Raw genomic sequence first — 42600 nt, 5'->3', positions numbered from 1 at the left:
GGCGGCGGCCATTTTAGACAGGTCATATTTTCTGTTGCCGCGGTCCCGGGCTCGGGGGGGTTCATGAACCCCGCGCCGCTTCGTCAATGGTCTTGCCAAGTACGGGAACCGCCTGCGCCATGGCCGGGTGGGCCAGTGTGTTGACGCAGGCCCCAACGCTTGCGCGAAGGGCGGCTACTCCCCAATGACGGCGCGCATTCTAGCGTGTTCGGCGGCGATGGTCGAACGTGGTGCGCTCAGGGTGAGCGTCGCGGGCCGCGGCGGCGAGGCTGGCGCGCCTCGCCTGGTGCGGATCAACGCAGGCCGAGGCGGCCTTCTTCGTAGGTTGCGAGCAGGCCCCAGGTGCGGCCACGACGGCGAACAACATCCAGCATTGCCAGCGCGCGCAGGCTCAGCGCGGCGTCACAGGCGCGCAGCGGTGCACGCAGGGCGGAGGAGGTCAGGGTGCGGGGCAGGCGGATCATGGCGGGTCTCCGGTGAGGGCATCAGACAACGTGTAGCTGGAAGCTTATACAGTATTTGTACTGTATGCAATGCCAGTGGTTGTCGTTTAGTTCGCGCCGGAAGTCGTATCGCGTGGCCGCAGCGCACGCTTGGTCAGCAGCGCGACCAGCGCTGCAAACACCGCGACGACGAAGAGCCCGATGCCCAGGCCCCAGTGCTGCGCAATCGCGCCAATGACGGGCGGCCCGATCATGAAGCCGAGGTAGCCGCAGCTCGACACGCCAGCAATGCCACGTGCCGGGGTGATGCCGGGAATCCGGGCCGCGGCGGTGAATAGCACCGGTACGACGTTGGAAAAACCGATACCGACCAGCGCAAAGCCGAGCAGGGCGGCCCAGGGTTGCGCGATCAGCAGTGCGGCGCTCATCGCCACGGCGGCGAGCCAGGCCGAGGCCCGCAGCAGCGGTTCCGGCCCGACATGCGCGCGCACCCAGTCGCCACCAAAGCGGGCTGTCGCCATCGCGGCCGAGAAGGCGCCGTAGGCCAGTGCGGCCTGGGCTTGCGGGCTGCCCAGTTCCTTGGACATGTACAGCGTGCTCCAGTCGTACATTGCGCCTTCGCCGAGCAGGCCCAGCGCTGCGAGCAGGCCCAGCAGCAAGATTGGCCCCGGCGGCAGGCTGAAGCCCTCGCTGGGCGCATCCGGCGAGTGTGTGGCTTCGTCCGGCAGCATCCAGCGACTGGCGATCAGGATCACTGCGCCACCGCCCACGCCGGCCAGCAGCAGATGGGTCGTCGGTGCGATGCCGGCGCTGGCGACGAGGCTGCCGATACCTGCGCCGATCATGCCGCCCAGGCTGAAGAAGCCGTGGAAGGAGGACATGATCGGCCGCGCGTAGGCGTGTTCCACAGCCACCGCCTCGGCGTTCATCGCCACATCGAAGGCGCCCGTCGCAAGGCCGAAGGTGAACATCAGCACCAGCATCGCGAGATAGCCGGGCATGCCCAGCAGCAGCACCAGCGGTGCTGCGACGGCGACACCGCCGGCCATGACGACCGGGCGCGCGCCGTGTTTGGCCACCCAATGGCCGACGCGGGTCAGCGCGATCAGTGCGCCGATGCCGGAGGCCAGCATCAGGCCGGCGAGCGCGGATTCCGACAGCGCGTAATGTGCTTTCACCGTGGGCACATGCACGCCCCAGGTGGCAAAGAGTAGGCCGCTGACGAAGAAGTGGGCTTTGGTTGCAATGCGGGCGGCAACCGGGGTGATACGGGACATGCGATGAATCCAGATCGATGTATGCGAACGATGGGCGGGCGTCGGCGCCTCAGTAAGCTGCGGCAATCGCCTCTGCGAAGCGCGGGGCGTTCATGAGCCCGCGGGTAGCACCACTTTGGCTGATTTTCGTGCCTGCAAACAGCGCAGCGTTACGAAGCGCAAGCGGTGCAAGGGTACCGCGCAAGGTTTGATCGATGAAGGCGGAGAACAGCGCGTCACCGGCACCGATGGTGTTGACCACGCCGTGCGGCGCAACGGCCGGCACATGCACCGTGTCAGCGCCGCGTTCCGACAGCAGCGCCCCGTTTGCGCCGAGCCCGACAACGAGAATGCGCGGGTCGAAGCGCAAGCGAAGCGCGGTGATGGCCTCCTGCGGTGCGCAGGGCAACTGCTCGTGTGACAGGAACAGGATCTCCGCTGCCACCATGAAATCACGGTTGTAAGCGTCGTCGAAATCACTCAGCGCGTGCACATCGGTCGCGATCGGGATGCCGCGTTCGCGTGCAGCGGCGAGCAGGGGGCGTGCGAAGTTGATGTTGCACACCACCGCCAGCGCCGCGTCGGCGAGCAGGTCGTCGATCTTCTCTTGCGGGTAGTGGTTCTCCTGCAGGTCCTTCAGGTCGCAGTGGATCTGGCGATTGCCGTCCGGCGCGACGAGGATCACCGACTGCGAGGTAGCGGACGCGATCCGTGCGACGTGGCCGCCACCCAACCCGAAGCGGGGCAGGGCGGCGAGCAGGTTGTCGCCCGGTTCGTCCTGCCCGATCAGCGTGGCGAGTTGCACATCGTGGCCGAGTCCGGTCAGCGCCACGCCGACATTCAGGCCGACACCGGCGTGCGCCTGCGTGATGCCGTGAAAGGGGTAGGTAACCGGGTAGTAGCGTAGCGGAAAGCCCTCAATGCGCAGGTTGGTTTCCAGCGTGTAAAGCCCCGCCACCGCGATGCGCGCCATGGTTCAGTCCTCGCCGAGCAGGATCACATGCGAGCGCGGCGGCAGGATCGTCGTTATCCAGCCCGGCTCGTTCGCGATCGGCTCGCCACCCGGTGCACACCAGCGCTTCTTGTGCAGCGGTAGCACCCACAAGGGCAGGCGCACCGCATGCGGGCGCTCACCGCGGTTGAGCGCAAACACCGAGACCGAGTCTTTGGTGTAGCGCGCAAAGGCGTAGGTGTCGCCTTCAGCCAGCAGGGTCTGATAGGCGCCGTGGCGCAGCTCCGGCCGGGCCTTGCGCAGCGCGATCAAGGCCTTGTAATGGTCGAACAGCTCGCGGTTCCAGTGGTTACGATCCCAGTCGAAACAGCGGCGGCAATCCGGGTCCTGACCACCTTCAATGCCGATCTCGTCACCGTAGTAAATGCACGGCACGCCGGGGTAGGCGAACAACAGGCTCACGGCGAGTTTCATCGCATCGGTGTCGGTGCCGACCAGCGTGAAGAAGCGCGCGGTGTCGTGGCTGTCGAGCAGGTTGAGTTGCGTGAGCTGGTTGTCGTACGGAATGCGGCCGCGCGCCGAGTCGAGCCAGGCGCCGAACTCTGCGGTTTCGAGCCGCGCGGCGTGGTAGGCGATGTCGGTACCGGCCAGCCATTCGCGCACCGGGTGCGCGAAGCCGTAATAATTCATCGCGCCGTCTTCCTGATCGCCCTGCAGCCAGCGCGTGGCTTCGTTGAAGTGTTCGCCCAGCACATAGGCTTGCGGGTTCTCTTCGCGCAGCGTCTTGCGGAATTCACGCACGTAGTGCGCGTTGTTGTTCGAGCCGGGGCCCTCGCCGAGCATGTGGATCACGTCGAAGCGCCAGCCGTCGATGCTGTAGGGTGCGCGCATCCAGTGGCGCAGCACTGCGTTAGGGCCCGCGTAGATCGCGTCGCGCAGGCCCTGCGAACGGAAGTCCAGCACCGGCAGCGACTTGTGGCCGTTCCAGCCGTAGTAGTAGCCGGCCTCGTCGAAGTAGTACCAGTCACGCCACGGCGACTTGGCGCTCTGCATTGCGCCGACGCTGTCGTGGCGCTCGTGCAGGTTGAACCACGGGTGATTCGTGCCGGTGTGGTTCACCACGGCGTCGAGAATCAGCCGCATGCCGCGACACTTCATCTCCGCCGACAACGCGGCGAGCGACTCATTGCCGCCCAGATGCGGGTCGACGTTGTAGTAGTCCTCGGTGTCGTACTTGTGGTTGCTGCCCGAGACGAAGATCGGGTTGAGGTAGAGCGCAGTCACGCCCAGCTCGTTCTGCAGGTAGTCGAGGCTGCGGCGCACGCCGATCAGGTCGCCGCCGTAGAACTCGGTGGCCGGCAGTTCCGGATTTACCGGCTCGCCCCAACGCTTCGCCACCACCTTCATGCGGCCGCTGCCGTAGGTGTATTCGCCGGTCTGCACCGCCAGCGAAGGGTCGCCCTGGCAGAAACGATCGGGGAAGATCTGATAGAACACCTGGTCGCGCACCCAGGCAGGCGGCGTGTCGCGCCGGTTGATGCGGAACATCTGGTCGCGATGCGGTACGCGGTGGTGCTGGCCATCGCCGGCAAGCCAGTACTGCTTGCCTTCCTCGATGACCTTGAAGCAATACACGGTCGGGTCGTTGCCGGAATCCCACGGCAAGGTCGCTTCGAAACGGTGTAGTTCGGCTTCGCGGCCGGTGTGGGTCATGTTGATGAAGCGCGCCTCGTTGTCGGGCTCGCAACGCAACATCACGGTAAGGCCCTCGCTGCGCTCGGTCAGCAGCGTGAGCTTGACGCCTTCGTTACCGCGGACGAGCCACGGTTCAACCTGGGGGTGCAGCAGGAACATGTGTGCTCCTTGAGTCGTGATGCTTGCACTGTAGCCAGGGTGTCATCCACCTGCGTCGGCAGAGGCGGTGGATCTTGCGGGGTGGAGATCCGTCTGCCTTTTACCGTGGCGCGCCGGCCTGGCGTCGATCGAGTGCCAGGCTGGCGAGCTCGGTGCGATTGCGGCCTGCGTGCTTGGCGGCGTAGAGCGCATGGTCTGCGCGCTCGATGACGCTCGCAATCGACTCGCCCGGTTGGTGCCGGGCGAGGCCGGCCGACAGCGTGACGACGTCGCCGATCGCTGTGACGACATGGTTTGCGCAGGCCTCGCGCAGTCGCTCGATGCTGTTGAGCGCCTGTTCGCAGTCGCCGTGCAACACAACGACGAACTCCTCGCCCCCCCAGCGTGCAATCACGTCGCCCTTGCGCAGGTTGTCGCGCGCGAGCAACGCAAAGTCGCGGATCACCTCGTCGCCGGCGGCATGGCCGAAGCGGTCATTGATCTGCTTGAAGTGATCGAAATCGAGCACCGCAACGCAGAAGTCCACCTGGTTGGGGGGGGAGAGTCGGGTCAGCTGATCAAGGTAGGCGAGCGCCGCGCGCCGGTTGTACAGGCCGGATAGTTCGTCGTGGTCGGAGAGGCGCTTGTAATGGGTGTATTCGAACAGCCGGCCGGCCACGTAGGCGGTGAATGGCAGCACCAGCATCAAGGCCATCCACTGCACCAGCTCCAGTTCCAGCGCGGCGCCCCGCATACCGATCCAGTGGCTTGCTGCGATCGTTAACGGCAGACCTGCGGCGGGAATCAGGCAAAGTCGTAGCAGGATCGGGGTGGTCAGCGCAAATGCGCCGAACTGCAGCGGAAGCACGTAGGCGAGCATCACGATGCCGCGCAGCGGCCCTGCAAAGGTCAGCACCAGCGTGCAGTTGAGCATTGCGGCCGCAATCTGCGCTTCGGTCAGCGAAGGGTCGCGCCGGCGCAGGTTGGCGCCGCTCGCAATGACCGCGACAAAGAGCGCGGGCGTGCAGAAGAAACTCACCAACACCAGGTAGAGCGCGTTGCGCGGAAACAGCCCCATGCCACACGCGACTGCCAGCAAGCTTGCGCTGGCGGCGTAGAACAGGCACGACAGCAGGCAGCGCCGCAGCCGCAGGCGCTGCGCGCGTTCGATCTGCACATTGGTGAAGGTCGTCGCTTCCAACAGGCGTCGCTCGCGATTGAGGGTTGGTGGGAGCCGTTTGCTGACCTACGGGTCGACCAACCCAAAGCTTGAATGTTGCTGCCTGCACCGTCGAACCGGCGTGTCAGGCTGGATGCGCCTGCCTACTGCGCGCCGCCACGCAGGCGTTTGAGCGCTGCGGACGAGGCAGCCTCGAAGAGTGGCGTCGGGTCGAGCCGGCGGGCGTCGCCGGTCGCCAGTTCGCGCTCCAGCGCCCGTATCGTCACGCCCATCACGCCGCGGCGATCCGGGTCGCAGATCACGAGCGCGTGGCGGCCCGGGCCGATCCAGCCAACGCAGCCCCGCACCCGCCGGTTGTCGGGCAGCGAGAACTCGATCCAGTCGCCCACGGCAAGTGCTGCAAGCTCGGCGTTCGCTTGGGCCTCGCGACCCGGCGCGCCGTTCAGGCGCAACACCTTCAGGCTGGGGCCGTCGCCAATACTGCCGAACTCAAGGGTGGGCTGCGGCGCAGCGTAGGGCACATCGGCGGGCGCCGCCTGGCCATTGATTGCCGCGGTGTGGAACTGCATGCAGGGCGCCAGCAGTTCGCGCGCCTGCAGCTCGCTGATGCCGACCAGCGCCAGCCCATCGGCCGCGCGGCGAAGCAGTTCCGGCAGCAGCTTCAGCAACTGTTGTCGCTCTTCGGGCGTGGTCTTGGGCTGCACGCTCCAGATCAGGCGGTCTGCCACCATCAGCTGGTTGCGCCATTCCGGGCTCTTGTCGCCGTGCGATGCAAGGGTCGTTTGCAGCACGCGCAGCCAGTGCTGTTCGAGAAAGCCACGCACAACGTTCGGCACGCCTTCGCTCGAGAGCGCGCGGATCGCCTTTGAGGCAAAGCGCAACGCGGCTTCTTCGCGTTCGATGCGTGCGGCGAGGGCGTTCGATGCAGTCGCCAGCTGGATTGCCAGCACGCGGCGTTCGGCGGAGACCCGCTCGACGCTTGTGAGGGCATGTTCGAATACCGCGGCGTCACGGCCGAAATCGCGCAGCACGCCTGCGCAGACTGCCTTGATGAACACACACACCGGGTGTTCGGCGTTGGCGGAGGGCGACATGCCGTGCGCACACTCGCCGATTGCGTTGATCAGTTGTCGCGCGGGGTGCTCCGGCGCATCCAGCATGTCCGGGTCGAGCAGTGCGAGCTTCATCATCGGCAGCGACAGCGTGGCCAGCGCACTGCGCACCGGTGCGGCGAGCTTGCGGTCCTGCTCGATCACCTGGAACACATGTTCCAGCGCATCCACCGCAGCGCGTTCGCGCGGCCCAAGCAGCGGCCCCAGATCGCTGCCGCTCAGCGCAGCGACATCGCCGCCCGCCACCGCGTTGGCCTGTTGTGTGTCGAGCCAACCCAGCACCTGTTCGCGCACAGCGGCAGCGAGCGTTGCGTCGATCGCCGCGCCACTGCCACCGCCGAGGCGGGTGACGGCGGCACGGTGCAGTTCGCCAAAGCTGCCGGCACCCCAGGCATGGGCGTCGCTCGCGGGGCCCCGTGGCGCTGTAGTCGGCGTTTGTGTGTTACCGCGGACCAGGGATTTCGGTTCGACCCCGCGGCTTTCGAGTTCGCGATTGAGCTGTGCGTAGAGCGTGTTGAGCCCGCTCGCCAGCCGCGGCTCGATCCGCTCCAGCAGCCGCAGGCGCGAGGCGGGGTCCAGCCCCGCGGCGTCCGACAGCGCACGCAGTGCGCAGCAGGCGGTTTCCGGGCCTACCGGCAGTTGTTCCAGTGCAGCGTCGTCGCTCTGATCCAGCAGGGTCATGTAGCGCAGATGCAGGCGGCCCAGTTCGCGCTCGCAGCGTTCGCGTAGCCGCCGCGCCAGATCGTTGATGCGGATCGTGAATTCGAGGTCTTCCTCGTGCACCAGGCTGATCCGTGATGCGGTGAGGCCGCGTGCATTTTCAAAGCCGCGGCGGTCGCGCAGACCGGCCAGCTCGTCGTGGCTTTCGATGGCGCCGCGGCGCATGCCTTCGAGCGCTTCCGGATGGCTGAAGCCGTTGTCACGCGCCACTTCGTCAAGCGTTTGCAGCAGGGCGTTGCGGCCGTGCGCAACCAGTTGCTCGGCAAGCGTGGATGAAGCGGGCGAGGGGGCGTCGGTCATGTCGCAGTCGTCAGGTCGATAACGGCCAGGGCAGTTTGCCGCGGCGAAGTCACTATACCTCTGCGAGGCAGCGCTGCGTGCGGCGCATCCAGGCAAGTCCTTGTCGCCGCGTCTTGGGTTTTTGGCGCCGGAGGCGCGGCAGAATGCGGCGCAGGGCGGTGATCCTGCCCTTTTTGTGGCCCGCCGGGCCATTCATAAATGTTGTCAAAAGCAACACCCGTAACGGGGGAGACATGATGAACGGGCTTTCATACGTCGCGACTACGGCCGGGGGGCCGTGGGCGACATACCTCGAACAGGTCGAGCGCGTGGTGCCGTATCTGGGGCATCTGGCGCGCTGGGCCGAGACGCTGCGGCGGCCGAAGCGCGCGCTGATCGTCGACATTCCGATCGAGATGGACGATGGCAGCATCCGGCACTTCGAAGGCTTCCGTGTGCAGCACAACCTGTCGCGCGGGCCGGGCAAGGGCGGCGTGCGCTTCCACCCGGATGTCACGCTTGAAGAGGTGATGGCGCTGTCGGCGTGGATGACGGTGAAGAACGCTGCGGTGAATCTGCCCTACGGCGGCGCCAAGGGTGGCATCCGCGTCGACCCGAAGACGCTGTCGAAGAAAGAGCTCGAGAAGCTCACGCGCCGCTATACCAGCGAGATCGGCCTGATCATCGGGCCGGACAAGGACATCCCCGCGCCGGATGTGAACACCAACGGCCAGATCATGGCCTGGATGATGGACACCTACTCGATGAACGTCGGCGCCACCGCGACCGGCGTGGTGACCGGCAAGCCGATCGAGCTGGGCGGTTCGCTCGGCCGCCTCAAATCCACCGGCCGAGGCGTCTTCGTGATCGGGCGCGAGGTTGCACGGCGCATCGATCTGCAGATCAACGGCGCTCGCGTGGCCGTGCAGGGCTTCGGCAACGTCGGCAGCGCGGCGGCGGAACTCTTCGCCGGCAACGGTGCGAAGATCGTTGCAGTGCAGGACCACACCGGCACGATCTACAACCCGAACGGGCTCGACATCGCCGAGCTGATGGCCACGCTGCGCCGCGATGGCGGCATCGCGAAGTGCCCGGGCGCGGAGGTGATTCCGAACGAGCAGTTCTGGGATGTTGAGACGGAGTTCCTGATCCCGGCGGCGCTCGAAGGCCAAGTCACGCCTGATCGAGCACGCCGCATCAAGACCCGCGTCGTGCTCGAAGGCGCCAACGGCCCGACGGTGCCGGAAGCCGACGACATCCTCACCAACAAGGGCGTGCTGGTGATTCCCGATGTGATCGCCAACGCGGGCGGCGTGACGGTGTCGTACTTCGAGTGGGTGCAGGATATCGCCAGCTTCTTCTGGAGCGAAGACGAGATCAACATGCGGCTCGAACGCATCCTGTCCGAAGCGTTCCGCAAGATCTGGGATACCGCGCACGAGCACAAGATCCCGATTCGCACCGCGGCCTTTGTTGTCGCCTGTACGCGCATCCTGCAGGCGCGCGAGGAGCGTGGCCTGTATCCGTGATCCGGAACGCCGTGTGAGAAAAGGAAAGGGGCCTTGTGGCCCCTTTTTCATGCGCGCTGCGCCGATTTCAACGTGCCTGCGCCTTGTCGTACAGCAGCCGGCCGATCAGGTCTTCGAGCACCAGCGCTGATTGCGTACGGGAGACCGTGTCGTCCCCAGCGAGCAAGCGCACATCACCACCCGGTGACAGTGCGATGTGCTGTTCGCCGAGCAGGCCGGCGTTGCGGATGCTCGCGCGGGTGTCGGCGGGGAAGCGACAGCGGGGGTCGATCGTCATGTCGACGCGGGCGACGCCGGGCGTAATGTCGTAGCCAATCGCGCTGACCCGCCCGACCACGACGCCGGCCGCCTTGACCGGCGCCTGCGGCCGCAGGCCGCCGATGTGTTCGAAGCGTGCGTGCAGCGGATACGGCGCCGCTTGCGCAGTGAGCGCACCGCTCCCACGCAACCCGGCAACGACGAGCGCTGCGATGCCGCAAAGCATGACAATCCCTACTGCGAACTCGATGCGGCGCAGATCCATCAAACGACTCCGGGGTGTGTCGGGGCAACAGTGGCTGGCGGAATCAGGCGCGAGCGGTGGTCAGCCTGTCGGCCGCCGCTCGCGCCATCTCTTGTCTGCCCGCGTTGTCGCGCCAGCCGCCACCGAGCGACTTGTACAGCGTGACCTGGTTCGACAGCCTTGCCAGCCGTGTCGAGATCAGGGTTTGCTGCGCGCTGTAGTACGCGCGTTGCGCATCGAGCACCGTGAGGTAGTTGCTCACCCCGCGGTCGAAGCGCGCCTGCGCCAGCTTGAAGCTGTCCGCCGTGGCGTCGGTCAGTGCCTGCTGCGCGGCGAGTTGTTCGTCGACCGTGGCGCGCGTCGCGAGCGCGTCGGAGACTTCACGGAAGGCCGTCTGGATCGCTTTCTCGTACTGCGCCACCGCGATGTCGCGCGACACCTTGGCGACCTCAAGGTTCGCGATGTTGGCGCCGCCTGAGAAGATCGGCAGGCTGATCGTCGGCGCGAAACTCCACACTGTGCCGCTGCTGTCGAACAGGCCTGCGAGGCTGGCGCTGGCGGTGCCGGCGCTGGCGGTGAGCGCGATGCGCGGGAAGAAGGCCGCGCGCGCCGCACCGATGTTGGCGTTGGCGCCCTTGAGCAGGTGCTCGGCCTCAACCACATCGGGCCGGCGTTCGAGCAGGTCGGACGACAAACCGGCCGGAATCTCCGCGAGGCCGTTGAGCGCGTCGATCGGCGACGCCGGCAACTGCGCGGCATCCAGCGGCGCGCCGACGAGCAGCGCGAGCGCGTTGCGATCCTGTGCGACCAGCGCGGTGTATCGCGCGACATCGACGCGGGCCGATTCCACGGTGGTCTGTGCCTGCCGTACATCCAGCGCCGACGAGGCACCGACCTCGAAGCGTTTCTGCGTCAGCGTCAGCGATTGCTGCTGGCTGCTCAGCGTCTCACGCGCGAGGCGCAGGCGTTCGAGATCGGCTGCATACGTTAGCCAGGCGCTGGCGACTTCGGCGATCAGCGTGATGCGGCTGGCGCGTGCGGCCGATTCGGTTGCGAAGTAGGTCTCCAGCGCCTGGTCGTTGAGGCTGCGCACGCGGCCGAAGAGATCCAGCTCATAGGCCGCGACGCTGGCCTCAACGGCGTATTTGCGTGAGATCACGGGTTGGCCGGAGCTGGTCAGATCGCCCGGCGTGCCGACGTTGGAACCGGAGGCGACGGCACTCAGATGCGGCACCAGGTCGGCGCGCTGGATCTGGTACTGCGCCTGCGTCTTCTGCACATTGAGCATCGCGACGCGCAGATCGCGGTTATTGGCGAGGGCGGTTTCGATCAGCTTCTGCAGCTGCGGATCGGTGAAGAACTCGCGCCAGGCGATGTCGGCCGTGGCGCCGTTTGCCGGCGCGTCAGTCTTCGCCTTTGCGGCGCCGGAGTCGGTGACCACATCCGCGTAGGCGGCGGGCACCGGGCTGTCCGGCCGCTGGTAGATGGGGGCCAGCGAACAGGCCGTGAGCAGTGCTGCGACGAGGGGCGACAACAGGCAGGGGGCACGCATCAGTGGGCCTCCGTGGAAGAAGTTTCAGGGGTGGTGTCGCCGTGTGTCGGCACGATCTTCGCGGGGAAGACATGGCGAACCGCTACGAAGAACACCGGAACGAAGAAGATCGCGAGCACCGTGGCGGTGATCATGCCGCCCATCACGCCAGTGCCGATTGCGTTCTGCGCACCGGACCCGGCCCCGTTCGCGATCACCAGCGGCAGCACGCCGAGCACGAAGGCGAGCGAGGTCATCAGGATCGGGCGCAGGCGCAGCCGCACGCCTTCCAGCGTGGCTTCGATGAGGCCCTTGCCGTGCTCCATCTGCGCCTTGGCGAATTCGACGATCAGGATGGCGTTCTTGGCTGACAGGCCGATGGTGGTCAGCAGGCCGACCTGGAAGTACACATCGTTCGACAGACCGCGTGACCACGCAGCCAGCAACGCGCCGATCACGCCCAACGGCACGACCAGCATGACCGAGAACGGGATCGACCAGCTCTCGTACAGCGCGGCAAGGCACAGGAACACCACCAGCATCGAGATCGCGTAGAGCGCGGGCGCCTGTGCGCCGGACAAGCGCTCCTGGAAGGACACGCCGGTCCACTCGAAGCCGATGCCCGGCGGCAGCTTGGCGGCCATCTCTTCCATCGCCGTCATCGCCTCGCCGGTACTGCGGCCCGGTGCGGCCTGGCCGAGAATCTCGGCCGAGGACATGCCGTTGTAGCGCTCCAGGCGCGGTGAGCCAAAGGCCCAGTGGGCGCTGGCGAAGGACGAGAAGGGCACCATGTTGCCGCTGCTGTTGCGCACGTACCAGCGCGCCAGATCCTCCGGCGCCATGCGGGCGTTTGCGTCGCCCTGCAGGTACACCTTCTTCACGCGGCCCTTGTCGACGAAGTCGTTGACGTAGGCACTGCCCCAGGCCGTTGAAATCGTGCTGTTGATGTCGGCCTGAGAAACGCCCAAGGCGCCAGCGCGGGCGAGGTCGATGTCGAGCCGGTATTGCGGCGTATCTTCCTGCCCGTTCGGGCGCACCGCCACCAGCAGCGGGTTCTGCGCGGCCATGCCGAGCAACTGGTTGCGCGCGGCGACCAGCGCTTCGTGGCCGAGGCCGGCGCGGTCCTGCAACTGGAAGTCGAAACCGGTGGCGTTACCCAACTCGGTGACCGCAGGCGGCGCAAAGGCGAACACCATCGCGTCGCGGATGCGCGAGAAGGCGCCCATTGCCTTGCCGGCGACGGCGCTTGCCTTCAGATCCGGGCGCTTGCGTTCGCTCCAGTCGCGCAGGTTCACGAAGCCGATCGCCGCGTTCTGGCCGCGGCCGGCGAAGCTGAAGCCGGTGACGGTCATCACCGATTGCACGGCCTCCTTCTGGTCGACGAGGAAGTGGTGCTCCAGTTGCTTGACGACTTCGAGCGTGCGCTCGCTGGTCGCACCAGCCGGCAGCGTGACTTGCGAGAGCAGGAAGCCCTGGTCTTCTTCCGGCAGGAAGGAGGTCGGCAGGCGCATGAACAGCGCGGCCATGCCGACCACGATGAGGGCGTAGATCACGAGATAGCGGCGGCGCTGGCCGAGCATGCGGGCGACGATGCTCTGGCTGCCGGCGTTGGTGCGCTCGAACGAACGGTTGAACCAGCCGAAGAAGCCGCCGAGCAGGCCGCCTTCACCGGCGGTATGACCCTTCTCGACCGGCTTGAGCAGCGTTGCGCACAGCGCCGGCGTGAGGATCAGCGCAACGAACACCGACAGCACCATCGCCGACACGATGGTCAGCGAGAACTGGCGGTAGATCACGCCGGTCGAGCCGCCAAAGAAGGCCATCGGCACGAACACGGCGGAGAGCACCAGCGCGATGCCGATCAGCGCGCCGGTGATCTGGCCCATCGACTTGCGTGTCGCTTCCTTGGGCGAGAGGCCTTCCTCGCTCATCACGCGTTCAACGTTCTCCACCACGACGATCGCATCGTCCACCAGCAGGCCGATCGCCAGCACCATCGCGAACATCGTCAGCGTGTTGATGGAGTAGCCAGCCACTGACAACACTCCGAACGTGCCAAGCAGCACGACAGGCACCGCGATGGTCGGGATCAGCGTCGCGCGGAAGTTCTGCAGGAACAGGTACATCACGACGAAGACCAGTACGATCGCTTCGAGCAGGGTCTTGACCACTTCCTCGATCGAGATCTTCACGAAGGGCGTGGTGTCGTAGGGCACCACCGCCTTCACGCCAGCCGGGAAATACTGTTCCAGCCCGCTCAGTGCCTTCTTGACGGCGTTGGCGGTCTGCAATGCGTTGGCGCCGGTGGCGAGCTTCACCGCCAGGCCGACCGCCGGCTTGCCGTTGTAGCGCGCGACGGTGTCGTACGACTCACCGCCCAGTTCGACGCGCGCGACATCGCGCAAGCGCACCGTGCCGCCGTCGGCGCCGGTACGCAGGATGATGTTGCCGAACTGCTCGGGTGTCTGCAGGCGGCTTTGCGCGGTGATCGTTGCGTTGAGCTGCTGGCCTTGCACGGCGGGCAGACCGCCCAGCTGGCCGGCCGAGACTTCCGCGTTCTGCGCGGCGATCGCGCCGCTGACGTCGGACGGCATCAACTTGAATTTCTGCAGCTTGGCCGGATCGAGCCAGACGCGCATCGCGTACTGCGCACCGAACAGCTGCGTTTCGCCGACGCCGTCGACACGGGCAATCACGTCCTGCACGCTGGCGGCAACGTAGTCACCCAGGTCGACGGTGTTCAGGCTGCCGTCTTCCGACACGAAGCCGAGCACGAGCAGGAAGCTGGTGCGCGCCTTGGCGACCTGCACGCCTTGCTGCTGCACAGCGCTGGGCAGCAAGGGCGTGGCGAGCGCCAGCTTGTTCTGCACCTGCACCTGGGCGATGTCGGGGTTGGTGCCGGCCTTGAAGGTGATCGTTATTGATACCGAGCCGGTCGAGTCGGAGCTGGAGGACATGTACATCATGCCGTCCAGCCCTTTCATCTTCTGCTCGATCACCTGGGTGACCGAATCCTCCACCGCTTTGGCCGAGGCGCCGGGGTAGGTGGCGGAGATGGTGACGGCGGGCGGCGCGATCGAGGGGTACTGCGCAACCGGCAGCGTATCGATCGCCAGCACGCCAGCGAGCATGATGACGATCGCGATGACCCACGCGAAGATGGGCCGGTCGATGAAGAAACGGGACATGTGCCGACCCCCCTTACTTCGCGGCTGCCGGCGCGCTGGCGGTAGCGTGCGGTGCGGCGGCGGCGGCGTCGACGACGGTGACCGGAATGCCCGGCTTGATCTTCTGCAGCCCCTCGACGATGACGCGGTCGCCGGCCTTCAGGCCGTCGCTCACCAGCCACTTGTCGCCGATCGTGCGGCTGGTCTTGATCGTGCGGGCTTCGACCTTGTTGTCGGCCCCCACCAGCATCACCACCGGTTCGCCCTTGGTGTTGCGCGTCACGCCTTGCTGCGGCACGGCAAGCGCTTTCTCCTTGATGCCTTCTTCCATCACGGCACGCACATACATGCCGGGGAGCAACAGCTTCTGCGGATTGGGAAAGACCGCTCGCACCGTGACCATGCCGGTGTTCTGGTCCACCGTCACGTCCGAGAACTGCAACTTGCCCTCAAGCGGGTAGAGGCTGCCGTCTTCCAGGCGCAGCTTCACCTTCGCCTGCCCGGCGTCATCCTGCTTCAACGCACCCTCAGCCAGTTCGCGCTTGAGGCGGAGCAGGTCGGCGCTCGACTGCGTCACGTCCACATAGATCGGGTCGAGTTGTTGCACCGTCGTCAGCGTGGCGGCCTGGTTGGCGGTCACCAGCGCACCCGGCGTGACGCTCGACTTGCCGATGCGGCCGCTGATCGGCGACGCGACGCGGGTATAGGCAAGGTTGATCTGTGCGGTCTTCAGCGCAGCGCGGGCGGCCAGCACATCGGCCTCGCCTTGTTTCAGGGCGGCGCTCGCGTCGTCGTCGTCTTGCTGGCTGACGGCGTTGATCTTGACCAGATCCGCGTATCGCGTGGCCTTCGCCTTCGCGGTGGCGAGGCTCGCCTCGGCGCGTGCCAGCGTGGCGCGTGCGCTGGCTTCTGCCGCTTCATAGGTGGCCGGGTCGATCTGGTAGAGCGCCTCACCGGCACGGACTTCGCCGCCTTCGACGAAGTTGCGCTTCTGCACGATGCCGTTGATCTGCGGGCGCACTTCCGCGATCAGGTAGGGCGTGGTGCGACCGGCGAGCTCGGTGGTCACCGCCAGCGGCGCGTCGGCCAGTGTTACAACGGCGACTGCGGGTGTCTTTGCGGGGCCGTTTTGCTGGGCCTTGCTGTCTGCACTGCAGGCGGAAAGACCCTGCAGGCAGGCGAGCGCGACCAGGCTGGCCAACAGTTTTTGATTTACGGAACACGGCATGCGTAACCTCGTTCTTGGTATCGGCGGGGTGTGCGGCGCGTCCATCAGATCGGGGCGCGCCGCGTGTTTCGGGGTGGGTCGTGGTGCCGGCGCACGCGGGCGTGCGGGCCGGCGAGCGCCAGTCTTGCCGGGCAGGCTTAAGGGGGGCTTAGCGGGGCGTCGCGTGGTGGCGTGCATCAGTGGCCCGCTGCGGCGGCATCCACGACTCGTGTCGGTCGCGGTGCGAGCCAGATCGCAAACGCTGCGATGAAGAACGCGATGCCGACCATCAGCAGCAAGTCGTTGGTGGCCACCATCACCGCCTGGCCTTGCGTGATCTGGTCCAGCGTCGCGCGCACCGCATCGGCCGGCATGCCTTGCTGTGCAAGCGCTTGTGCGCTGGCGCCCTGCGGGTCGATGAGGCCGGCCAGTTCGGCGTGCTTTTCGGCGCTACCGTCTTCCCACAGGGTCGTGACGAGCGAGGTGGCGAAGGCGCCCGACACGGTGCGCAGGAAGTTCAGCAGGCCGGCGGCAGACGCGGTTTCCGATTCTTCGACGCTGCCGAGCGCGAGCCCGTTCAGCGGCACGAAGAAGAAGGGCATCCCGAGCCCCATCAGCAACAGCGGCAGCGCGATCTGCCAGTAGTCCATGTCGGTGTTCGCGACGACGCGCAACAGCGTCACGAGGCCAAGCCACACCACGCCACCAAACACCAGCGGGCGCGGATCGACCTTCGCCGAGAGGCCCGCCGCGATCGGCGCCACCAGCACCGCGAGCACACCACTCCATGCGGTGGTCATGCCGGCCCAGGTTGCCGTGTAGCCCATGTAACTCTGCAGCCACATCGGTGTCAGCACGTTGGCACCGAAGAAGGCACCGAAGGCGAGGCTGATCGTCAGCACGCTGGCGGCGAAGCCACGGTGGCGGAACACGCGTAGATCGACGATCGGATGTGCTTCGGTGAGCTCCCAGATCATGAACGCGGCAAATCCGATCGCGGCGACGATCGCGAGCACCCAGATCGTGGGGGAGGAGAACCAGTCGAGCTGCTTGCCCTCATCGAGCATGATCTGCAGCGCGGCGACCCAGATCACCAGCAGGCCGAGGCCCACTTTGTCGACCGGCACGCGTTCGAGAGGATGCTCGTAGCGCTTGAGCATTCGCCAGGCGATCAGGCCACAGGTGATCGCGACCGGCACGTTGATGTAGAAGATCCACGGCCAAGAGAAACGGTCGCAGATCCAGCCGCCGAGGATGGGACCGAGGATTGGCGCGATCAGCGTCGTCATCGCCCACAAGCCCATGGCAGCCCCCTGCTTCTCCCTCGGGAAGATGCGCAACATCAGCGTTTGCGACAGCGGCATCATCGGGCCGCCAGCAAGGCCTTGCAGCACCCGTGCCGCGACCAGGAAGCCTAGCGAGTTGGCGAAGCCGCACAGCGCGGAGAACACGCCGAACATCATCATCGCGCCGACGAAGACGCGCACCGCGCCGAAGCGCGCCGCGAGCCAGCCGGTCAGCGGCACGGTGATGGCTTCCGCCACCGCGTAGGAGGTGATGACCCAGGTGCCCTGGCTGGTCGATGCTGCCAAGCCGCCGGCGATGCTGTTGACCGACACGTTCGCGATCGTCATGTCGAGCACGGCGATGAAGTTGGCGGCGGCCAGTACCAGGGCCGCCGCCCACAGCGCGCCGCCATGCAGCGGCGCGTCGCCCGAGTGAAGCGTGGTGTTCGCGGACATGGCTTCGCTCAGTTGCGGGTGTCGATCGTCGCGACCATCGAGAGGCCCACCTGCAGCGGACGCTCGATCAGCTCTTCGGCCTTCAGGCGCACGCGCACCGGCAGACGCTGCACGACCTTGATCCAGTTGCCGGTGGCGTTCTGCGCCGGGATCGTCGCGAACGCGGCGCCGGTGCCGCCCGAAATACCTTCGACGACGCCGTGATAGACCACGTCACTGCCGTAGCGGTCGGAGTGCAGTTCAACGGTCTGCCCGATCTTCACGCGGTCGAGCTGCACTTCCTTGAAGTTGGCGTCCACATGCATCTGCTGCACCGGCACCACGTTCAGCAGCGGCGCGCCGGCCTGGATGCGCTGGCCGACCTGTACCTGGCGGCGGGCGATGACGCCGTCCACCGGGGCGCGGACCACGGTGCGTTCCAGATCGACGCGGGCTTGATCGCGGCGGGCGCGTGCGAGCGCGACTTCCGGGTTGCTTTCGAGGTCGGCATTTTCAATCAGCACTGCGTTCGCTTCGCGGGTGCCGAGCGCGGCGGCGCGATTGGCGCGGGCTTGTGCCGCGGCGGCACGGGCTACGTCGAGGTTGGCGCGCGCGGTTGCAAATGCGTTCTGCGCGCGGGTCAGCTCTTCGCCGGACACCGAACCCGAGCCGGCGAGCGCTTCACGGCGCTTCAGGTCGATCTCGGCACGTTCGAAGTCGGACTCCGCCGCGACGAGTTGCGCGGCGGCACGGCGTTCGTCTGCGTCGCGCGCCTGGATCTGCGCCGAGAGGCCGCTGTCGTTGGCGACGTAACCCTTTACGCGGCGCACCGCCCGGCCCAGCTCGGCTTCGGCCTGCGCGAGCGCGAGGCGGGCGTCGGTGTCGTCGATAACGACGAGGATGTCACCTTGCTTCACGCTTTGCGTGTCCACCACCTTCACGGCGGCGACAGTGCCGCCGACCGAGGGTGTGACCTGGGCCACTTCGGCAGCGGTGTAGGCGTTGTCGGTGCTGATGAAGCGTGACGCGTGGAAGTGCCAGTAGAGGCCGTAGCCGATTGCGCTGATGGCGATGACGCCACCGAGGGCGGCGAACAGGCGCTTGCGGCGCAGCGTGTTGTCGGGGGCAGGGAGCGTCGTGGTTTGTGTGTCGGACATGATCAATTCCTCGGGGAGATATCTGTGTTGTTCTGGTAGCCACCGCCCAGCGCGCGCACCAGCGCGACGTCGAGCGTGAAGGCACGCGACTGCATGTCGGTGAGCGAGCGCAGGCTGGCGAGCAGGGCGTCCTCGGCGGTCAGCACGTCGAGGTAGTTCGAGAGGCCGCCGTCGTAGCGGTTGTTCGCGATGCGCCAGGCCTCGCGCGCTGCATTCACCGCTTCGTCCGCCTTCGCGAGCTGGGCGCCGAGCGCGCGCTGGCCGGTGGCGGCATCGGCTACGTCGTGCAGCGCCTGCGTCACCGCGGCGTCATAGTTGGCGACCGCTTCGGCATAGTCAGCGTTGGCGCCGCGCAACTGGCCGCGCAGGCGTCCGCCGGAGAAGATCGGCAGCGAGATCGCCGGCCCGATGCTGCCGACGAAGGAGCCTGGCTTGGTCAGCAGATCCAGCCCCAGCGACTGCACGCCGATGAAGGCGGAAAGATTGATGTCCGGGTAGAACTCCGCGGTGCGCTGGTCGATGCGCTTGGCGGCTGCTTCGGCGCGCAGGCGCGCGGCAACCACGTCCGGCCGACGGCCGAGCAGGTTGGCGTTGAGGGCCGACGGCAGCCCGAAGCCACGGTCGAGGCTCACGCTGGGGCGGGCGATCGCAATGCCGCGGTCCGGCCCGGCGCCGAGCAGCGCGGCGAGGCGGTTCTTCTGCAGCGCGATCTGTTCATCGGTGGCGAGCAGGTCGCCTTTTGCGGCGGCGCGGCGGGCGTCGACCTGGCGCACGCTGCCGAGCGTTTCGAGCCCGTTGTCGTAGCGCTGGCGGAACAGCGTGGCGGTCTTGGTACGCACCTGCACCGCCGCTTCTGCTGTGTCGCGCGCTGCGTAGAGGCGGGCGAGCTCGGCGTAGGCCGCGGTGATCGAGGCCGACAGCGCAAGCCGCGCCTGTGCGGCGTCGGCGCGCGTGGCTTCGACTTCCGAGGTGGCGGCAGCGAGCGCCGCGCGGTTCTTGCCCCAGAAATCCAGCTCCCAGCTGAAATCGAGCGTTGCGCGGCCGTAGTCGTTCCAGCCCTCCGGCGTCATCGAACGCGGCGTCAGGTAGTTGTAGCTCTGGTGCTGCTCGTTGGCCGAAGCGTTGGCGCTCACTTGCGGCAGACGCGCCGCGCCGGCGACCTGGGCGCTGCCCTCGGCCCGAGCGAGGCGGGCGCGCGCGGCGGCGAGGCTGGGTGCGCCCTGGAGTGCCTCGGCGATCAGCTGATCGAGCTGGGCGTCGCCATAGCTCGTCCACCAGGCGTCCTGCGGCCACTGGGCGACTGGCGCGGCAAAAGACTGTTCGCTGGTATAGGCGCTAGCCGGTTTCGGCTCGGCCGGCGTATCGAGACTTGGAAGCTGGGCACAGGCGCCCAGTGCGAGAAGGCTTGCGGCCGATAGCAGGGCGGGGAGGCGTCTCGGCCGCGAAGTGGCGGCGGTATGTGCTGGATCAATCGAAGAGGTTATCACGGGGGCATTCCTGTTATAACTGAACTGTACGGTTCAATTAAAACTTGACGATGTGCGCCTGTCAATCAAAACTGTACGGGTGAGTTTAAAAAAGGGTTAAAGAATGCGGAGCAAGACCGAAGAGCGCCGGCAGCGGATCGTCGACATCGCCGCCGCGGCATTCCGCGAGCAGGGTTTCGAAAACACCTCGATGGCCGAGATCGCGAGCCGCGTCGGCGGCTCGAAGGCGACCCTTTACAACTACTTCCCGTCGAAGGAGGCGCTACTGGTCGAGGTCACGCTGCAGGCGGCGCGTGACCATATCGAACAGGCCTTCAGCCTGCTCAAGCCGGATCCCGATCTGCGCAGCGTGCTGCAGCGCTTCTGCGAACACGCGCTGAGGGTCTTTGGTTCGCCGGCGTTCATCTCGATGCGGCGCACCGTGATTGCCGAGTCCGGCCGACAAGGGGTAGGGCCGCTGTTCTACGAGAACGGGCCGGGCAAGGGGGCGGTAAAGATCGAGAGCTATCTGCGCTCGGCGATGGAGCGCGGGCAGTTACGGCAGTGCGACTGCCGCGTCGCGGCGCAACACCTGCGCGGCCTGACCGACGCCGAGACGCTTGAGCCGCTGCTGTTCAGGCTGGTGGAGGAATTCACGCCGGAGGAAATTTCGGCGATCGTGAGCCGTGCGCTGGATGTGTTCTTCGCGGCCTATGGTCCCCGCGAAGCGGGTTGAGTCGGTGGGCTAGCTCGCGCCGGCGTCGTTGCTGTGCGCCACGGCAACGCCGTGCTTGCCGCCATGCTTGACGCGGTACATCGCTGCGTCGGCCGCGCGCAGCAAGGCTTCAGCCGTGTTGCCATGCTGCGGGCTGAGGCTCACACCGATGCTCGCGCCGATATGTGCGAATTGGGCCGGGCGCACTTCGATCGACATCCTGACGGCCTCCGCGGCCTTGTGCGCGACGATCAGTGCGGCGTCGCGGTCCGGCACGTCGAGCAGCAGGATCACGAATTCGTCGCCGCCGATGCGGGCGACGGTATCTGAATCGCGGATCAACCTGCGCAGGCGCATCGCCACCGTGCGCAGCACGATGTCGCCGGCTTCATGGCCTTGGGTGTCATTCACCTGCTTGAAGTCGTCGAGATCGATGTAGATCAGCGCGATATGGCCGGTGTGCCTTTGTGCCAGCGACAGCGCGCGTTCAAGGCGGTCGTAGAACAGCGAGCGGTTGGCCAGCCCGGTCAGCGGATCGGCGTGTGCCATTAACTGCAGGCGGCTCTCGAGTTCGCGCTGCGCTGTCACGTCAATCGCCATTGCCACCACGCGGTGGTGGCGGCCATCGCTTGATGGCATCACCGCGAAGCGCCAGTCGCAACGGATGCGTCGGCCTGCCGCGGTGTTTGTCCAGGTTTCACCGGCATGGCTGCCGCTCGATTCGCGGCGCGTCTCGTCCAGCAGCGTACGCATCGCGGCGCGTTCGGTATCGGGCGCGAGCAAGTCGAGCAGATTGCGCGCGCGGGCGTCTTCCAGTTTCCAGCCGAAGGTCCGTTCGGCTGCCTGGTTCCAGTCCTGGATCTTGTCGTCGTCGCTCAGCACGATCAGCGCGAGCGGTGCGGTATCGATGATCACCCGCTGGCGTTCGCGGCTGGCGTTCAGGCGCCAGTTCAGGCGCAGGACATAGGCGCTGCCCGCCGCGATCAGAAGCATGGCGGCGAGTGCGACCATCAACCAGCGCCGCGTGCGATCGTCATCACCGGCCGTTGCCTCTTCGTAGAGGAAGCCATCCAGTGAGCTGCCCGCCGGAATCAGGCCCAACTCGGCATAGGTGTCGGCGATGTGCTGCCAGCGCCCGACGTGCATGTAGCCCGGTTCCACCAGCGTCGGCTGCAACAGGCGTTCCATCACCTTGGCCTCGTAACGCAGGTGCTCGGCGCTGTGGCGGTCACCATACTGCGTCAGGATCAGGTTGATGATCTCTTCCGGGTGCCGCATCGCGTAGGCCCAGCCTTTCAGCGTGGCTTCGCGGAACGCTCGGACCCGATCCGGATGCTTGCGGATCTGCGCTTCGGTGGTGAACAGGTTGTCACCATAGAAGTCGATGCCGGCGGAGCGGGGCTCGAAAAGCTCGTAGGCGACGTCGGCTTCGCCCAGCTCGAAGGGCTCGTCTGTCGAATACACCGACATCGCATCGAGCTTGCCGGCCACCAGATCCTGCACATTGAAGTTGTGCGTGACGAGTTGCAGCGAGTCCGAAGCAATGCCTTCGCGCTGCAGGTAGGCGAACAGCTCGGCCGAGTTCGGTTCGATCATCACCCGTTTGCCGGCCAGATCGTGCAGGCTGCGGACGCCGCTGTCGCGGCGCGCCACCAGCGCCAGCGGCGAATGTTGAAAGATCACCGCCAGCACGACGACCGGCTTGCCGGCGTTGCGCAGCAGCAGCAGTTCGCTGGTGCCAACGCCGAAGTCGGCGCGCCCGGCCAGCACCTGCTGGATCGGGTCTTCGCCTTCGTTGGCCTCGCGGATCTCGACGTCGAGCCCGGCGTCCCAGTAGTAGCCTTTGTAGAGCGCCGCGTAGTAGCCGGCGAACTGGAACTGATGGCGCCACTTGAGTTGCAGGGTGACACGATCCTGCTCGGGCGCTGCGGCGGCCGGCGCGCCGATGCTGACGAGCGTGAGGATACCCAGCACCAGAAAAGCCAATGCGCCGCGAAGTGCGGCGGGCAGGTGGGTCTGGTGCGCGGGCGTCTTGAAAGTCATTCCGATACGGGTTTGCCGATCTGTGATGCCCATGTCATGGCTGAGGCCTCAGCGGCAAACACCGCCATCGGCGCAATGCCCGGGCAGTGCGCGAGCGCGTCAAGGAATGCGTCCTGGTCCGCGCCCTCCAAAGTTTCCACCAAGTGTAGCAAGGCGCCGAGCGGCCCGGCGCGTTCCCGCACTGCGGCGCTTAGTGTGGCAGAAACCGGCAGACCTTTGAGGATGTCGTCCATCGGAGTCCTCAGCAGCGCCGGTAACAGCGACACGATGCCGGCGAGAAAGGCTTCGTCGCGCAGGCGGTAGAGGCTGCTGTCCGGCGTGCCGGCGAGGATTTCCATCGTGCGGCCGCGGGTGGCCGCGAGGATCATCAGCGGGTCGTTCTGGCTGTGGCTGCCGGGGCGCGCGAACAGCAGGAGCTGGATCCAGCGCTGCAGAGGTCGGCGCCCGAGTGCCGTGATCGCATGGCGCAGCGAATGCACCGGGCTGCGCAGCCCGGAGCCGGCCGAGTTCACCAGGCGCAGCAGGTTCACCGTCAGGCTCGGATCGGGCTTCACGACCGCTTCCAGGGCTTCGGTGTCGGCATCCTCCATGACGAGGCCCAGCAGCCGCAGCAGCGTCATTTCGTTGTGGTCGAGCTTGCGTTGCGCAAGGATCGTCGGCCGCGCGAAGAAATAGCCCTGGAACAACTCGAAGCCGAGGTCGCGGCACAGATCGGCCTGCGCCTGCGTGTCGACCTTTTCGGCCAGCAGCGGTACACCCAGCGGTCGCAAGCGTTCGGCCAGCGCTCGCAGCGCGGCCTCGTCGAGCGGCTGGATGTCGACCTTGATGAAATCGACCATCGACAGCAGCTCGCGGAAGCGGTCTTCGGCGCCGATGTAGTCATCCAGCGCCAGCATGAAGCCTTTTTCCCGCAACACGCGACAACGTGCCAGCACCTCGGGCGTCGGATCGACCGTCTCGAGGATCTCCAGCACGATGCGGTCGCAAGGCAGCACCTCGATCGCGTCGGAGAGCAACAGATTCGCGTCGCAGTTGATGAAGCCGAGCCCGGCGCCAAGCGCGGCGTCGATGCCGAGGTCGGAGAAGGCGCGCGTCAGCACGACAGCGGTCGCTTCCGTGTCGTTGGTGACCTCGGCCCGGTTCTCTTTGCCGCCGCGGAACAACAACTCGAACGCGACCAGCTTCTTGTCGCGATCCAGGATCGGCTGGCGGCCGAGGAAGGCCGTACTGGAATCAGTCATGTCGGTGATTACGGCAGCGCTTCGGTAATGTTGAGCGATCGTCAGTGCAAACTTTTGCGTCGCGTTTACGCGGACGGCGCTAGGCTTCCGATCGAGCCATTCCACTGCCGTGCCTGTGATCCCCAAGCCATCACTTCCTGTTGAACCGACGCCGCCACGTGCGCGCGGATACGCTGCGGCGCTGGCAATCGTCGCGTTGGTCAGCGCTGGCGGCGTGCTGGTGCTGCCGGATCTGGCGCTGACCAACCTCGCGATGCCCTACCTGCTGGGCGTGGTCGGGATCGCCGTGCGTTACGGGCGTGGCCCGGCGGTGCTCTGCGCCGTGGGCAGCGTGGTGGCTTTCGACCTGCTGTTCGTGCCGCCACGCTTCTCGCTCGCGGTGCACGACTTCGAATACCTCGTCACCTTTGCCGTGATGCTGCTGGTTGGCCTGGTGTCGGCCGAGCTGACGGCGCGCTTGCGCGCCGAGGCGGCCCGCGCGGCGGCGCGCGAGCAAGAGACGGCGGCGCTGTATGCAGCGGCCGAACGATTCGCGGGTTGCTATGCAGCCGAGCAGGCGGCCGAAATCGTGCAGGATGTGTTGCGCCAGCAAGGCGGGGTCAGGTCTCAGCTTTGGCAGTACAACGCGGGCGAGGCGACCGTCGCGTGTGGCGGCGACCTGCCGGCCGCCTGCGTGCCGACGCGCGCGTTGAGTCTGGCGCTCGAAGCCGAGGCCGCTTTCGACTGGGCTGACCCGCCCGCGCTCGAACACGATCTGCATGTCCAGCCGCTGCGGGTCGCGGGCCGCCCGCGTGGCGTGCTGGTGGCCGAGCTGTCGCCGGCTGCGCGTGACATGCGGACGCGCGAACTGGTCGCCGCCCTCGGCGCATTGGCGGCAACCGCGCTGGAACGCCTGCACTACGTTGAGGTGGCGCAGCGCACCGATATCGAGATGGCGCGCGAGCGCCTGCGCAACACGATCCTCGCTGCGTTGTCGCACGATATCCGCACGCCGCTGACAGTGCTGGTCGGCTTGAGCGACGCGCTTGCCGCTTCGCCGCTGGCCAGTGCGCCGGCGACAGCGCAGACACTCGCGAGCCTGCGTGAGCAGGCGCTGGCGCTCGGCGCCTTTGCCAACGACCTGATCGACATGGCCCGTCTGCAAAGCGGTGTCGCACTGCGGCGTGAGTGGGAGTCGATGCAGGAGATTGTCGGCGCTGCGGTCGCGACGCTCGAGCCGCAGCTTGCCCACCATCGTCCGCGCATCGATGTGTCGGCCGAGCTGCCCCTGGTGGAGTGCGATGCAGTGCTGGCCGCGCGCCTGGTTGCCAATCTGCTCGACAACGCACAGCGCTACACGCCCCTGGGCAGCGAGATCCGCATCCATGCCAGTGCGCCGCCCGGCGAGATGCGTTTGCTCGTGGCGGATGATGGCCCGGGCTTGCCGGCAGGGGACGCGGACGCATTGTTCCAGCCGTTTGCGCGCGGGCAGCTTGAGGGCGGGCCGAGCGGGTCGGGCCTGGGGCTGTCGATCTGCCGCGCGGTGGCAGAGTTGCACGGCGGGCGTATCGATGTGCGTGCCAATACGCCGCATGGCTGCATCTTCGAATGGGTGCTGCCGCGCCGCGACATGCCCGCGATCGAAGAGGAGCCCACAGCATGACTGCGCACGCCGATCTGGTGATGGTGGTCGAGGATGAGCCGCGCATCCGCGCCCTGGTGGCCGACGCACTGCGTGGCGACGCCTACGCGGTGCACGAAGCCGGTACCTTGCGCCAGGCGCTGACCGACGCCGCCAACCGCAACCCGGCGCTGGTGGTGCTGGATCTTGGCCTGCCCGATGGCGATGGTGCCGAGTTCGTGCGCCGCCTGCGTGACTGGTCCGCTGCGCCGGTACTGGTGCTCTCGGCGCGGCACGACGAGGCGGTGAAGGTGGCGGCGCTGGACGCTGGCGCCGACGACTACCTGACCAAACCGTTTTCGATGCCCGAACTGCTGGCTCGCGTGCGTGCGCTGCTACGGCGCCAGCTCAAAGCTCGCCTGCCACAGGCCCATGTGGCGTTCGGCGACGTGGTGCTGGACCTGGCCCGCCAGCAGGTGACGCGCGCTGGTGACGCGGTGCACCTGACGCCCACCGAATACCGCCTGCTGGTCGCCATGGTGGCGGGGCAGGGGCGCGTGCTGACCCATCGCCATTTGCTGTGCGAGGTGTGGGGACAGGCCTATGCCGAGTCGGCGCATTACCTGCGCATCTACGTCGGCCATCTGCGCGCCAAGCTCGAAGCGGATCCGGCACGGCCAAAGCATTTCATCACCGAAACAGGGGTCGGCTACCGCTTCATCGTGTGAAGCGGGTGCGACCGGAGAATCTTGATGTCACACAGCAATGAAAAGAACTCGCAGGCGGCGCTGACGCTGGCTGCCTTGGGCGTGGTGTTTGGCGATATCGGCACCAGCCCGCTCTATGCACTGAAGGAAGCCTTCACGCAGCAGCACCATCCGCTCGCGGCTACGCCCGACAATGTGTACGGGATCCTCTCGCTGATCGTGTGGACCTTGTTCATCGTCGTCACGCTGAAGTACGTGGTGCTGGTGCTGCGGGCCGACAACCACGGCGAGGGCGGCGTCGTGGCGCTGATGGCACGGGTGCTGGGGCATGCCGGCGAATCGCGGCCGCGCAAGCACATCGCGGTGATCGTGCTGGGTCTGGCGGGGGCAGCGCTGTTTTACGGTGATGGCGTGATCACGCCGGCGATTTCGGTGCTGTCGGCGGTAGAGGGTCTGGAGATCGCTACGCCGGCAGCAACACGCTTTGTGGTGCCGATCACGCTCGCGATCCTCGTCGGGCTGTTTCTCGTGCAGAAGCATGGCACGGCCAAAGTGGGTGGCGTGTTTGGCCCCGTGGTTGCGATCTGGTTCGGCGTGCTTGCGCTGGTCGGGCTCGCCAACATCGTGCGCCACCCGGAAGTGCTGTTCGCGCTCTCACCGCACCATGCGGTGCGCTTCTTCATTGAGCACGGGTCGATTGCCTTCCTGGCGCTGGGCGCCGTGTTCCTCACGGTGACCGGCGCCGAAGCGTTGTATGCCGACATGGGGCATTTCGGCGCGCGACCGATCCGGCTCGCGTGGGTTTTCGTCGTGTTGCCGGGGTTGCTGCTGAACTACTTCGGCCAGGGCGCGCTGCTGATCAGCGACCCGACGGCGGTACGCAATCCGTTCTTCCTTGCGGTGCCTGGCTGGGGCGTGTATCCGATGGTCGCACTCGCGACGGCGGCTTCGGTGATCGCCTCGCAGGCCTTGATCAGCGGCGTGTATTCGGTAACGCGCGAGCTGATCCAGCTCGGCTTCTGTCCGCGCATCTCGATCCAGCACACCTCGGGTGCGCAGATGGGGCAGATCTATGTGCCCTTCATGAACTGGACCTTGCTGGTGCTCGTGGTGCTGGTGGTGCTGGGCTTCCGCTCATCGAGCAATCTCGCGGCGGCCTACGGCATTGCGGTGTCGATGACGATGGTGATCACCTCGGTGCTCGCCTTCTCACTGGTGCGACGCGACTGGAAATGGCCGACCTGGGTCGCGGTGCTGGTGTGGGGCCCGCTTATGACGATCGAGACGGCTTTCCTGCTCGCGAACGGCACCAAGATCCTCGATGGCGGCTGGTTCCCGCTGTTGTTCGGCGGATTCCTGTTCCTGCTGTTGTCCACCTGGCGCCGCGGGCGCGAACAGCTGTCGAAGCGCAGCGAGGGTGAAGGCATCCCGCTCGCGCCCTTCATCGAGAGCCTGGTCGCCGATCCGGGCCTGGCACGGGTGCCGAGCGAGGCGGTGTTTCTGTCGCCTCGCGGCAATACGGTACCTCGCGCGCTGCTGCACAACCTCAAGCACAACATGGTGATGCACGAGACGACAGTGTTTGCCAGCGTGATTTTCCTGCCGCAACCGCGCGTGCTGCCGGCCCAGCGCGTGCTGGTCGAGCGCATCGCCGGTGGCTGCTGGCGCGTGCGTCTGTACTTCGGTTTCATGGAGGATCCGGATGTACCGGCGGCGCTTGAATGGTGTGCCGAGCAGGAGCTTGCACTGGACCCGATGCGTGTCTCTTACTTCCTCAGCCGCGAAACCTTGTTGCCGACACCGGGCGAGGGCATGGCGCTGTGGCGCGAAAGGCTGTTCGAGTTCATGTTCCGCAATGCGACCAGCGCGGCGGCCTTCTTCAAACTGCCACCGAACCGGGTGGTGGAGCTGGGCAGCCAGATCGCGATCTGACGAACGCGGTCTCAGGCCGCGATCGCCATCCGGTCGCGGCCGGACTGCTTGGCCTCGTACAGCGCGAGGTCGGCGCGCCGCAGTACATGCGTGAGCGCCTCGCCGGGTTGCAGCCGTGCGACGCCCATGCTGAAACTCACGCTCAGCCCTGCGGGCAGGCCGTCGGAAGGCATGTTGGCCACCGCATTGCGCATGCGTTCGAACACCGCCTGCTCGGCACCAGGCTGCGCCACCGGCATCACCAGCAGCCATTCTTCGCCGCCGGCACGGCCGAGCATGTCGTCCGGCCGTATCGCGGCGGCGGCGGCCTTGTAGAAGTTGCGCAGCACGGCGTCGCCGATGTCGTGGCCGTAGTTGTCGTTGATGTGCTTGAAGTGATCCAGATCGAGCAGGGCGATCACCGGGCCGTGCTGCGAAGCACGCCCCCGCGCATGCACCGACTCGGCGAACTGCATCACGGCGCGGCGGTTGGGCGCGCCGGTCAGCTCATCGTGGAGCGCGAGCGAGCGGAAGGCTTGTTTCTGCGCCACTTGCCGGCGCAGCAGGATCACGCCACTGAGCAGCGCCACGACTGCCGCCGCGAGCCCACCCGCGAGCGCAAGCTGGCGCGCCTGTTGAGCGGCGATGGTGGCGTCCTTGAGCTCTTCTGCGAGCTTGAGTCGCGTGTTCTCCGCTTCGCGCCGCTGGGTTTCGTAGCGTACCGAGAGCTCGGTCAGCGCCTGTATCTGTTGCGAGTCGAACAGCCTTTGTTGTGCGCGTACCTGGCGCTGCACGGCCGCATAGGCTTGTTCGAAGCGTCCGAAAGCGGCATTCACACGTGCTTCGGCACGCCAGTAGGTGCTTTCGTTCTGAATGGTGTTGCTGGCCATCAGTACCGGTTTTGAGCGTGCCAATGCGGCCCAGGCCTCGGGGTCGCGCAGCATCGACAACGCATCTGCCAGGCGCACGTCGACACCGGCGACCGCCAGCGTGTTCTGGCCGGCGGCGAGCACCGGCCCGGCGCGACGCAGCGTTTCCACTGCTTCGCGCGCATTGCCCTGGTCGATCAGCACATCGGCCAGCGTCAACTCGGCAAAGGCCACGCCGATTTTGTCGCCGATGCTGCGGCTCAGTTCGATTGACCGGCGCAACGCGCGATCGGCCTCGCCGCGGTTCTCGTTGCTCAGTGCGACGGAACCGAGTTCAAAGTAGATCGTTGCCGCGAGGTAGGCCTGGTGCGCCGGATTGATCAGCTCCAGCGCCTTGGTGCGTTCTGCGTTGCCGCGCTTGGGGTCGCGCAGGCGGTCGTAGAGCGAGGCGGACATGTAGCGCAGCTCAGCCTCACGTGTGCGATTACCGGTTTTCTCGAAATGCGACAGCGCCGCTTCGAACTCGAGCGCGGCCTCCTGGGGATGCTGCATCGATCGCGCCAGGAACCAGCCGTACTGACTGCGCACGATGGCCTCGGTGTCCTTGTTGCCGGCGCGTTTCAGTGCTTCCTGCGCGGCATCGAAGGCGCGCTGGGCGTCAGCGAGGCGGTTGTCGGCAGACTTGATTTCGCCGTCAACCGCAGCGAGCAGCGCCTCGGCGTCCGCATCGCCGAGTTCCGCGGCGAGATGCTGTGCCTCGACCATCGATGGCTGGGCGGATACCGAGTCGCCTACGAGGTTGTAGGCCATCGCGACCTGCGTCAGGGATTCGAGCAGCACGGGCTTGTCGCCGCGACTGCGCGCCGCAGCGGCTCGTTGGGTGGCCTCGCGCGCGGTGGTGTAGGGGTCGTGATCCAGCGCCGCACGCAGCGCCAGGGCATCGACAGCCCGGGCCGGCGCGCTGGCGAGCAGCCCGAGGCAAACCGTGACGAGGCACAGGCAACGCTGGATTCGTGGCGGAACGTGCATGTGGTTCGGCTCGGCGTGGGAATATCTCCCGCGTCAGTATGCCTGCCTGCGTGCGCGTCGTGAATCCTGGTTTCTTGCTGATCGAGCGCGTACCGGCGTATGCCACGCAGCGCGCCAGGCGGGAAGTGCGGCCCCGCGCGCCAGAGCGCAGCCGATCAGAATGGCAATACCAGGTCCGGTCGCAGCGCGTGTATTGCCCGCGCCGTATCAGCTTGAATGCGCGCCAGCGCGGCGCTGTTGTCGGCTTCAAAGCGCAGCACCAGTACCGGCGTGGTGTTTGAGCCTCGCATCAGGCCGAAGCCGTCGGCGTATTCGATGCGCAGGCCGTCTATCGTGATGCGTTCGACTTCACCCTCAAACTGCGCCGCGGCGATGAGTCGGGCCACCAGTTCGGGGGCTTCGCCTTCGGCCATCTTTACGTTGATTTCCGGCGTGCTGATCGCATTGGGCAGCGCCTTGAGCACCGGGTTGGCGTCCGCATGGCGCGAGAGGATTTCGAGCAGGCGTGCGCCGGTGTAGAGGCCGTCGTCGAAGCCGTACCAGCGCTCGTTGAAGAACACATGGCCGCTCAGCTCGCCGGCCAGCGGTGCGCCAGTCTCGACGAGCTTGGCCTTCATCAGCGCGTGGCCGGTGCGCCACATCAATGGCTCGCCGCCGTGCTGGCGGATCCAGGGCGCGAGGTGGCGGGTGCATTTTGCGTCGTAGATCACCTGGCCGCCCGGCACGCGCGACAGCACATCGGCGGCGAACAACATTAGCTGGCGATCGGGGTAGATGATCTCGCCATCCTTCGTCACCACGCCAAGGCGGTCGCCGTCGCCGTCGAAGGCGAGGCCCAGTTCGGCGTCGCCATGCTTCAGCACCGCGATCAGGTCGGCGAGATTCTCCGGCTTGCTCGGGTCCGGGTGATGGTTCGGGAAGTGGCCGTCAACCTCGGAGAATAGCTCGCTCACCTCGCAGCCGAGTTGGCGGAAGAGTGCCGGCGCGGTATTGCCGGCCGCGCCGTTGCCCGAATCGAGCACGATCTTCATCGGCCGCGCGAGCTTTACGTCCGACAGGATGCGGGCGAGGTAGGCGGGGCGTATGTCGGTCTGCGTGATCGTGCCGGCGCCTTCGCTGAGGTCGCCCTCGATGATGCGGCGGCGCAGGTCACGGATCATCGCGCCGTGCAGGGTCTCGCCGCCAAGCACCATCTTCAGCCCGTTGTACTCAGGCGGATTGTGGCTGCCGGTGATCGACACGCAGCTATGCGTACCGAGCTGATGCGCGGCGAAGTAGGTCAGCGGTGTCGCCACGCAACCGATCTCGATCACATCGATGCCGGCGCGTGTGATGCCCTCGCTCAGCGCCTGCACGAACGCCGGGCCGGAAAGGCGGCCGTCGCGGCCGACGACGATCGTCGACTGGCCGCGTGCGCGCGCTTCGGACCCGATCGCGCGGCCGATCTGCGCAACCAACTCTGCCGTCAGCGTCTTGCCGACGATGCCGCGAATGTCGTAGGCCTTGAAGATCGATTCTGCGGGGACGGACATCAGGGAATCCTCAATCGTTTTTCGCCGGTGAGCGCGGTCTGCTTACCGCTCAGTTGCCATGCTCGAAGAAGTGCAACAGGCGCCGCGGCAGCCAGTCCAGCTGGCCGGGGAAAGCGCCTTCGACGAAGCCCACATGGCCGCCCTGGTCGTGAAGCTCCAGCAGCACCGAGGGCGATAGCGCGTCCGGTTGCGGATACACCGAACGCGGGATGAACGGGTCGTTGCGGGCATGCAGCACCAGCGACGGCACGCGGATCTGCGGCAGCAAGGGCTTCGACGAACAGCGTGTCCAGTAATCCTCGGTCCCGGCAAAACCGTGCAGCGGCGCGGTGATCACGTTGTCGAACTCGTACAGGTTGCGTGCGCTGCGCAGTCTCGCGACATCGAAGGCGCCCGGGAAGCGATCGAGCTTGTCGATGCAGCGGGCCTTCAGCGTCGACAGGAAGTTCCGTGTGTAGACGCGGTTGAAGCCGCGCGCTAGGTGGTGGCCGCAGGCAGTCAGGTCCAGCGGTGCGCACACCGATGCGACGCGTTCGACCACCGTGCCCGCCCGCTCGCCTTCACGTGCCGCCCACACCAGCAGCGCATTGCCGCCGAGCGACACGCCTGACGCATAGCGCGGGCCATCGTCAAAGCGTTGTGCGAAGCGGCGAAGGATCCAGTCGATCTCGTCCGCGTCGCCGGAATGGTAGGCGCGCGGCAAGCGGTTCGGTTCGCCCGAGCAGCCGCGGAAATGCGCGACGGCGCCGTTCCAGCCATGCCGATGCAGTGCCGCGAGCAGGGCGCGTGAGTAGTGGCTGCGGCTAGAGCCCTCAAGGCCGTGGAAGAGCACGACCAAGGGCTTGCCCGGCCGGCGGGCGAGCAGGTCCACGTCGATGAAGTCGCCGTCCGGCGTCTCCCAGCGCTCACGCGTGAGGGGTGGTAGCGGGGGCTTGATCGCGAGCGGCCAGATTGTCTGGGCGTGGCTGCCGACAAGCCAGGCTGGCGCGCGGTAGGGCGGCGGAAGCGGAGCGGAGCGGGGCGTCATGGCGCGGTGTGCGGTGGCGGATATTGCATCGTCGAGTATCGGATGATGCCACTGCGCCGGCGCCGGATGACGGTTTCAATGCGGCAGCGCAGGCTGCCGCCCACAAAGTCTCATGGAGAAAACGATGGACCGGCAGTCTGTTCGACACCACGCACCGCTTGCAGCGGTTTTCCTGATCATCCTCGTGCTGGCGCTCGCGGGGCCGCTCCACACCCCTGCGCACTACCACGCCTTTGCTGATCAGCGCGCCTGGGGCGAGCTGCCGCGCGCGGCCGATGTGCTGTCGAATCTGCCCTTCCTCTGGGTGGGGGCGCTTGGCCTGCTGGGCATCGGGCGTGGCCGCTGGCTGACGCCGCGAGTCCGCGTTGCGATGCAGGCCTTCTTCATCGCGATTGCGCTGACGGCGGCAGGGTCCTGGTGGTATCACCTGCAGCCGGACGACGCGCGCATCGTGTGGGATCGCCTGCCGATCGCGCTGGCCTGTGGTGCGTTGTTCGCGGCGGTGCTGGAAGAATGTTCGAGCGTGCGGCCACCGCTGGGTTGGTTGCCGACGCTGCTCGCGTTGGCTGCCGGCAGTGTGGCGTTGAGCAACGATGCGCTGTGGCTGGCGCCGGGTGACTTGCGCGTTTATCTGGCGCTGCAACTTGGTCTGATGATCGTTGCGCCGCTACTGCAGTGGCGGGCGGGGCTGGCATGGTCGCAGCGCCGTCTGTGGCTGGCTGCGGTGGGCTGCTATGTGTTCGCCAAACTGCTTGAAGTGGCGGATGGCGCGGTGCTCGACCTGACGCAGTGTGTCAGCGGCCACACGCTCAAGCATCTGTTTGCCGCGGCCGGCGCGTGGTTCGTGTGGCGGGCGTTCCGCTTGCGCAAGCTTGCCAGCCCGGCGGTGGAGGCTGGGGCCGGTCGGCCGGCCGCTCAGTGGACGATGCGCGGCGTGTCGTCCTGATAGCCGCTGGTGTTCTCGGGCGAGGGCGAGGCGTGATGCATCGCGATGCGCCAGCCGAACGGGCCGCGCACATACACGTTGGTGGCGATGATCGGCGGCGGGATGCCGTCTTCGCCTTCCACCACGACATGCTGCAGCACGCTGCGCACTGCGAGCATCGGGCTCGAATGGAACACGCCGTGGTGCACCCGCAGGCGCAGGCGCAGGCCGCTCTCGAACAGCTGCTTCCAGGCCTCGCGAATTGCATGCAGGCCAACGAGGCGCGCGCCGCCCGGGTGGATGCAGACGACTTCATCGCCTTCGGACCACAGCGCCATCAGTGCTTCGAGGTCGCAACGGTTGAACGCGTCGTAGAACGCCGCCTCGGCGTCTTCGACGCTGGCGTGGAATACGGGTTTCATCGGGGGCCTCCTTGGGCCAGCAGGTCGCGCGCTTGCGCTTCGACCATCTCGGGCGTGATCTTGTTGAGGCAGTCGAGGTGCCCCAGCGGGCACTCGCGTTTGAAACAGGGGCTGCAGGGCAGCTTGAGCCAGATCACCGCGGCGCGATCGGAAAGCGGCGGCGTGTAGTTCGCGCTAGTCGAGCCGAACAGTGCGACCAGAGGCGTGCCGAGCGCGGCGGCGACATGCATCAGGCCCGAATCGTTCGTCACCACAAAGCGGGCGTGGGCGATCAGGTCGATCGCGTCGGCGAGCGAGGTATTGCCGCACAGGTTCTCCGCCGCGCCGGCCGATAGCTGCACGATCTCGTCAGCGACCACCGCGTCCTTCTTCGAACCGAGAATCCATACCGGATGGCCCTCAGCCTTGAGGCGGCGGGCCAGTTCGGCGAAGTGGCGTTCCGGCCAACGCTTGGCAGGGCCGTATTCGGCGCCGGGGCAGAACACCACCGGCTTCGGTGCGGCAGCCAGATTGTGCTTGGCGAGCGTTGCGGCGACGGCCGACGCCTCGCGTTGCAGCAGTGGATTCGGCAGCGGCCGTTCGAGTGCTGCGCCGAGGGCTTCGGCGAGTTGCGCGTAGCGCTCCACCTGCAGCGGCAACGCCTGTTTGTCGAGCCGGTGAGCGCGGTTGATCACGCCGTAGCGGGCTTCGCCGATGAAGCCGACGCGTACCGGAATGCCGGCGAAGAGCGGAATCAGCGCCGACTTCCACGAGTTCGGCAGCACAAAGGCTTCGTCGTACTGGCCGGCGAGCGAACGTGCGAGCTTCCACCGACCGACCGGATCAAACGAACCATGCCCGAAGGGGTTCGGGATCACCTTGCGGATCTCCGGCATCGCTTGCAGCGCCGGGGCAACCCAGGCGGGGGCCAGCGCATCAATCACGACATCGGGGCGGCGCTTGGCCAGGCGCATGAACAGCGGCTGGGCTGCAACGCAGTCGCCGATCCAGTTCGGCGTGACGATCAGAATCCGGGTCATCGGGTTCGCAATGAAAACGGGGGCCGAAGCCCCCGATCCGCTGTGCGTGCCGGGGGCGGCTGCCACCCGGGTTTGCTCAGTGGTGTCCGCTCGGGCGCTCGCCGGTGAAGTGATACTTCGCGCCGCAGTAGGGGCACGCAGCATCGCCGGTCTTCAGCACGTCGAGGAACACGCGTGGATGCCGTGCCCACAGCGGGGCGTCCGGCATCGGGCAGTGCAGCGGCAGGTCATTCGCGGTGACCGCGATCGGCTGGTTCTTGTCCTGATTCTCGGGCATTGCGCAAACCTCTCAGACGTAAGCGAGCCAGTCTTTGTGCTCGGGCAAGCGGCCGTTCACCAGGTCGAAGAAGCGTGCCTGGATCTTGGCCGTGATCGGGCCACGCGAGCCGCTGCCGATGGTACGGTTGTCCAGCTCGCGAATTGGCGTGACTTCGGCTGCGGTGCCGGTGAAGAAGGCTTCGTCGGCGATGTAGATGTCGTCGCGCGTGACGCGCTTGGTCACGATCGTGTAGCCGAGTTCCTTCGCCAGCGTGTGGATCGTGGAGCGGGTGATGCCGGTGAGCGCCGAGGCGATTTCTGGTTCAACGATCACGCCGTCCTTGATGATGAACACGTTCTCGCCCGCACCCTCGGCGACGAAGCCTTCGGTATCGAGCAGCAGCGCCTCGTCGTAGCCGTCGCCGGTCGCTTCGAGGTTGGCGAGGATCGAGTTGGCGTAGGTCGAGGCCAGCTTGGCACGCGGCATCGTCACGTTCACATGGTGGCGGGCGAACGACGCGGTCTTCACGCGGATGCCGCGCTCCAGGCCGTCGTCACCGAGGTAGGCGCCCCACGGCCAAGCGGCGATGGCGACATGAACGGTGGCGCCGCGCGTCGAGATGCCCATCTTCTCCGAGCCGTAGAAGGCGATCGGGCGCATGTAGCAGCTCTCAAGCTTGTTGGCGCGCACGACTTCCTTGTGCGCTTCGTTGATCGTCTCTTTGTCGAACGGCATCTTCATCATGTAGATGTGCGCCGAGTTGAAGAGGCGGTCGGTGTGTTCCTTCAAGCGGAAGATCGCGGTGCCGGAATCGGTCTTGTAGGCGCGTACGCCTTCGAATACCGACAGGCCGTAGTGAAGCGAGTGCGTCAGCACGTGCGTGGTGGCTTCGCGCCACGGCACGAGCTTGCCGTCGAACCAGATGAACCCGTCACGATCGGCCATCGACATGAGCATTCCCCCTTGGAATTGTGTTGTTGCATCGCCAGCAGCCGGCGAAAGGCGAGATTTTAGCCGATTCCGCCCTCACTCCGGCAGCCAGCCCGCCGCGCGCTAAAATGCGGCTTTTCCCGCCGGAGCCGAGGATGGGCTGGAATCCGCATGTCACCGTGGCGGCCGTGGTTGAAAACGCAGGCCGCTTTCTGCTGGTGGAAGAAGAAACAATCGATGGCGTGCGCCTGAATCAGCCCGCCGGCCATCTGGACGAAGGCGAATCCCTGCTCGCGGCCTGCGCGCGCGAGGCGCTTGAGGAAACCGCGCACCGCGTGCTGCCGCAGGCGCTGGTCGGGGTGTATCAGTGGCCGCGACCGGATGGCGCGATCACCTACGTCCGCTTCGCCTTTTCGGCTGAACTCGATGGTTTCGAGGAAGGGCGCGCGCTCGACAAGGGCATCCTGCGCGTGGTGTGGATGACGCGCGATGAGCTGGCTGCGAGCCCCGAACGGCATCGCAGCCCGCTGGTGCTGCGCTGTATTGACGATTACCTGGCCGGCCGGCGCTTTCCGCTGGACCTGATCCGGCATTACGACTGAGAACAAACCATGAGTGGCAATGGCATGAAGGTGGTGGTCGGCATGTCCGGCGGTGTGGATTCGTCGGTGGCGGCGCTCTTGCTTAAACAGCAGGGCTACCAGGTCACGGGCCTGTTCATGAAGAACTGGGAAGACGACGACGACGATGAGTACTGCTCGACGCGGCAGGATCTGGTCGACGTCGCGTCGGTCTGCGACGTGATCGGTATCGACCTCGAAGTCGTGAACTTCTCCAAGGAATACAAGGACCGTGTGTTCGCCGACTTCCTGCGCGAGTACGAGGCCGGCCGCACGCCGAACCCGGACATCCTGTGCAACAGCGAGATCAAGTTCAAGGCTTTCCTGGATCACGCGATGCAGCTCGGCGCCGACAAGATCGCGACCGGCCACTACGCCCAGGTGCGCGAGTGGCACAACGACGGGCTCACGCGTCACCAGCTGATGAAGGCCGAGGACGGCACCAAGGACCAGAGCTACTTCCTCTACCGCCTGAACCAGGCGCAGTTGTCGAAGACGCTGTTCCCGCTCGGCCACCTCTACAAGCGCGAGGTGCGGCAGATCGCAGAGCAGGCCGGCCTGCATGTGTTCGACAAGAAGGATTCGACCGGTATCTGCTTCATCGGCGAGCGCCCGTTCCGCGAGTTCCTGATGCGCTACCTGCCGACCAAGCCGGGCGAGATCCGCACGCTGGATGGCGACAAGGTGATCGGCGAACACCAAGGGCTGATGTACCACACGATCGGCCAGCGCAAGGGCCTGCACATCGGCGGCATCAAGGGCAACGATGTGGCGGGGGAGCACGACGCCTGGTACGCGGCGGTCAAGGATGTGAAGAAGAATGTCCTCTACGTCGTGCAAGGCCATGAACACCCGGCGCTGCTCAAGGAACGCCTGAGCGCGATCGACCTGAACTGGATCTCCGGCGAAGCGCCGCGCGCACACTGGGTTTACACCGCCAAACCGCGCTACCGCACGCCGGACGCACCCTGTGATATCGAGGCGATCGACGCCGAACGTTGTGAGATCGCGTTCGCCGCACCGCAGTGGGCACTGACGCCGGGCCAGTCGGTCGTCGTCTACGAATCGCGAGTCTGCCTGGGTGGCGGCATCATCGCCTGAAGCTGTTGATTCAAGAGGGGCGCAGCGGCTGGTGTTGGCGCTGGCCCTGTCGCTGCTTGCGCACGGTTTCGTGGTGATGGTTTATCGACCCGGCCTCGCGCCAGGCACCGTGCGCTTCCAGGCGCATCTGCGACCACCGCCGGCCCGCGAAGAGCCTGTGGTGACGACACCGTCTGCGGCGGTTTCGACTGAACGAACGACGTCGTCCCCGCGCGCGTCCGACCGCAGGCTGGTACGGCCTCCGGTAGCCAGCGCGAATTCGCCGGCACCAGTTGTCGAGACGCCGCCAGGTATGGCGCCACGCAGCGGCCGCGAACTGGCGGAAGACGCCAAGGCCGATGTGGGCCGCGTGCTGCGCGAAATGTCGCGCCAGGAGCGCACGCTCGATCCCGCGCGCTTCCAGAAGAGTGAGCACCGCGAGGCGCCGCGTGATGTCGTTGCCGCTGCGCTGGAAAAGCGCTTCGGTCGCCCGATGCCTTTCCATGAGGAATCCAACTGGGTGGATGACAACGGCGCGATGACTTGGCGCATCGCCACCGAGGCAGGGGCCGTCTGTTTCAAGGAAATGCCGACCCAGGTGCTGCTGAGCGCGCCTGGGCAGGGTATCCGCACTTCGATTCTGGTGCCGATGCTTTGTGATTAAGTGACCGCGTCAGTTCTCGCCCAGCTCGGCCTTGATGTGCTGTTCAACGTCTTGCGGGTTGCTCAGCTTGTCCCAAGGCTCCATCAGCACCAGCCACATCAGTTTCTCAAACTCGCCGGCGAAGCGGCTGATGATGTGCTCCGGATCGGGGCAGTGCTTGTGATCGGTGATCAGGCCGAACTGCACATTGCCGTTGTACGACAGGATGCTGACCCCCATGCCGATGTTGCCGCTCTGCGGCACCCACACCATCAGCTGCGAGATGTTCGCGCCGGCGAGGAACAGCGGGCTCTGCGGCCCGGGCACATTCGTCATTACGGCGCTCGCCTTGTTGGCGAGGAGATCGAGCGCTTCCTGCTGCACGATCTTCGGTGCCATGCCGGCGACGCCAAGCAGGGCAAAGGCAACCGCCGCCTGGTAGGAGTGTTTCAGTGCTGCCATCCGCTGGCGCGTCTCGTACAGACGTTCAAGCGGGTTCTCGAGACCCACGGGTAGTTCCAGCGCGACCAAACCGAAGTGATTGCCGAGTTTGGCGGCCTGACCAGCAGGGCGCAGGTTCACCGGCACCATCGCGCGGATTTCGATGCCGTCCACCGGGTCGCCTTTTTCCTGCAGGTAACTGCGCAGTGCGCCGGCCACCGAGGCCAGCAACAGGTCGTTGATCGAGCAGCCGAGCACTTTGCCGACCGCCTTGATGGTGGGCAGTGGCAGCGGCTCGGACCAGGCCACCGCCTTCGTGATGCCAGCCTTGCCCTTGAAGCGGGTCGGCGAATCGTCCGGCATCGTCGCCAGCTTGGCCAGCTCGGCCGCAAACGCGGCGCCCATGCGCGCATGGCTTACCGCCTTGCCGGGGTTCATCAGCAGATCGAGATAGCCGAACCAGAGCTTGCTGCCGACCGAGAGCGAGTTGAGCCAGGCCTCGGTGGCCGGGCTGAAGATCTTCCACCAGAACTGGTCCTCGTCCTCCGGCTCGACATGCGCTTTCTGCTTGGGCGGATGCGGCAGGCCGATAGGTGCGTCCGGGTGTTCGTCGGTCAGCGACAGGATCACTCCGATCAGCGCGATGCCGTCGGCGATGCAGTGGTGGATGCGCACCGCCATCGCGTTGACGCCGCTCGGCGTCGCGATGACCTGCATTTCCCACAGCGGGCGATTCGGGTTGAGCGGCTCGCTCGCCAGATCGGCGACGTGCGCCTTGAGGGCTCCGAGGTCACCGATGCCAGGGAGCGCGACCGCACGGACATGATTGCGGATGTCGAACTCGGCGTCGTCTTCCCAGTAGGTGGTGGTCAAGCTCGATGTGACGCGCTGGCGGAAGCGGGGGTAGCGATCGACCATGCGGATCTGCAGGGTTTTGCGCACGCGCTCAAGATCAAGCGGCTTGTCGAAAACCATTACGCCCAGGATCTGCATCAGATTGCTTGGCCGGTCCATCCGCAGCCAGGCCGTGTCGATGCTCGACATCTTCTCGCGCGCCATCGATTCCTCCCCCGTGTATTTGGGCGCAATAATACGGCTGCGGCGCGTTCGCGTCGCCCGCTATTGATCACGCATCTGACAATTCAAGGAGACCGCAATGAGCGACCTGAAGGCGCTGTTCGAGGCAGCCGTAGCCGATTCCAAGACGCTCACCGAGCGCCCGGACAACGCGACGCTGCTCAAGCTCTACTCGCTCTTCAAGCAGGCGAGCGAGGGAGACTGCGAAGGCAAGCGCCCCGGCTTCACCGATCCGGTGGGGCGTGCGAAGTTCGATGCGTGGGCGGCGCTCAAGGGCACCGCAGGGGACGACGCGATGAACCAGTACATCGTGCTGGTGAAGGCGCTGAAGGGCTGACAGGAAAACGGCGGCAGGGGGCCGCCGTTTTTACGTTCAGGCTGCGCCGAACTCGTCGTCGAAGAACTTGTGGATCTCGGCCTCGAATGCACCGCGGAACATCGCGAGCAGGAAGCCGAGCTTCATGCGGATCTCGACCGCGTCGCCGTCGAGTTCGAGCTGGCCTGATACACCCGAGCGCTGGAACACCAGGGTATCGCCCTGCCATTCGAAGTCGAGTTGATGTTTGTCCCTCAGGTCGGCCGCGACGCGTTCGGCTGCCGCCCGGGCTTGTTCGGGCGTGAGGGTGTGGGTGCGCCGGATATGGATGTCGCTCATGGTGGGGCGGGAGTGTGCGCTAAACGGGGGCGCGCTGCCAAGCAGGCCGCCGAACAAAAAGACAGCAGCAAAAAGGAGGAGGGGATATGGAGCCGATCTGGTTGAAGAGCTATCCGGCGGGGATGCCGGAACGCGTGGATCTGGATGCGTACGCATCGGTCGTGGAGGTGTTCGAACAGAGCGCTGCGCGCTTCGCGGACAAGGTGGCCTACATCAACATGGGCGTGCGGATGAGCTACCGCGAGCTGGACGTGCTGACGCGTTCCTTCGCCGGCTACCTGCAAACCGAACTGGGTCTGCTGCCGGGGGACCGCGTTGCGGTGATGATGCCCAATTGCCTGCAGTACCCGGTCAGCGTGTTCGGCACGTTGCGGGCCGGCTGCGTGGTGGTGAATTGCAATCCGCTCTACACCGTGCGGGAGCTGCATCACCAGTTGAAGGATTCCGGCGCGCGCACGATCGTGGTGCTGGAGAACTTCGCCCACACGGTGCAGGAGGCGATCGCCGGCACCGCGGTGGAGAAGGTGATCGTCACCGGGCTGGGCGATCTCTTTCCAGGGATCAAGGGCGGCGTGGTGAACCTCGCGCTCAAGTATGTGAAGAAGATGGTGCCGCACTGGTTCATCCCCGGTGCGGTACGTATCAAGCCGGCGCTGCGCCGCGGCCTGGAGATGGGCTTCCAGCCGGTTTCGCGCAGCCGCGACGACATCGCCTTCCTGCAGTACACCGGTGGCACCACCGGCGTATCGAAGGGCGCGATTCTCACGCACGGCAACATCGTGGCGAACCTGCAGCAGGCCTACACCTGGCTCGCACCGTGGGTGAAAGAGGGCGAGGAACTGATTGTTACGGCGTTGCCGCTCTACCACATCTTCTCGCTCACCGCGAACTGCCTGACCTTCATGCGGATCGGCGCCGCGAACCTGCTGATCACCAATCCGCGCGACATTCCGGGCTTCGTGAAGGAGCTTGCGCGTTATCGGTTCACGGCGATCACCGGGGTGAACACGCTCTTCAACGCACTGCTGAACAACGACGACTTCCGCGATCTGGACTTTTCGTCGCTCAAGCTCACGCTCGGCGGTGGCATGGCGGTGCAACGCCCGGTTGCCGAGCGCTGGCAGAAGCTGACCGGCAAGCCGTTGCTGGAGGCCTACGGGCTGACCGAGACTTCGCCGGCCGTGACGATCAACCCGCTCGATCTGCCGGAGTACAACGGCACGATTGGCCTGCCGGTGCCGTCGACCGAAGTCTCGATCCGTGACGACGCCGGCCAGGAAGTGCCGCTCGGTCAGCCGGGCGAACTCTGTGTGCGCGGCCCGCAGGTGATGGCCGGCTACTGGCAGCGGCCGGAGGAAACGCGGAAGGTGATGACCTCCGATGGCTTCTTCTGCACTGGCGACGTGGCGGTCGCCGACGAGAAGGGCTTCTTCCGCATCGTCGATCGCAAGAAGGACATGATCCTGGTGTCCGGCTTCAACGTGTATCCGAACGAGATCGAAGACGTGGTGGCGGCGCACCCGGATGTGCTGGAGGTTGCCGCCGTTGGGGTGCCCGACGAGAAGTCCGGCGAGGCGGTGAAGATCTTCGTCGTGGCACGGCATGGTGGTTTGACCGATCGTGCGCTGATCGCCTTCTGCCGCGAGCGGCTCACCGGCTACAAGGTGCCGAGCCAGGTGGAATTCCGCGAGGAATTGCCGAAGACCAACGTCGGCAAGATCCTGCGCCGCAGCCTGCGCGACGAAGCGCGCGCCGCGGCGCGCTGACCGGATTGCCGTGTCTGCCGCCGTTTGCCGGCGG

At 66.2% G+C, this 42600-nt stretch carries 35 protein-coding genes and 1 riboswitch; of the genes, 11 read left to right on the top strand and 24 right to left on the bottom strand.

Annotation, left to right across the window (positions count from 1 at the left end; genetic code table 11):
- Positions 1–41: 41 nt before the first annotated feature.
- Positions 42–195: riboswitch (yybP-ykoY riboswitch) on the bottom strand.
- A gap of 98 nt (positions 196–293) precedes the next feature.
- From ACE3P0_RS17850 to ACE3P0_RS17825, 6 genes are all read right to left on the bottom strand, one after another.
- Positions 294–464 carry a hypothetical protein gene (locus ACE3P0_RS17850; RefSeq protein ID WP_374404105.1) on the bottom strand — a complete coding sequence of 57 codons (171 nt, stop codon included), beginning with the start codon at positions 462–464 and terminating at the stop codon, positions 294–296.
- An 86-nt stretch (positions 465–550) separates the two neighbouring features.
- Positions 551–1720 carry an MFS transporter gene (locus tag ACE3P0_RS17845; protein WP_374404104.1) on the bottom strand — a complete coding sequence of 390 codons (1170 nt, stop codon included), beginning with the start codon at positions 1718–1720 and terminating at the stop codon, positions 551–553.
- Between the two features lie 49 nt (positions 1721–1769).
- Positions 1770–2672 (bottom strand): carbohydrate kinase family protein, encoded by a 903-nt coding sequence (locus tag ACE3P0_RS17840; RefSeq protein WP_374404103.1) that lies wholly within the window; start codon positions 2670–2672, stop codon positions 1770–1772.
- Positions 2673–2675: 3 nt separating this feature from the next.
- On the bottom strand, positions 2676–4505 hold the full coding sequence (gene malZ, locus ACE3P0_RS17835) for a maltodextrin glucosidase (protein ID WP_374404102.1): 1830 nt from the start codon (positions 4503–4505) through the stop codon (positions 2676–2678).
- 100 nt (positions 4506–4605) lie between these two features.
- Positions 4606–5685 carry a GGDEF domain-containing protein gene (locus ACE3P0_RS17830; protein ID WP_374404101.1) on the bottom strand — a complete coding sequence of 360 codons (1080 nt, stop codon included), beginning with the start codon at positions 5683–5685 and terminating at the stop codon, positions 4606–4608.
- Positions 5686–5807: 122 nt separating this feature from the next.
- Positions 5808–7796 carry a DUF1631 family protein gene (locus ACE3P0_RS17825; RefSeq protein WP_374404099.1) on the bottom strand — a complete coding sequence of 663 codons (1989 nt, stop codon included), beginning with the start codon at positions 7794–7796 and terminating at the stop codon, positions 5808–5810.
- Positions 7797–8029: 233 nt separating this feature from the next.
- Between ACE3P0_RS17825 and ACE3P0_RS17820 the strand changes: the two genes are divergently transcribed.
- Positions 8030–9304 carry a Glu/Leu/Phe/Val dehydrogenase gene (locus tag ACE3P0_RS17820; RefSeq protein ID WP_374404098.1) on the top strand — a complete coding sequence of 425 codons (1275 nt, stop codon included), beginning with the start codon at positions 8030–8032 and terminating at the stop codon, positions 9302–9304.
- A gap of 67 nt (positions 9305–9371) precedes the next feature.
- Here the strand turns inward: ACE3P0_RS17820 and mlaD are convergent, their stop codons facing one another.
- From mlaD to ACE3P0_RS17785, 7 genes are all read right to left on the bottom strand, one after another.
- Positions 9372–9827: an outer membrane lipid asymmetry maintenance protein MlaD gene (gene mlaD, locus ACE3P0_RS17815; RefSeq protein ID WP_374404097.1), complete on the bottom strand. Its 456-nt coding sequence runs from the start codon at positions 9825–9827 to the stop codon at positions 9372–9374.
- 43 nt (positions 9828–9870) lie between these two features.
- Positions 9871–11358, bottom strand: coding sequence for an AdeC/AdeK/OprM family multidrug efflux complex outer membrane factor (gene adeC / locus ACE3P0_RS17810; RefSeq protein ID WP_374404096.1), 1488 nt, complete (start codon positions 11356–11358; stop codon positions 9871–9873).
- Positions 11358–14525 carry an efflux RND transporter permease subunit gene (locus ACE3P0_RS17805; protein ID WP_374404095.1) on the bottom strand — a complete coding sequence of 1056 codons (3168 nt, stop codon included), beginning with the start codon at positions 14523–14525 and terminating at the stop codon, positions 11358–11360. The genes adeC and ACE3P0_RS17805 overlap by 1 nt, the downstream gene beginning before the upstream one ends.
- A 13-nt stretch (positions 14526–14538) precedes the next feature.
- Positions 14539–15732 carry an efflux RND transporter periplasmic adaptor subunit gene (locus tag ACE3P0_RS17800; RefSeq protein ID WP_374404094.1) on the bottom strand — a complete coding sequence of 398 codons (1194 nt, stop codon included), beginning with the start codon at positions 15730–15732 and terminating at the stop codon, positions 14539–14541.
- Positions 15733–15908: 176 nt separating this feature from the next.
- Positions 15909–17453: a DHA2 family efflux MFS transporter permease subunit gene (locus ACE3P0_RS17795; RefSeq protein WP_374404093.1), complete on the bottom strand. Its 1545-nt coding sequence runs from the start codon at positions 17451–17453 to the stop codon at positions 15909–15911.
- Between the two features lie 8 nt (positions 17454–17461).
- Positions 17462–18589 carry an HlyD family efflux transporter periplasmic adaptor subunit gene (locus tag ACE3P0_RS17790; protein ID WP_374404091.1) on the bottom strand — a complete coding sequence of 376 codons (1128 nt, stop codon included), beginning with the start codon at positions 18587–18589 and terminating at the stop codon, positions 17462–17464.
- A gap of 2 nt (positions 18590–18591) precedes the next feature.
- Positions 18592–20076 (bottom strand): efflux transporter outer membrane subunit, encoded by a 1485-nt coding sequence (locus tag ACE3P0_RS17785; protein ID WP_374404090.1) that lies wholly within the window; start codon positions 20074–20076, stop codon positions 18592–18594.
- Positions 20077–20179: 103 nt separating this feature from the next.
- Between ACE3P0_RS17785 and ACE3P0_RS17780 the strand changes: the two genes are divergently transcribed.
- Entirely contained in the window at positions 20180–20791 is a 612-nt protein-coding gene (locus ACE3P0_RS17780; RefSeq protein ID WP_374404089.1) for a TetR/AcrR family transcriptional regulator, read from the top strand.
- Between the two features lie 9 nt (positions 20792–20800).
- Here ACE3P0_RS17780 and ACE3P0_RS17775 read toward each other — a convergent pair whose 3' ends face one another.
- The gene (locus ACE3P0_RS17775; protein WP_374404088.1) at positions 20801–22813 is read right to left on the bottom strand and encodes an ABC transporter substrate-binding protein; all 2013 of its coding nucleotides are present in this window, start codon (positions 22811–22813) and stop codon (positions 20801–20803) included.
- Positions 22810–24054 carry an EAL and HDOD domain-containing protein gene (locus ACE3P0_RS17770; protein WP_374404086.1) on the bottom strand — a complete coding sequence of 415 codons (1245 nt, stop codon included), beginning with the start codon at positions 24052–24054 and terminating at the stop codon, positions 22810–22812. The genes ACE3P0_RS17775 and ACE3P0_RS17770 overlap by 4 nt, the downstream gene beginning before the upstream one ends.
- Before the next feature lie 109 nt (positions 24055–24163).
- On the opposite strand from ACE3P0_RS17770, the gene ACE3P0_RS17765 reads away from it, so the two are divergent.
- Genes ACE3P0_RS17765 through ACE3P0_RS17755 form a run of 3 tightly spaced genes read left to right on the top strand, consistent with a single transcriptional unit; the run spans position 24164 to position 28293 of the window.
- Positions 24164–25696: a DUF4118 domain-containing protein gene (locus tag ACE3P0_RS17765; protein ID WP_374404084.1), complete on the top strand. Its 1533-nt coding sequence runs from the start codon at positions 24164–24166 to the stop codon at positions 25694–25696.
- Positions 25693–26382, top strand: coding sequence for a response regulator (locus ACE3P0_RS17760; protein ID WP_374404083.1), 690 nt, complete (start codon positions 25693–25695; stop codon positions 26380–26382). The genes ACE3P0_RS17765 and ACE3P0_RS17760 overlap by 4 nt, the downstream gene beginning before the upstream one ends.
- 24 nt (positions 26383–26406) lie before the next feature.
- Positions 26407–28293, top strand: coding sequence for a potassium transporter Kup (locus ACE3P0_RS17755; RefSeq protein WP_374404082.1), 1887 nt, complete (start codon positions 26407–26409; stop codon positions 28291–28293).
- A gap of 11 nt (positions 28294–28304) precedes the next feature.
- On the opposite strand, the gene ACE3P0_RS17750 is transcribed toward ACE3P0_RS17755, so the two are convergent.
- The 3 genes from ACE3P0_RS17750 to ACE3P0_RS17740 all read right to left on the bottom strand — a co-directional run bounded on the left by ACE3P0_RS17750 (position 28305) and on the right by ACE3P0_RS17740 (position 32729).
- On the bottom strand, positions 28305–30170 hold the full coding sequence (locus ACE3P0_RS17750) for a diguanylate cyclase (protein WP_374404081.1): 1866 nt from the start codon (positions 30168–30170) through the stop codon (positions 28305–28307).
- 155 nt (positions 30171–30325) lie between these two features.
- The gene (locus ACE3P0_RS17745; protein ID WP_374404080.1) at positions 30326–31702 is read right to left on the bottom strand and encodes a phosphomannomutase/phosphoglucomutase; all 1377 of its coding nucleotides are present in this window, start codon (positions 31700–31702) and stop codon (positions 30326–30328) included.
- Positions 31703–31751: 49 nt separating this feature from the next.
- Positions 31752–32729: a hydrolase gene (locus ACE3P0_RS17740; protein ID WP_374404077.1), complete on the bottom strand. Its 978-nt coding sequence runs from the start codon at positions 32727–32729 to the stop codon at positions 31752–31754.
- A gap of 124 nt (positions 32730–32853) precedes the next feature.
- Between ACE3P0_RS17740 and ACE3P0_RS17735 the strand changes: the two genes are divergently transcribed.
- Positions 32854–33675: a hypothetical protein gene (locus ACE3P0_RS17735; RefSeq protein WP_374404076.1), complete on the top strand. Its 822-nt coding sequence runs from the start codon at positions 32854–32856 to the stop codon at positions 33673–33675.
- Here ACE3P0_RS17735 and ACE3P0_RS17730 read toward each other — a convergent pair.
- The 4 genes from ACE3P0_RS17730 to ACE3P0_RS17715 form a co-directional block, all read right to left on the bottom strand.
- On the bottom strand, positions 33645–34076 hold the full coding sequence (locus ACE3P0_RS17730; RefSeq protein ID WP_172198062.1) for a nuclear transport factor 2 family protein: 432 nt from the start codon (positions 34074–34076) through the stop codon (positions 33645–33647). The genes ACE3P0_RS17735 and ACE3P0_RS17730 overlap by 31 nt on opposite strands.
- Positions 34073–35095: a lipopolysaccharide heptosyltransferase II gene (waaF, locus tag ACE3P0_RS17725; RefSeq protein ID WP_374404075.1), complete on the bottom strand. Its 1023-nt coding sequence runs from the start codon at positions 35093–35095 to the stop codon at positions 34073–34075. Before waaF ends, ACE3P0_RS17730 begins: the two co-directional genes overlap by 4 nt.
- A gap of 76 nt (positions 35096–35171) precedes the next feature.
- On the bottom strand, positions 35172–35372 hold the full coding sequence (locus ACE3P0_RS17720) for a zinc-finger domain-containing protein (protein WP_374404074.1): 201 nt from the start codon (positions 35370–35372) through the stop codon (positions 35172–35174).
- 12 nt (positions 35373–35384) lie between these two features.
- Entirely contained in the window at positions 35385–36305 is a 921-nt protein-coding gene (locus tag ACE3P0_RS17715; RefSeq protein ID WP_374404073.1) for a branched-chain amino acid transaminase, read from the bottom strand.
- A gap of 134 nt (positions 36306–36439) precedes the next feature.
- Between ACE3P0_RS17715 and ACE3P0_RS17710 the strand changes: the two genes are divergently transcribed.
- The 3 genes from ACE3P0_RS17710 to ACE3P0_RS17700 are packed head-to-tail and all read left to right on the top strand — an operon-like array spanning position 36440 to position 38648.
- On the top strand, positions 36440–36886 hold the full coding sequence (locus ACE3P0_RS17710) for an NUDIX hydrolase (protein ID WP_374404072.1): 447 nt from the start codon (positions 36440–36442) through the stop codon (positions 36884–36886).
- A 24-nt stretch (positions 36887–36910) separates the two neighbouring features.
- Positions 36911–38005, top strand: coding sequence for a tRNA 2-thiouridine(34) synthase MnmA (gene mnmA / locus ACE3P0_RS17705; RefSeq protein ID WP_374404106.1), 1095 nt, complete (start codon positions 36911–36913; stop codon positions 38003–38005).
- Positions 38006–38036: 31 nt separating this feature from the next.
- Positions 38037–38648: a hypothetical protein gene (locus ACE3P0_RS17700; protein WP_374404071.1), complete on the top strand. Its 612-nt coding sequence runs from the start codon at positions 38037–38039 to the stop codon at positions 38646–38648.
- A 9-nt stretch (positions 38649–38657) separates the two neighbouring features.
- Here the strand turns inward: ACE3P0_RS17700 and ACE3P0_RS17695 are convergent, their stop codons facing one another.
- Positions 38658–40127 carry a wax ester/triacylglycerol synthase family O-acyltransferase gene (locus ACE3P0_RS17695; protein WP_374404070.1) on the bottom strand — a complete coding sequence of 490 codons (1470 nt, stop codon included), beginning with the start codon at positions 40125–40127 and terminating at the stop codon, positions 38658–38660.
- A gap of 97 nt (positions 40128–40224) precedes the next feature.
- Here ACE3P0_RS17695 and ACE3P0_RS17690 point away from each other — a divergent pair, with 97 nt between their 5' ends.
- Positions 40225–40482: an acyl-CoA-binding protein gene (locus ACE3P0_RS17690; protein ID WP_374404069.1), complete on the top strand. Its 258-nt coding sequence runs from the start codon at positions 40225–40227 to the stop codon at positions 40480–40482.
- Between the two features lie 36 nt (positions 40483–40518).
- Here the strand turns inward: ACE3P0_RS17690 and ACE3P0_RS17685 are convergent, their stop codons facing one another.
- Positions 40519–40800, bottom strand: a complete 282-nt coding sequence (locus ACE3P0_RS17685) for a polyhydroxyalkanoic acid system family protein (protein WP_374404068.1) — start codon at positions 40798–40800, stop codon at positions 40519–40521.
- A gap of 86 nt (positions 40801–40886) precedes the next feature.
- Here ACE3P0_RS17685 and ACE3P0_RS17680 point away from each other — a divergent pair, with 86 nt between their 5' ends.
- Positions 40887–42566 (top strand): AMP-binding protein, encoded by a 1680-nt coding sequence (locus ACE3P0_RS17680; RefSeq protein WP_374404066.1) that lies wholly within the window; start codon positions 40887–40889, stop codon positions 42564–42566.
- The last annotated feature ends 34 nt before the right edge of the window (positions 42567–42600 follow it).

Source organism: Niveibacterium sp. (assembly GCF_041909475.1).
In the GTDB taxonomy this organism is placed as follows: Bacteria; Pseudomonadota; Gammaproteobacteria; order Burkholderiales; family Rhodocyclaceae; genus Niveibacterium.
Note: the sequence above shows the minus strand (reverse complement) of the source record. Positions and strands in the feature narration are given on the sequence as shown.

Excerpts from the sequence above, each read along its gene's own strand:
- ACE3P0_RS17745 (WP_374404080.1), bottom strand. The coding sequence starts at position 31,702 with ATGTCCGTCCCCGCAGAATCGATCTTCAAGGCCTACGACATTCGCGGC.
- ACE3P0_RS17800 (WP_374404094.1), bottom strand. The coding sequence starts at position 15,732 with ATGCCGTGTTCCGTAAATCAAAAACTGTTGGCCAGCCTGGTCGCGCTC.
- ACE3P0_RS17755 (WP_374404082.1), top strand. The coding sequence starts at position 26,407 with ATGTCACACAGCAATGAAAAGAACTCGCAGGCGGCGCTGACGCTGGCT.
- ACE3P0_RS17695 (WP_374404070.1), bottom strand. The coding sequence starts at position 40,127 with ATGGCGCGCGAGAAGATGTCGAGCATCGACACGGCCTGGCTGCGGATG.
- ACE3P0_RS17825 (WP_374404099.1), bottom strand. The coding sequence starts at position 7,796 with ATGACCGACGCCCCCTCGCCCGCTTCATCCACGCTTGCCGAGCAACTG.
- ACE3P0_RS17850 (WP_374404105.1), bottom strand. The coding sequence starts at position 464 with ATGATCCGCCTGCCCCGCACCCTGACCTCCTCCGCCCTGCGTGCACCG.
- malZ (WP_374404102.1), bottom strand. The coding sequence starts at position 4,505 with ATGTTCCTGCTGCACCCCCAGGTTGAACCGTGGCTCGTCCGCGGTAAC.
- ACE3P0_RS17845 (WP_374404104.1), bottom strand. The coding sequence starts at position 1,720 with ATGTCCCGTATCACCCCGGTTGCCGCCCGCATTGCAACCAAAGCCCAC.
- ACE3P0_RS17710 (WP_374404072.1), top strand. The coding sequence starts at position 36,440 with ATGGGCTGGAATCCGCATGTCACCGTGGCGGCCGTGGTTGAAAACGCA.
- ACE3P0_RS17840 (WP_374404103.1), bottom strand. The coding sequence starts at position 2,672 with ATGGCGCGCATCGCGGTGGCGGGGCTTTACACGCTGGAAACCAACCTG.
- mlaD (WP_374404097.1), bottom strand. The coding sequence starts at position 9,827 with ATGGATCTGCGCCGCATCGAGTTCGCAGTAGGGATTGTCATGCTTTGC.
- ACE3P0_RS17740 (WP_374404077.1), bottom strand. The coding sequence starts at position 32,729 with ATGACGCCCCGCTCCGCTCCGCTTCCGCCGCCCTACCGCGCGCCAGCC.
- ACE3P0_RS17790 (WP_374404091.1), bottom strand. The coding sequence starts at position 18,589 with ATGTCCGACACACAAACCACGACGCTCCCTGCCCCCGACAACACGCTG.
- ACE3P0_RS17680 (WP_374404066.1), top strand. The coding sequence starts at position 40,887 with ATGGAGCCGATCTGGTTGAAGAGCTATCCGGCGGGGATGCCGGAACGC.
- ACE3P0_RS17780 (WP_374404089.1), top strand. The coding sequence starts at position 20,180 with ATGCGGAGCAAGACCGAAGAGCGCCGGCAGCGGATCGTCGACATCGCC.
- ACE3P0_RS17685 (WP_374404068.1), bottom strand. The coding sequence starts at position 40,800 with ATGAGCGACATCCATATCCGGCGCACCCACACCCTCACGCCCGAACAA.
- ACE3P0_RS17770 (WP_374404086.1), bottom strand. The coding sequence starts at position 24,054 with ATGACTGATTCCAGTACGGCCTTCCTCGGCCGCCAGCCGATCCTGGAT.
- ACE3P0_RS17760 (WP_374404083.1), top strand. The coding sequence starts at position 25,693 with ATGACTGCGCACGCCGATCTGGTGATGGTGGTCGAGGATGAGCCGCGC.
- adeC (WP_374404096.1), bottom strand. The coding sequence starts at position 11,358 with ATGCGTGCCCCCTGCCTGTTGTCGCCCCTCGTCGCAGCACTGCTCACG.
- ACE3P0_RS17720 (WP_374404074.1), bottom strand. The coding sequence starts at position 35,372 with ATGCCCGAGAATCAGGACAAGAACCAGCCGATCGCGGTCACCGCGAAT.
- ACE3P0_RS17690 (WP_374404069.1), top strand. The coding sequence starts at position 40,225 with ATGAGCGACCTGAAGGCGCTGTTCGAGGCAGCCGTAGCCGATTCCAAG.
- ACE3P0_RS17715 (WP_374404073.1), bottom strand. The coding sequence starts at position 36,305 with ATGTCGATGGCCGATCGTGACGGGTTCATCTGGTTCGACGGCAAGCTC.
- ACE3P0_RS17735 (WP_374404076.1), top strand. The coding sequence starts at position 32,854 with ATGGACCGGCAGTCTGTTCGACACCACGCACCGCTTGCAGCGGTTTTC.
- waaF (WP_374404075.1), bottom strand. The coding sequence starts at position 35,095 with ATGACCCGGATTCTGATCGTCACGCCGAACTGGATCGGCGACTGCGTT.
- ACE3P0_RS17795 (WP_374404093.1), bottom strand. The coding sequence starts at position 17,453 with ATGTCCGCGAACACCACGCTTCACTCGGGCGACGCGCCGCTGCATGGC.
- ACE3P0_RS17730 (WP_172198062.1), bottom strand. The coding sequence starts at position 34,076 with ATGAAACCCGTATTCCACGCCAGCGTCGAAGACGCCGAGGCGGCGTTC.
- mnmA (WP_374404106.1), top strand. The coding sequence starts at position 36,911 with ATGAAGGTGGTGGTCGGCATGTCCGGCGGTGTGGATTCGTCGGTGGCG.
- ACE3P0_RS17750 (WP_374404081.1), bottom strand. The coding sequence starts at position 30,170 with ATGCACGTTCCGCCACGAATCCAGCGTTGCCTGTGCCTCGTCACGGTT.
- ACE3P0_RS17805 (WP_374404095.1), bottom strand. The coding sequence starts at position 14,525 with ATGTCCCGTTTCTTCATCGACCGGCCCATCTTCGCGTGGGTCATCGCG.
- ACE3P0_RS17820 (WP_374404098.1), top strand. The coding sequence starts at position 8,030 with ATGATGAACGGGCTTTCATACGTCGCGACTACGGCCGGGGGGCCGTGG.
- ACE3P0_RS17775 (WP_374404088.1), bottom strand. The coding sequence starts at position 22,813 with ATGACTTTCAAGACGCCCGCGCACCAGACCCACCTGCCCGCCGCACTT.